49 protein-coding genes (1 of these 49 cut by a window edge) are annotated in these 55,751 nt (G+C 72.2%); 28 read left to right on the plus strand and 21 right to left on the minus strand.

Annotated features, from left to right (window positions below; all coding sequences use genetic code 11):
* Together miaA and dapF are read left to right on the plus strand one after the other, a co-directional pair.
* Positions 1–374: the 3' portion of a tRNA (adenosine(37)-N6)-dimethylallyltransferase MiaA gene (gene miaA, locus E1300_RS05345; protein WP_131755791.1), read on the plus strand. Its footprint begins 517 nt before the window's first position; only the last 374 of its 891 coding nucleotides appear in the window; its start codon lies off the left edge, out of view; the stop codon is at positions 372–374.
* A 78-nt stretch (positions 375–452) separates the two neighbouring features.
* Complete coding sequence (gene dapF, locus E1300_RS05350) at positions 453–1,274, plus strand: diaminopimelate epimerase (RefSeq protein ID WP_131755747.1); 822 nt, start codon at positions 453–455, stop codon at positions 1,272–1,274.
* A 281-nt stretch (positions 1,275–1,555) separates the two neighbouring features.
* On the opposite strand, the gene E1300_RS05355 is transcribed toward dapF, so the two are convergent.
* Together E1300_RS05355 and E1300_RS05360 are read right to left on the minus strand one after the other, a co-directional pair.
* Entirely contained in the window at positions 1,556–3,517 is a 1,962-nt protein-coding gene (locus E1300_RS05355) for a sensor histidine kinase (RefSeq protein WP_131755748.1), read from the minus strand.
* 562 nt (positions 3,518–4,079) lie between these two features.
* The gene (locus E1300_RS05360; RefSeq protein WP_131755749.1) at positions 4,080–4,691 is read right to left on the minus strand and encodes a TetR/AcrR family transcriptional regulator; all 612 of its coding nucleotides are present in this window, start codon (positions 4,689–4,691) and stop codon (positions 4,080–4,082) included.
* A 99-nt stretch (positions 4,692–4,790) separates the two neighbouring features.
* Here E1300_RS05360 and E1300_RS05365 point away from each other — a divergent pair, with 99 nt between their 5' ends.
* From E1300_RS05365 to E1300_RS05385, 5 genes are all read left to right on the plus strand, one after another.
* On the plus strand, positions 4,791–5,786 hold the full coding sequence (locus E1300_RS05365; protein ID WP_207399494.1) for a hypothetical protein: 996 nt from the start codon (positions 4,791–4,793) through the stop codon (positions 5,784–5,786).
* A 143-nt stretch (positions 5,787–5,929) separates the two neighbouring features.
* Entirely contained in the window at positions 5,930–6,931 is a 1,002-nt protein-coding gene (locus E1300_RS05370; RefSeq protein ID WP_131755751.1) for an ABC transporter permease, read from the plus strand.
* Positions 6,928–7,896, plus strand: coding sequence for an ABC transporter permease (locus tag E1300_RS05375; protein WP_306440639.1), 969 nt, complete (start codon positions 6,928–6,930; stop codon positions 7,894–7,896). The genes E1300_RS05370 and E1300_RS05375 overlap by 4 nt, the downstream gene beginning before the upstream one ends.
* Positions 7,893–10,034 (plus strand): dipeptide ABC transporter ATP-binding protein, encoded by a 2,142-nt coding sequence (locus E1300_RS05380; protein WP_131755752.1) that lies wholly within the window; start codon positions 7,893–7,895, stop codon positions 10,032–10,034. The genes E1300_RS05375 and E1300_RS05380 overlap by 4 nt, the downstream gene beginning before the upstream one ends.
* Positions 10,031–11,734 carry an ABC transporter family substrate-binding protein gene (locus E1300_RS05385; RefSeq protein WP_242618952.1) on the plus strand — a complete coding sequence of 568 codons (1,704 nt, stop codon included), beginning with the start codon at positions 10,031–10,033 and terminating at the stop codon, positions 11,732–11,734. The genes E1300_RS05380 and E1300_RS05385 overlap by 4 nt, the downstream gene beginning before the upstream one ends.
* A 63-nt stretch (positions 11,735–11,797) precedes the next feature.
* Here the strand turns inward: E1300_RS05385 and E1300_RS05390 are convergent, their stop codons facing one another.
* From E1300_RS05390 to aceB, 5 genes are all read right to left on the minus strand, one after another.
* Positions 11,798–12,523, minus strand: coding sequence for a hypothetical protein (locus E1300_RS05390; RefSeq protein ID WP_131755753.1), 726 nt, complete (start codon positions 12,521–12,523; stop codon positions 11,798–11,800).
* Positions 12,524–12,677: 154 nt separating this feature from the next.
* Positions 12,678–13,964 (minus strand): (Fe-S)-binding protein, encoded by a 1,287-nt coding sequence (locus E1300_RS05395; RefSeq protein ID WP_131755754.1) that lies wholly within the window; start codon positions 13,962–13,964, stop codon positions 12,678–12,680.
* A complete protein-coding gene (locus E1300_RS05400; RefSeq protein WP_131755755.1) occupies positions 13,964–15,163 on the minus strand; it encodes an FAD-binding oxidoreductase in 1,200 nt (399 codons plus the stop codon). The genes E1300_RS05395 and E1300_RS05400 overlap by 1 nt, the downstream gene beginning before the upstream one ends.
* The gene (locus E1300_RS05405; RefSeq protein ID WP_131755756.1) at positions 15,163–16,611 is read right to left on the minus strand and encodes an FAD-linked oxidase C-terminal domain-containing protein; all 1,449 of its coding nucleotides are present in this window, start codon (positions 16,609–16,611) and stop codon (positions 15,163–15,165) included. Before E1300_RS05405 ends, E1300_RS05400 begins: the two co-directional genes overlap by 1 nt.
* Positions 16,612–16,704: 93 nt before the next feature.
* Positions 16,705–18,312, minus strand: coding sequence for a malate synthase A (gene aceB / locus E1300_RS05410; RefSeq protein WP_131755757.1), 1,608 nt, complete (start codon positions 18,310–18,312; stop codon positions 16,705–16,707).
* Between the two features lie 257 nt (positions 18,313–18,569).
* Between aceB and hflX the strand changes: the two genes are divergently transcribed.
* The 6 genes from hflX (at position 18,570) to holA (ending at position 29,653) form a co-directional block, all read left to right on the plus strand.
* Entirely contained in the window at positions 18,570–19,997 is a 1,428-nt protein-coding gene (gene hflX / locus E1300_RS05415) for a GTPase HflX (protein WP_131755758.1), read from the plus strand.
* 601 nt (positions 19,998–20,598) lie between these two features.
* Positions 20,599–21,813 (plus strand): imidazolonepropionase, encoded by a 1,215-nt coding sequence (gene hutI, locus E1300_RS05420; RefSeq protein ID WP_131755759.1) that lies wholly within the window; start codon positions 20,599–20,601, stop codon positions 21,811–21,813.
* A 65-nt stretch (positions 21,814–21,878) separates the two neighbouring features.
* Entirely contained in the window at positions 21,879–22,724 is an 846-nt protein-coding gene (locus E1300_RS05425) for a DegV family protein (protein ID WP_131755760.1), read from the plus strand.
* Positions 22,725–22,805: 81 nt separating this feature from the next.
* Complete coding sequence (locus tag E1300_RS05430; RefSeq protein ID WP_131755761.1) at positions 22,806–23,489, plus strand: ComEA family DNA-binding protein; 684 nt, start codon at positions 22,806–22,808, stop codon at positions 23,487–23,489.
* 3,320 nt (positions 23,490–26,809) lie between these two features.
* A complete protein-coding gene (locus E1300_RS05435; RefSeq protein WP_242618953.1) occupies positions 26,810–28,654 on the plus strand; it encodes a ComEC/Rec2 family competence protein in 1,845 nt (614 codons plus the stop codon).
* A gap of 45 nt (positions 28,655–28,699) precedes the next feature.
* Positions 28,700–29,653, plus strand: coding sequence for a DNA polymerase III subunit delta (gene holA, locus E1300_RS05440; protein WP_131755762.1), 954 nt, complete (start codon positions 28,700–28,702; stop codon positions 29,651–29,653).
* A 260-nt stretch (positions 29,654–29,913) separates the two neighbouring features.
* Here the strand turns inward: holA and E1300_RS05445 are convergent, their stop codons facing one another.
* On the minus strand, positions 29,914–30,774 hold the full coding sequence (locus E1300_RS05445; RefSeq protein WP_131755763.1) for a LysR family transcriptional regulator: 861 nt from the start codon (positions 30,772–30,774) through the stop codon (positions 29,914–29,916).
* Positions 30,775–30,843: 69 nt separating this feature from the next.
* On the opposite strand from E1300_RS05445, the gene E1300_RS05450 reads away from it, so the two are divergent.
* Positions 30,844–31,374 carry a hypothetical protein gene (locus tag E1300_RS05450; protein ID WP_131755764.1) on the plus strand — a complete coding sequence of 177 codons (531 nt, stop codon included), beginning with the start codon at positions 30,844–30,846 and terminating at the stop codon, positions 31,372–31,374.
* Here E1300_RS05450 and E1300_RS05455 read toward each other — a convergent pair.
* A complete protein-coding gene (locus tag E1300_RS05455; protein ID WP_131755795.1) occupies positions 31,319–31,852 on the minus strand; it encodes an RNA 2'-phosphotransferase in 534 nt (177 codons plus the stop codon). The genes E1300_RS05450 and E1300_RS05455 overlap by 56 nt on opposite strands.
* Before the next feature lie 47 nt (positions 31,853–31,899).
* A complete protein-coding gene (rpsT, locus tag E1300_RS05460; protein ID WP_131755765.1) occupies positions 31,900–32,169 on the minus strand; it encodes a 30S ribosomal protein S20 in 270 nt (89 codons plus the stop codon).
* 237 nt (positions 32,170–32,406) lie between these two features.
* Here rpsT and lepA point away from each other — a divergent pair, with 237 nt between their 5' ends.
* Positions 32,407–34,248 (plus strand): translation elongation factor 4, encoded by a 1,842-nt coding sequence (gene lepA / locus E1300_RS05465; RefSeq protein WP_131755766.1) that lies wholly within the window; start codon positions 32,407–32,409, stop codon positions 34,246–34,248.
* Positions 34,249–34,311: 63 nt separating this feature from the next.
* Complete coding sequence (locus E1300_RS05470; protein ID WP_131755767.1) at positions 34,312–35,136, plus strand: Uma2 family endonuclease; 825 nt, start codon at positions 34,312–34,314, stop codon at positions 35,134–35,136.
* Between the two features lie 90 nt (positions 35,137–35,226).
* On the opposite strand, the gene E1300_RS05475 is transcribed toward E1300_RS05470, so the two are convergent.
* From E1300_RS05475 to E1300_RS05485, 3 genes are all read right to left on the minus strand, one after another.
* Positions 35,227–35,793, minus strand: coding sequence for a DUF4870 domain-containing protein (locus E1300_RS05475; protein ID WP_131755768.1), 567 nt, complete (start codon positions 35,791–35,793; stop codon positions 35,227–35,229).
* Positions 35,794–35,994: 201 nt separating this feature from the next.
* Positions 35,995–37,395: a hypothetical protein gene (locus E1300_RS05480; protein WP_131755769.1), complete on the minus strand. Its 1,401-nt coding sequence runs from the start codon at positions 37,393–37,395 to the stop codon at positions 35,995–35,997.
* Between the two features lie 134 nt (positions 37,396–37,529).
* Positions 37,530–38,429, minus strand: a complete 900-nt coding sequence (locus tag E1300_RS05485) for a hypothetical protein (RefSeq protein ID WP_131755770.1) — start codon at positions 38,427–38,429, stop codon at positions 37,530–37,532.
* A 274-nt stretch (positions 38,430–38,703) separates the two neighbouring features.
* Here E1300_RS05485 and E1300_RS05490 point away from each other — a divergent pair, with 274 nt between their 5' ends.
* Together E1300_RS05490 and hemW are read left to right on the plus strand one after the other, a co-directional pair.
* Positions 38,704–39,144 carry a hypothetical protein gene (locus E1300_RS05490; RefSeq protein ID WP_131755771.1) on the plus strand — a complete coding sequence of 147 codons (441 nt, stop codon included), beginning with the start codon at positions 38,704–38,706 and terminating at the stop codon, positions 39,142–39,144.
* 83 nt (positions 39,145–39,227) lie between these two features.
* A complete protein-coding gene (gene hemW, locus E1300_RS05495) occupies positions 39,228–40,436 on the plus strand; it encodes a radical SAM family heme chaperone HemW (protein WP_131755772.1) in 1,209 nt (402 codons plus the stop codon).
* A gap of 25 nt (positions 40,437–40,461) precedes the next feature.
* Here the strand turns inward: hemW and E1300_RS05500 are convergent, their stop codons facing one another.
* Both E1300_RS05500 and E1300_RS05505 read right to left on the minus strand, forming a co-directional pair.
* The gene (locus E1300_RS05500; RefSeq protein ID WP_131755773.1) at positions 40,462–41,271 is read right to left on the minus strand and encodes a DUF4870 domain-containing protein; all 810 of its coding nucleotides are present in this window, start codon (positions 41,269–41,271) and stop codon (positions 40,462–40,464) included.
* A 46-nt stretch (positions 41,272–41,317) separates the two neighbouring features.
* Complete coding sequence (locus E1300_RS05505; RefSeq protein ID WP_131755774.1) at positions 41,318–42,133, minus strand: DUF3097 domain-containing protein; 816 nt, start codon at positions 42,131–42,133, stop codon at positions 41,318–41,320.
* Positions 42,134–42,398: 265 nt separating this feature from the next.
* Here E1300_RS05505 and hrcA point away from each other — a divergent pair, with 265 nt between their 5' ends.
* The 3 genes from hrcA (at position 42,399) to E1300_RS05520 (ending at position 45,381) form a co-directional block, all read left to right on the plus strand.
* Positions 42,399–43,412, plus strand: a complete 1,014-nt coding sequence (gene hrcA / locus E1300_RS05510; protein ID WP_131755775.1) for a heat-inducible transcriptional repressor HrcA — start codon at positions 42,399–42,401, stop codon at positions 43,410–43,412.
* Positions 43,413–44,546, plus strand: a complete 1,134-nt coding sequence (gene dnaJ, locus E1300_RS05515; RefSeq protein ID WP_131755776.1) for a molecular chaperone DnaJ — start codon at positions 43,413–43,415, stop codon at positions 44,544–44,546. It begins immediately after the preceding gene.
* 103 nt (positions 44,547–44,649) lie between these two features.
* Positions 44,650–45,381, plus strand: a complete 732-nt coding sequence (locus E1300_RS05520) for a 16S rRNA (uracil(1498)-N(3))-methyltransferase (RefSeq protein WP_131755777.1) — start codon at positions 44,650–44,652, stop codon at positions 45,379–45,381.
* 155 nt (positions 45,382–45,536) lie between these two features.
* Here E1300_RS05520 and E1300_RS05525 read toward each other — a convergent pair whose 3' ends face one another.
* Both E1300_RS05525 and E1300_RS05530 read right to left on the minus strand, forming a co-directional pair.
* Positions 45,537–46,244 carry a hypothetical protein gene (locus E1300_RS05525; RefSeq protein ID WP_131755778.1) on the minus strand — a complete coding sequence of 236 codons (708 nt, stop codon included), beginning with the start codon at positions 46,242–46,244 and terminating at the stop codon, positions 45,537–45,539.
* A complete protein-coding gene (locus E1300_RS05530) occupies positions 46,241–46,786 on the minus strand; it encodes a SigE family RNA polymerase sigma factor (protein WP_242618954.1) in 546 nt (181 codons plus the stop codon). The genes E1300_RS05525 and E1300_RS05530 overlap by 4 nt, the downstream gene beginning before the upstream one ends.
* A gap of 345 nt (positions 46,787–47,131) precedes the next feature.
* Here E1300_RS05530 and E1300_RS05535 point away from each other — a divergent pair, with 345 nt between their 5' ends.
* The 4 genes from E1300_RS05535 to E1300_RS05550 all read left to right on the plus strand — a co-directional run bounded on the left by E1300_RS05535 (position 47,132) and on the right by E1300_RS05550 (position 50,604).
* Positions 47,132–47,476: an HIT domain-containing protein gene (locus E1300_RS05535; protein WP_131755779.1), complete on the plus strand. Its 345-nt coding sequence runs from the start codon at positions 47,132–47,134 to the stop codon at positions 47,474–47,476.
* 207 nt (positions 47,477–47,683) lie between these two features.
* Positions 47,684–48,748: a PhoH family protein gene (locus tag E1300_RS05540; protein WP_131755780.1), complete on the plus strand. Its 1,065-nt coding sequence runs from the start codon at positions 47,684–47,686 to the stop codon at positions 48,746–48,748.
* Positions 48,749–49,225, plus strand: a complete 477-nt coding sequence (gene ybeY, locus E1300_RS05545; RefSeq protein ID WP_131755781.1) for an rRNA maturation RNase YbeY — start codon at positions 48,749–48,751, stop codon at positions 49,223–49,225.
* Positions 49,225–50,604, plus strand: coding sequence for a hemolysin family protein (locus E1300_RS05550; protein ID WP_165502684.1), 1,380 nt, complete (start codon positions 49,225–49,227; stop codon positions 50,602–50,604). Before ybeY ends, E1300_RS05550 begins: the two co-directional genes overlap by 1 nt.
* A gap of 15 nt (positions 50,605–50,619) precedes the next feature.
* On the opposite strand, the gene E1300_RS53685 is transcribed toward E1300_RS05550, so the two are convergent.
* The 3 genes from E1300_RS53685 to E1300_RS05565 all read right to left on the minus strand — a co-directional run bounded on the left by E1300_RS53685 (position 50,620) and on the right by E1300_RS05565 (position 52,091).
* Positions 50,620–51,000, minus strand: coding sequence for a DUF397 domain-containing protein (locus tag E1300_RS53685; RefSeq protein ID WP_131755782.1), 381 nt, complete (start codon positions 50,998–51,000; stop codon positions 50,620–50,622).
* Between the two features lie 93 nt (positions 51,001–51,093).
* Positions 51,094–51,285 carry a DUF397 domain-containing protein gene (locus E1300_RS05560; protein ID WP_131755783.1) on the minus strand — a complete coding sequence of 64 codons (192 nt, stop codon included), beginning with the start codon at positions 51,283–51,285 and terminating at the stop codon, positions 51,094–51,096.
* Entirely contained in the window at positions 51,276–52,091 is an 816-nt protein-coding gene (locus E1300_RS05565; RefSeq protein ID WP_131755784.1) for a helix-turn-helix domain-containing protein, read from the minus strand. Before E1300_RS05565 ends, E1300_RS05560 begins: the two co-directional genes overlap by 10 nt.
* 137 nt (positions 52,092–52,228) lie before the next feature.
* Between E1300_RS05565 and E1300_RS05570 the strand changes: the two genes are divergently transcribed.
* Positions 52,229–52,624: an ATP-binding protein gene (locus E1300_RS05570; protein ID WP_131755785.1), complete on the plus strand. Its 396-nt coding sequence runs from the start codon at positions 52,229–52,231 to the stop codon at positions 52,622–52,624.
* A gap of 12 nt (positions 52,625–52,636) precedes the next feature.
* Here E1300_RS05570 and E1300_RS05575 read toward each other — a convergent pair whose 3' ends face one another.
* Positions 52,637–52,972, minus strand: a complete 336-nt coding sequence (locus E1300_RS05575; protein ID WP_131755786.1) for a cytidine deaminase-like protein — start codon at positions 52,970–52,972, stop codon at positions 52,637–52,639.
* 138 nt (positions 52,973–53,110) lie between these two features.
* On the opposite strand from E1300_RS05575, the gene E1300_RS05580 reads away from it, so the two are divergent.
* Together E1300_RS05580 and E1300_RS05585 are read left to right on the plus strand one after the other, a co-directional pair.
* Positions 53,111–55,270, plus strand: a complete 2,160-nt coding sequence (locus E1300_RS05580; RefSeq protein WP_131755787.1) for an MMPL family transporter — start codon at positions 53,111–53,113, stop codon at positions 55,268–55,270.
* A gap of 60 nt (positions 55,271–55,330) precedes the next feature.
* A partial coding sequence (locus E1300_RS05585; protein ID WP_207399495.1) for an AfsR/SARP family transcriptional regulator occupies positions 55,331–55,751 on the plus strand: 421 nt, incomplete at its 3' end.

Consider the following 55,751-nt stretch of genomic DNA (forward strand, 5'->3'; position numbering starts at 1 on the left):
CGATGCCGGAGCACCGCTACAGGTACGACTCCGTCGTCCAGATAGGGCTGAACGTGCCTCGCGACGAGCTGGACGAGCGGATCGCCCTGCGGGTGGAACGGATGTGGGACGCGGGTCTGGTGGACGAGGTCCGCGAGCTGGACAAGAAAGGGCTGCGGGACGGGCTGACCGCTGGACGGGCCCTCGGTTACGCCCAGGTACTCCGGTTCCTGTCAGGGGAGTGGACGGAGGAGCAGGCCAAGGCGGAGACGATCCGGGCCACTCGCCGCTTCGCACGCCGCCAGGAGTCGTGGTTCCGGCGCGATCCGCGCGTCCACTGGCTTCCCTACGACGCCCCCGATCTGGCGGAACGAGCCATGGACCTGGTGCGGTGACGCTACGGGCCGTCCTCCGGTGCCGGGCCGTCCTCCGGTGCCGGGATGGCCTCCCAGGTGAGGCAATACGATCGAAGGATGCGGTTTGTTAAGGGGCATGGCACCGAGAACGACTTCGTGATCCTGCCCGACCCGGACGGCGCCCTCGAACTCACGGCGGACGCCGTGGCGCGGCTGTGCGACCGGCGGGCCGGGATCGGCGCCGACGGCGTCCTGCGGGTCGTCCGGACGAAGGCCACCGAGTTCGACGGCGCGGGCGCCGAGTGGTTCATGGACTACCGGAACGCCGACGGCGGCATCGCCGAGATGTGCGGCAACGGGGCGCGGGTCTTCGCGCGCTACCTGGTCGACGCGGGCCTCGCCGAGCCCGGCGAGTGGGACATCGCCACCCGCGCGGGCCTCCGCCGCGTGACGCTGGGCCCGTCCGGGGACGTCAGCGTGGACATGGGCCCGCCGGAACTGCTCGGCACGGGCGAGGCGTCCATGGCCGGCGAGACCTTCGCGGGCGTGCGCGTGTCCATGGGCAACCCGCATCTCGCCTGCCGTGTGGACGGGCCGGTCACCGCACTGGACCTTTCGCGCGCCCCCCATTTCGACCCGCAGGTCTTCCCGGACGGCGTGAACGTCGAGTTCTTCCGTGCCGTCGGCGAGCGGCACCTGGAGATGCGCGTGTACGAGCGCGGTTCCGGTGAGACGCGCTCCTGCGGTACGGGCACCGTCGCGGTGGCGGCGGCCGCCGCATCGGAGCAGGGGACCGGGCGGATGTCCCTGCCGGAGGGGGAGTGGACCGTGGACGTTCCCGGTGGACGTGTGACGGTCACCCTTGACGGCAGGACCAGTCACCTGAAGGGCCCCGCGGTCCTCGTAGCGGACGGCGAGACCCGTCCCGGCTGGCTCTGACGCACCCCTACCGACCTGGGGTTCGACCCTGTTTCGGCTCGTCCCGGCTCGATCGGGACAACGGTCCCTCTGCACCGGGACCGGGGACGGCATAACTTTCTTCTTGCACACCCTCTGGTGAATGGCCCGTACGGACCGGGATGGGAGCCCCGGCGCCGTACGGAGCCCGAGGGCCGGTGGCGACCTTCTTGGCGGGGGGCGGTCACCGGCCCTCCCACCGGGAGGGGTTCCTCGACAGAAGCCCGCGGCGCGGCTCGCGGAAGCGGCTCGCAGGAGCAGGCCTAGGAGAGCGCCCCGTTGACGGGGAGCCGGGCGCGGACGAGGGTGCCGCCCTTCGGCCCGGGGCCCACGGTGCAGGATCCACCGAGTTCGGCGGCGCGCTCGCGCATGGAGGACATGCCGATGCCGGAACGCATGCTCATCGGCAACCCCACCCCGTTGTCGTTGACGGTGACGTGGAGGTCGCCGTTCAGGTACAGCCTCACCACGGCCGAGTCGGCGTTCGCGTGCCTGTGCACGTTGGTGAGGGCCTCCTGGACGATCCGGTACGCCGCCACCTCCGCCGCGGCGGGCAGGTGCTTGAGGTCGCCCTCGACATGAACGTCCACCTTCGGGCCGTCTCCGGTGGCGACGACCCCGCCCAGCGCTTGGATGGCCCCAGCCAGGCCGAGGTCGTCCAGGGCGGGTGGGCGCAGCCCGTAGACGAGCTCGCGGATGTCGCCGATGGTGCGTCCCATGGTCGCCCGGAGGTTCTCCAGGAGCGCGTCCACGGCCTGTGGGTCGGTCTTGAGGGTGATGCGGGCGGCGTCCACGGTCATGGCGAGGCTGGCCAGCGTGGGCCCGAGGCCGTCGTGCAGGTCGCGGCGCAGCCGGCGGCGCTCTTCCTCGCGCGTGCGCAGGATGTGCTCGCGGGAGCGCTGCACGTCGGCGGCGAGCCGGGCCGCGTTGGCCAGTTCGGCGAGGTTGCGGGCCAGGATGCCCGACAGGCGCGTGTCGGGCGGGCGGGTGACCCCGAACAGCAGCCGGCCGACCGGTTCGCCGTGCCACACCAGCGGGATGAGCTGCGGGCGGTCGCCGAGCACGCCGTCCTCGGCGGAGATCGTGCGGCCGTCGCGGTCCAGCACCTCGATCACGACGCCGGTGGCGTGCAGCGCCGAGCGCGCCACGTCGGCGGCGACGGCCAGGGCCGCGGCGGGGTCGGCGGCGGTCTGGAGCCGACGGTTGAGGCGGTCGGCGATCCGGTACGGGTCGCGCTCGCCGTGGATCAGCCCGTCCACGGCCCGCTGGAGCCGCCGCCGGACCGGCTCGAACACCGCGCCGGCCGCGATGGCCCCGACCAGGCCCGCCAGGGTGCCGCGCCCGGCGACCAGCAGGCTCGCGCCGCCGACCAGCGCGAAGTACACGCCGGTGATGACCACGACGAGCCCGGCGTAGACCAGCGTGCGGCTGACGACCAGGTCGATGTCGTACAGGCGGTAGCGGGTGATGGCGATCGCGACGCACAGCGGGATCGCCACGATGGTGATGTTGCGGAGCGGGTCGCCGATCGGGCTGTTCTCGCCGACGTAGATGATCCCCAGGGCGATGATGCCGGGGTAGACCACCCAGGCGATCTGCCGCCGGACGTCGGGCGAGGACCGCACGAACCGCACCAGCACCGATGCCAGGCTGCCGGCCAGGGTGGCGATGATCAGGACGCTGATCGGCACCGGGATGTCGGCGAAGGAGTAGACCGACACCCCGTTGTGGAAGCGCCGCACGTCCGGGTCGATCGTCAGGTGCACGCACACCACGGCCGGGACCGCGCACGCCATCAGCAGGACCGGCTTGAACCGCCGCGACACCAGCCGCCCGTCGGGGAAGATCAGCGGCAGGATCAGGGTCAGCACGTAGGTGTCGATCGCCCATAGCCACGTGCCGAGCCAGGTGAAGAACCCCGCCCCGGCCCAGTGGTGCAGCTCGAACCACGGCCCCAGGTTCAGCGTCAGGACGTAGGCGCCGGCGCTGACGCCCGAGCCGAGCATCACCCAGGCGACCCGCAGCCCCGGCCGGTACCGCAGCAGGATCGCGGCCGTCGGGGTCCACACCAGCGCGACGACGATCTCCGGATGCCACCACACCAGCCGTCGGCCGGCGGGCAGGAAACCGCCGAGGATCAGCGACGCGGTCACGGCCACGACCGCCGCCAGGGCGAGCGTGAACGCCGTGCGTCCCGCCCTGCGGTCGTGCTCCACCGTGTCCATCGCGCGCTCCCCGCCACCAAAGTAATGGAATGTTAAAACTTCCTGCTCCCTGTCCTGGAGTCGAAGGGGCGTCCGCCTCAGGACAGCGGGACCCCTCACTGCGGAGACTGTTCTCGTCGCGGAACGTGGACACGAGCCGCGGCGGTCCTCGCGGGAACCGGGAGGAAGCATTGGAAGTGCAGGTCAGAGGCCATCGGGCGCGCTGGGACCCGGCCCCGGGCGGCACGCTTCCCACCGGTGCCCGGCCGCACGGCGCGGGCGGCTGCTCCCGAGCTCACACAGGGGCGGGTTCGGAGCGCCGCCGGTGCCGACGGGTTAGGGGCGACCGAAATATCGGATGACCTTCGTATCGGCCATGCCGAGGGCACGGTAACGGTCATGACGCAATCTCCTGCGGCCGGCGGCGCACGCACGCGTTGGGACGCCCGTCGAGGGCACGGCGAGCACGGCGATGACCATGAATCGCATGGCCGGACGTCCGGACGTCCCTCGGTGGCGCGGTCGTACCCTGTCGTGGCACGGCCTCATGGTTGCGTGAACAGGGGTGTTCGGTCGAGTCCAGTCAGCCGAGCCGAGTCAGGACACTTGCCCGCGAAAGGGCCAGAACGCCGCGCTGCATCTCCTCAGGCGTGACATCGCCGAAGAGGAGGAACTGCAGGATGAACCCCGGCATGAGCCCGAAGAGCGTCTTGGTGACGGCCTCGACATCGGTGTCGGGAGGCAGCAGGCCCGACTCGACCAGGCGGCCGACGTAGCTCTTCCAGGTCTCCCGTAGGGCGGTCACGTTCTTCCGGACGTAGCGGCCCAGCTCGGGGTCGTACAGCGCGAGGCTCCACGCCTGGGGGGCGAGCCGCAGCGGGCCGTCCGGGCCGGCGAGACCGACGATCTTGGTCGCGAGCCGGACGGCCATCTCGTCCAGGGGGAGGACCGGGTCCTGGAGCGCGAGGTCGCTGAAGCAGGTCTGCAGGTCGCCGACCACCGTGGACATGATCGCGTCGATGATGCCGTTCTTGCTCTTGAAGTACCGGTAGACGGCGCCGGCCGAGAGCCCCGACTCCGCGAAGATGTCCTGCATGGACGTCTCGCGGATGCCCTTGCGGACGAAGCAGGCGCGCGCGGCGTCGAGGATCTGGCGGCGCCGCCGCTCCAGGTGCTCCTCGCTGACTCTCGGCATGCGGCCAATATAAAACGAACGTCCGTTCTTGACAAGGACGCGGGGCGCTGCGACGCTGGGGCACATAAGAGAACGAACATTCCTTTTATGGAGGCGGCCGTGAAGTCCTCCCTCGTCCAGCGCGCCCTCGGCATCGCCGTCGGGGCGGCGCTCCTGCAACTGCTCATGATCACCGCGTTCGCGTGGCCGTCCGCGCGGATCGCGCCGCGCGACGTCCCGATCGTCGTGACCGGCCCGGGCGCCGCCGCGGTCGCCGACCGGCTGGAACGCGAGCAGCCCGGCGCGTTCTCGGTCCGGACGCGCCGGGACGAGGCCGCCGCGCGCGCGGCGCTCGCCGACCGCGACGCCTACGGCGCCATCGTCACCACGCCGTCCGGGCCCAAGGTGCTCACCGCGTCCGCGGCCTCGCCGATGGTCGCCCAGCAGCTCGGGCTGATGGCCCAGAAGCTGGCGGCGGCCCAGGGCGGCGCGTCCGCCGCCCCCGCAGCGCCCGTCCAGGACGTGGTCGCGGCCGACGCCGACGACCCGCGCGGCGCCGGGTTCGGGGCCCTCGTCCTCCCGCTGGTCATGTCCGGCATCGCCGCCGCGGCCCTGCTGACGCTCGCCGTCCCCTCGATCGCGGCGCGGACGGTGGGCGCCGTCGTGTTCGCCGTCCTGGGCGGGCTCGGTTCGGCGGGCATCGCGCAAGGGTGGCTTTCGCTGCTTCCCGGCTCGTACCTGGCCGTGGCCGGAGTGATGGCGCTGGCCATCCTGGCGGTCTCGGGCACCGTCGTGGGGCTGTCGGCCGCTCTCGGACGCGCGGGGATCGGCGTCGGAGCCCTGCTCCTCCTGCTGCTCGGCAACCCCCTGTCGGCCGCCACGTCGGCGCCTGAGCTGCTTCCGCAGCCGTGGGGTGACCTGGGTCAGCTCCTCCCGCCCGGGGCGGCGGTGAGCCTGCTCAGGGCCACGGCGTTCTTCGACGGCGCCGGATCGGCCGGGCCGCTCGCCGTCCTGGCGGCCTGGGTCGCGGCCGGTGCGGCGCTGCTGGTCGTGGGCGGTCTCCGCGGCCGCGCGGCGAAGCAGACCGTGGCCGAGCGAGAGCCCGTCATGGCGTAGTTTTCGCCGTCCCCTGGACTCGTGCCGAGGCCGGGATTGAAACGGGGCTCGCCCGGTCCGGGCGAGCCCCGGCGTTTCCTCCGCGCCGTACGTGATGGGTCAGTAGCATTCTGTGACCATCGCATGTGCCGGGGAGGAGGAACATGGCGGCGTTCCTGCTGCGCCGGCTGGTGAACTACACCGCCCTGGTCGTCCTGGCGGCGAGCCTCGCCTACCTGCTCGCCGCCGCCGCGCTGAAGCCGCGCGCCAACTTCGAGGACCGCGCCCCCCGCCCGCCCGAGGCGGTCGTGGAGGCGCAGCTCACCCGGCTCAACCTCAACGACCGCACGCCCCTCGCCGACCGGTACCGCACCTGGGCCGGCGGCGTGCTCCACGGCGACTTCGGACGCACCTGGCAGGGGGAGCCGGTCACCGCCGAGCTGTGGCGGCGCCTCGGCGTCAGCCTGCGGCTCCTGCTCGCCGGGGCCGTCCTCGGGAGCGCGTTCGGGATCCTGCTCGGCGCCTACGCGGCCATCGCGCGCGGCCGGGCCGCCGACCGGCTGATCACGGTCGGCTCCTCCCTGCTGCTGGCCGTGCCCGTGTTCGTGCTCGCGGTGCTGCTGCAGATCGTCGCCGGCAAGGCCAACGACGCCACCGGCCTGCGGGTGTTCGAGTGGGTCGGCGAGTCGACGCCGGGCGCGTCCGACGGGCCCTTCGGCCCGCTCGGCGGGCTCGGCGACCGGTTCCGGCACCTCCTGCTGCCCACCGTCACGATCGCCCTCGCGCAGTTCGCCCTCTACAGCCGCTACCAGCGCAGCATGATGCTGGACGTCCTCCAGGCCGACTTCGTGCGCACGGCCCGCGCGAAGGGGCTGCGGCGGCGCGCCGCGCTGCTGCGGCACGGGTTGCGCACGGCGCTGATCCCGATGACCACGTACTTCGCCTACACCTTCGGCCTGCTGCTGCTCGGCGGCGTGTTCACCGAGAAGGCCTTCGGACGGCACGGCGTGGGCGAGTGGCTCGTCGACTCCATCAGCCGGGGCGACGTCAACGTGGTCGCGGCCGTCAACTGCCTCGCCGCGTGCGGGGTCCTGCTCGCGGGGCTCGTGTCGGACGTCCTCTACGGGGTCCTCGACCCCCGGGTCCGCACCGGGGCGGCCGTGTGACCGCGGACGTCGTCACGTGCGCCACCGAGCACGACTCCCGCGGCGGTCCCGGGCAGGGTCCGGACGAGGAGTTCGCCTGGAGATCCGGCACGCTCTTAGGGCGCGCCATCCGGACCGCGGCGCGCGCGCGGTGCGTGGCACGCAGCCGGCGGGCCGTCGCGGGTCTGATCCTGCTCGTCCTCCTGTTCGTCCTCGCCTTCGTGGGCCCGCTCGTCTCCCCGTGGGGCTGGGACGACACCGACTTCGCGGCGTTCCGGCAGGGCCCGTCCGTCCACCACTGGATGGGGACGACGCAGAGCGGACGCGACGTGTTCGCCCTGACCCTGCGCGGCATGCAGAAGTCGCTGCTCATCGGCCTGTTCGTCGCGGTCGTCTCCACCGGGCTCGCCGCCGCCGTCGGCACCGCGGCGGGGTTCGCGGGCGGCTGGCTCGACCGGACCCTGATGTGGGGCGTCGACCTGCTGCTCGTCCTGCCCTCGTTCCTCGTCATCGCCGTGCTGGCGCCGCAGACCGCGGGGACCTGGCCCACGCTCGTCCCGCTGCTCGCCGCGTTCCTCTGGATGATCACCGCCCGGGTGGTGCGGGCCATGACGATCTCGCTGCGCGAGCGCGAGTACGTGCTCGCGGCGCGGTTCCTCGGCGTGCGGGCGCCGCGCGTGATCGTCCGGCACATCCTGCCGCAGCTCGCGTCGCTGCTCGTCGTGGACGCGAGCGTGAACGTCAGCGTCGCGATCCTCGCCGAGAGCGGGCTGTCCGCCCTCGGCCTCGGCGTCCGGCCGCCGGACGTCTCCCTCGGCTCGCTCATCGCCGACGGGCAGAGCGGCGCGACCGCCTACCCGTGGCCGTTCGGGTTCGCCGCCGGGCTGCTCGTCCTCATCGTCCTGGCGGTCAACCTGCTGGGGGACGGGTTGCGCGACGTCCTCGACCCCGCCTCCGGGCCCAGATGGACCGGCGGTGAGACGTGACCGTCCTGGAAGTCACCGGACTGCGCGTCACGTACGCGCCGGACGTGCGCGCCGTCCGCGGAGTGGACTTCGCGTTAGGGCCGGGCGAGGTGCTCGGTGTCGTGGGAGAGTCCGGCTCAGGGAAGACGGCCCTGGCCCTTGCCGTGATGGGTCTGCTCCCACCGGACGCACAGGTCGCGGGCTCCGTGCGGTTACGCGATGAGGAACTGCTGGGACGATCCGACGCTGACCTCTCCCGGATCCGCGGCAAGGACCTGACGATGGTGTTCCAGGATCCCCTGTCGGCGCTCACCCCCGTGTACCCGGTCGGCGACCAGATCGCCGAGACGATCCAGATCCACGCGGGCGCCACCCGCGCGGCGGCGCGCGCGCGGGCCGTCGAGTTGCTGGACCTCGTCGGCATACCCGCCGCGGCGCGGCGGGCCCGCGCGTACCCGCACGAGTTCTCCGGGGGCATGCGGCAGCGCGTGATGATCGCGATGGCGATCGCCAACGATCCGGTCGCGATCGTCGCGGACGAGCCGACCACCGCGCTCGACATGACCATCCAGGCCCAGGTCCTGGAGGTGCTGCGCGTCGCCAAGGAGGCCACGGGCGCCGCGATCGTCCTGATCACGCACGATCTCGGGGTGGTCGCCGGGTTCGCCGACCGCGTCATGGTGATGTACGCGGGCCGGGCCGTGGAGACCGGCCCGGTCGAGGAGATGTACCGCCGCCCGCGCATGCCGTACACGATCGGGCTGATGCAGTCGCTGCCCCGCATCGACGGCGCCGTGTGGACGCCGGCGGGCGGCGACCCCTGGCGCGGTGGGCGGATGGCGCCGATCGAGAGCGCGTCTCCGACCGCTTCCGCCGCGGGGAGCACCGGGTGCTCGTTCCGGCCGCGCTGCCCCGTCGCCGTGCTCGGCTGCGCGGACGGCGAGCCCGAACCCGCCGTGGTCGGCCCGTCCGGGCACACGGCCGCGTGCGTGAACACCGCGGCGACCGCCGACCCCTCCGACGGTCTCCGTCCGGAGGAGGTGGTGCAGGACACCGCGTTGGCTGTGCCTCTCCCAGAGGACCCCTGCAACGTTGAGAAGCCCGCCGATCCTGTCCCGGTGCGCTCCTACCGGAACGAGCGTCCCGTCGTCCTCTACGTGGACGACCTCGTCCGGCACCACCAGCTCTACCGGGGGAGGTTCTTCAGGCGCCGTGCCGGCACCGTGCACGCGGTGGACGGTGTCGGGTTCGACGTCCGGGTGGGGGAGACGCTCGCCCTGGTGGGCGAGTCCGGGTGCGGGAAGACCACGGCGCTGATGGAGATCCTGAGGCTGGCCCGTCCGCAGCGGGGACGCGTCGCCGTCCTCGGCCAGGACACGGCCGAGCTCCGGAGCGCCGGCCGCAAAGCCCTGAGACGTGACGTCCAGGTCGTCTTCCAGGACCCCTTCACCTCGCTGGACCCGCGGATGCGTGTCGCCGACATCCTCGCGGAGCCGCTGGTGACGCACGGCGTGCCCGCGTTCCAGATCGGCGGCCGCGTACGTGAACTGCTGGAACTCGTCGGCTTGGAGCCCGGCCACGCGGGACGGTACCCGCAGGGCCTCTCCGGCGGGCAGAGACAGCGCGTCGGAATCGCCAGGGCCCTCGCACTGGAACCGCAGTTGTTGCTCCTCGACGAGCCCGTCGCTGCTTTGGACGTGTCGGTCCAGGCCGGTGTCATGGACCTCCTGGAGGAACTGCGCGCTCGAATCGGCCTGGCGTACCTGTTCGTCTCGCACGACCTCGCTGTGGTCAGGCGGATCGCTCACCGGGTGGCCGTCATGTACCTGGGGCGGATCGTGGAGATCGGTGCCGTGGACGAGGTGTACGACGCCCCCGCTCACCCTTACACGCGCGCGCTTCTGGACGCCGTCCCGCTGCCCGATCCCTTCCTGGAGCGACGTCGCCTCCGTACGCCTCTCCAGGGCGAGTTGCCGGATCCGGCGGCCCCGCCGGCGGGGTGCCGGTTCCGTCCCCGGTGTCCGCGCTATGCCGGACTCACCGGTGACGAAGGCCGCCTCTGCGACGAACGCGACCCGGAACCGCAGCCCATCATGACCGCCATGGACAGGCACGTCGCGTGTCACCACCCCCTCGCCCACCCTGGAGCCGATCAGTGAGATGGCTCGTGCGCGCGCGCCGCACGAACGCGGTCGCGGCCTGCCTGGCCGTGGTCATCCTGCCCGCGAGTGGCTGCACGGACATGGGCCGGAGCAGATCGGCGACGTACGCCTCCGGGAGGCTTCCCGCCTCCGACACCAATCCGCAGCCCCGTGACCGCATCACCAACGGCGGGACCCTGCGCTGGCCGCTGCCGGAATTCCCGTCCCAGTGGAACTTCAACCACGTCAACGGGACGAAGGGCGTCGTCGAGCAGGTCGTCCAGGGAGCGCTGCCCTACCTGATGCGCTCCGACCGGAAGGCGGTACCGCATCCGGTTCCGGAGTACCTCGAATCGGCCAAGCTGAGGCGCACCGCGCACGGCCAGGTCGTCACCTACCGGCTCAACCCCCGGGCGAGATGGTCGGACGGGCGGCCCCTCGGCTACCGCGACTTCGCCGCCCAGGTCCACGCCCTCTCCGGACGCGACCCGAGGTTCCAGGTGTCCACCGTCACCGGTTACCGGCAGGTCAAGCGTGTCGTGCAGGGAACCGGCGGCAACGTGGTCAAGGTGACCTTCGCGGGGACGTACGCGGACTGGCGGAGCCTGTTCAGCCCCCTCTACCCGGCCGCGGCCTACTCCGAGCCGTCCGCGTTCAACACCGCGTGGGTCGACCGCATGCCCGTCACGGCCGGGCCGTTCAGACCCGAGACGATCGACCGGACCGCGAAGACGCTGACCATGGTGCGCGATCCCGCGTGGTGGGGCCCGCCCGCCAAGCTCGACCGCATCGTCTACCGGACCATCGACCCCGCCGCGATGCCCGCCGCGTTCGCGAACAACGAGATCGACCTGATGGACGTCGGCCTGGACGCGGGCGCGCTGCACCGGGCGATGGGCGTCCAGGGCGCCGCCGTCCGCAGGGCCGGCGGCCCCGACTGGCGGCACTTCACGTTCAACGCGGCCGGGCCCGTCCTGTCCGACGCGCGCGTCCGGCGGGCGGTCATGCTCGGCATCGACCGCCGGACGATCGCCCGGTCCGACCTGTCGGGCCTGGACGTGCCGGTGCAGACGCTCGGAAACCACTTCTACGTCAACACCCAGGACGGCTACCAGGACAACTCGGGTTCGTACGGTCGCTACGACCCGGTAAGGGCCGGACGCCTCCTGGACAAGGCGGGCTGGGCGCGGAGCGGCAAGTACCGCGCCAAGGGCGGACGGATCCTGGCACTGCGGTTCGTCGTGCCGTCCGGTGTGCCCGGTGGCAAGCAGGAGGGCGAGCTGACGCGCGCCATGCTCGAACGCATCGGTGTCCGGGTCGACATCCGGCCCGTCCCCGCCGACGACGTCTTCGACCGCTACGTCACCCCCGGCGATTTCGACATCGTCCCGTTCTCCTGGCTCGGCACGTCGTTCCCCGTGTCGCCGATGAAGTCGGTGTTCGCGCGACCGCACGGCGACCGCATCCAGCAGAACTACGCGCGCACGGGGACGTCCGCGATCGACGCGGCGATGGACCGCGCGATCGCGGAGGTCGAACCTGGGAGGATTCACGCCCTTGTGAACGAAGCCGACCGGCTGATCTGGCGGCAGGCGTTCGTCCTGCCGCTGTACCAGCGTCCCCAGATCGTGGCGACGCGGGCGGATCTCGCCAACATGGGGGCCTGCGGGTTTCTTGAACCCGCCTACCAGGACATCGGCTTCACGAATCGCGGCTGAGCGGCCGCCGCCGTTGGCGGCCATGGGAACGTCCCTAGGAGGGACGCGCTTCTCCCCGGGGCTTCACGGGAGGGCGAGCTCGATGCCCTTGCGGTCGCTCGTGAAACGGGCGTTCCACACGTAGAGCCGCAGGTCCTTCGCGGACACGCCGTCCTCGACGGGCAGATCGGAGGCGATCCGCACCACGTAGGAGGCGCCCGCGGGCATCATCGTGTCGCCGGCGTCGTCGAACGGCGGCTTGGACCCGTCGAGCCGGGCGGTGACCTTGCTGTGGTTGGGCAGCGTGCACATCCCGGCCGGGATGCCCGCCTGCGGCATGCACCGCTCCCGCGCGGACGCCGGGACCCGCGAGCGCGGCATGAACAGGTCCGCGGGGTAGTCGAGAAGGACGGGCCTGCGCTGGTTGTTGGTGAGGATGTAGTCGGCGTAGGCGTAGCTCGTCCCGGACGGCGGCGCCTCGGTGGGGCCGAGCGGGTGCCGGTCGGTGCCCGCCCTGACGGCCGCCAGGCTGTAGCCGTAGCCCTCCGGCGTGGTGAAGTTCAGTGGCGGGCCGGCCTTCGGGGCGGCCGTCGTGGCCACCGCCGCACCGGCGTCGCCCTGGCTGGCGAGCGAGGGCCGGGCGGTGCGGTCGCCGTCGCCCGCGCCCGGGCGGAGGTAGACGATCCCGGCCGCCACGGCGGCGATCCCGACCGCTCCGGTCAGCGCCCCGGCGAGGCCCAGGCGCCCCGCGCCACTGCTCTTTCGTCGGCGATGCGAGTGGTACCTGTTCGACTCGTAACCGTTGGACATGTCTCCGTGCTCCCTCGGCCCTCTTCAGGCTCAGTAAGCGCGTCCTGTCTGCGGGGCCAGTCACGATACAGGACATCTCGGATACGGACCGGGAGGCGCCCCTGGTCGAACACCGGACGAACGGGCAGGTCAGGAGCTCAGTTCGGACGGCGGTTCACTCCGGGCGGCCGACGAGGGCCTCCCGGCCGAGACCGCGCAGCGAGGCGTCCAGCACCTGCGCGGTGTGCGCGACCGCGATGCCGGTGCCTCCGCGGCGCAGCGCCGTCGCGATCTGCATCGAGCAGCCGGGGTTGGCGGCGACGAGCAGTTCGGCCCCGGTGGCGTCCACGTTCGCCGCCTTGCGGTCGCCGAGCTCGGCCGCCGCCTCCGGCTGGAGCAGGTTGTAGGTGCCGGCCGAGCCGCAGCAGATGTCGGGGTCGGCGACCTCCCGCACGGTCAGCTCCGGGATGCCCGCGAGCAGCGCGCGGGGCTGCGCGCGGATGCCCTGGGCGTGGGAGAGGTGGCAGGCGTCGTGGTAGGCGACGGTGACCGGAAGTGGCCCGCGTTCCGCGCGGGGGCCGAGTTCCACGAGGAACTCCGCGAGGTCCCGGGTCCTGGCGGATAGCGCCTCCGCACGCGCCGACCAGGACGGGTCGTCCGCGAGCAGCGCCTGGTACTCCTTCATCGCCGACCCGCATCCGGCCGAGTTCACCACGATGACGTCGACGCTCTCGAAGGTCTCGACCGTCCGGCGGGCGAAGGCGCGGGCCTCCTCCTCGCGTCCCGCGTGCAGGGACAGGGCGCCGCAGCAGCCCTGCCCCTTGGGGATGACCACGTCGCACCCTTCGAGCGCCAGGACGCGGGCCGTGGCGGCGTTCACGCCGGGAAAGAACTCGCCCTGCACGCATCCGGTCAGCATCCCGACCGTGGCGCGGTGCTTGCCGCGGGCGGCGACGCGCTCGGGGAGCCTCGGGGCCTTGCCCAGCGGCGGGGCGAGCCGCTCCATCGCGGCGAGCGAGGGCGAGATGCGCTCCAGCACACCCGTTCGGCGGACGAGACGGTCCAGCCCCGCCTTCTGGTAGGCCCTCAGGGGACCGCGCAACGCGCGGAGGCGCCGCCTGTACGGGAACAGGCGAAAGATGGCCTCACGGACGAGCCGCTCCTGCAACGGACGAGGATGCTCCTGCTCGACCTCCGCCCGAGTCATCTCGATGAGCCGGTCGTACTGCACACCGGAGGGGCAGGCCGTCACGCAGGCCATGCATCCGAGGCACTTGTCGAAGTGCTCGACCATGGGGCCGCTCAGAGGGGCGCCCTCCGCGTGCTGCTGCATCAGGTGGATACGGCCCCGGGGCGAGTCCATCTCCTCGCCCCACAGGACGTAGGTGGGGCAGGTCGGCAGGCAGAAACCGCAGTGCACGCAGTCGCCGAGCAGTTTCGGGAGGTCGTCCTGGGCGCTCACTAGATACCTCCCACGAAGCGGCCGGGTGACAGGCGGTGGTCGGGGTCGAACTGGTCCTTCACGCGCCGCATCAGCGCGAGCGCCGGGACCGGCCCCCAGAAGTCGACTTCGCCGCGCACATCCTCCGGCGCGTACTGGACGACGGCGCGTCCCTTGTGCGCGGCCAGGGTGTCGCGCAGCGAGCCGAGGACAGCGGCCACCTCCGCCGGCGCCATTCCTGAGGGCAGGCCCACATGGCCATGGCCGCTCGCGTTCCAGGACACCGCGACCTCCGGTTGCGCTGTCGCGGCCAGGAGGTGGGGGAGCGCGGTGGGAGGGGCGGTCACATCGATGAGGGTGGTGCCGTCCGGGTAGACGCCCCATCCGTCCGGAGCCGTGTCCGTCACCTGGGCTGTATCACCAAGGAGAGTGGTGAGTTGCCCAGCGCGCGCGGCGACGCCCTCGGGGACGCCTTCCAGTAGGACGGCGACCGTCCCAGGGCTGAGGTATTCGAGCGCACTCGGCGCCACAGGGGAGTGCAGGACCGACTGGACGGCCTCGTGTGCCTCGCCGGGGTCACCCACCGAGCAGGTCACCCACGCACGGGCCGCCGGTACCGGATGGAGGCGGAACGTGACCTCCACGATCAATCCCAGGGTCCCGTAGGAACCGCAGAAGAGCCGTCCCAGGTCATATCCGGCGACGTTCTTGACGACCTTGCCGCCCGAACGGGCGATCTGCCCGTCCGCCCGCACGACCGTCAGGCCGATGACGAGATCGCGGGGCGTCCCGAACAGCGTCCGGAGCGGCCCTGCGGCGCCTGTAGCGACCGTGCCGCCGACCGTGGACCCCGGCAGCGGGACGTCGAGTGCGAGCCGCTGGCCACGGTCGGCGAGCGCCTCCGCGAGCCGGTCCATCGGCAGCCCCGCCTGCGCCTTCGCCACCAGGTCGCCGGACGCGTGCTCCACCAACGCGTCAAGGCGGTGCGTGTCCACGAGAAGGTCGCAGCGCCGCGGAGGCGTCCCCCAATCCAGCCGCGTCTCGGCACCGCGCGGAACGACCGCCAAGTCCAGTTCGGCGGCGACCCGCATGACCTCCGCCGCCTCCGCCACGCTCCCCGGCGCGGCCACCAGACTGGGTTCGACGCCGAGCACGCCCTCGGCGGACTCACCGGGACGGACGTCGCCGCAGACCTTCGCCAGGGCGTCCAAGGGCCGCATCAGAAGATGTCCGCCTTTCCCGCGAACGGATGGGGCCCTTTGCGCACCCCCGGCACCTCGCCACACAGCCGGGGCGTCGGGAAGACCTTGCCCGGGTTGCACAACCCCGCCGGATCGAAACCGCACCGCACCATCTGCATCGTGTCCAGGTCCGCCTCACTGAACATCCGGGGCATGTACCGGGCCTTGTCCACACCGACACCGTGCTCACCCGTGATGGAACCGCCATGCTCGATGCACAGATCGAGGATCGCGCCCGACACGTCCTCCGCGCGCTCGGCGGCGCCCGGCTCGGCGTCGTCGAACAGCACCAGCGGATGCAGGTTCCCGTCTCCCGCATGGAAGACGTTGGCGACCCGCACCCCCGACTCGGCCGACAGCGCGTCGATCCGGGCCAGGACCTGCGGGAGGGCCGTCCGGGGGATGACACCGTCCTGGACGAGGTAGGCGGGGCTGATCCGGCCGACGGCCGCGAACGCGGACTTGCGCCCCGTCCAGATCAGGGCCCGCTCGGCGTCGTCGGCGGCGATGCGGATCTCGAACGCGCCCGCGTCCCGGCACAGCCGCTCCACCTCGGCGAACTGCGCCGCGACCTCCGCCTCCGGCCCGTCCAGCTCCACGATCAGGACCGCCCCGGCGCCCGGCGGGTACCCGCAGCGCACCGCCGCCTCGGCGGCCTCGATCGACAGCGCGTCCATCATCTCGATCGCGGCCGGCACGACGCCCGCCCCGATGATCGCCGACACGGCGGTGCCGCCGGCCTCGATCGACGCGAACGCCGCCAGCAGCGTCTGCACGGTCTCCGGCACCCGCGTCAGCCGCACCGTGATCTTCGTGGTGACGCCCAGCGTCCCCTCCGCCCCGACGAACACCCCCAGCAGGTCGTACCCGGGGTCGCCCGCGGAGAGCTCGACCAGCTCGCCGTCCGGCGTCACGACCTCGCACGCGAGCACGTGGTGGGCGGTGAAGCCGTACTTCAGGCAGTGCGCGCCCCCGGAGTTCTCGGCGACGTTGCCGCCCACCGAGCAGATCTGCTGGCTGGACGGATCCGGCGCGAAGTAGTAGCCGTGCGGCCGCGCCGCCCGCGTCACGTCCAGATTGATCACGCCGGGCTCGACGACCGCCCGCTGGTTCGCGACGTCGATCTCCAGGATCCGCCGCATCCTGGACGTGACGATGAGAACCCCGTCCGCCCGCGGCAGCGCGCCGCCGGACAGGCCCGTCCCGGACCCGCGCGCCACGTACGGGACGCCCGCGTCCGCGCAGGCCCGGACGATCGCGGCGACCTGCTCGGCCGAGTCCGGCAGCACCACGACGCCCGGCGTCGCGCGGTGGTTGGTCAGCCCGTCGCAGTCGTAGGTGCGCAGCCGGACGGGATCGGTGATCACCTGGTCGGAGCCGAGCAACGCGCCGAGACGCGAGGCGAGCGCCTGAAGTTCCGCTTCCATCGCCTCCACCTTCTCCCCGCCGCCGGAACCCCCGCAAGAACCTGCCCGCTCCCCGCGGCGGGGGGACCGGGACCCCGGTCCCCCCGCGAACGGCTACGGCATCCGCTCGTACGCCGGGGTCGTCAGGAACTCGGAGTACTCGTCCGCGAGCGTGACCTCCTTGAACAGGGTGACGGCCTGGTTGTAGCGGGGCTCGTTGAAGGCGTCGCCGAGCTCGGCGCGGATGTTCGCGAGCTCCTCCTCCAGGATCCGCTCCACGAGCTCCTTGGTGACCTTCGGGCCGTCCTTCAGCTCGATGCCGTTGTAGATCCACTGCCACACCTGGGAGCGGGAGATCTCTGCGGTCGCGGCGTCCTCCATGAGGTTGTGGATCGCGACGGCGCCCGCGCCGTCCAGCCAGGTCGCGAGGTAGCGCAGCGCCACGTCGATGTTGTTGCGCAGGCCCGCCTCGGTGATGTCGCCCGGCGTCGCCGCCACGTTGAGCAGGTCGGCCGCGGAGACCTTCACGTCCTCGCGGAGCCGGTCCAGCTGGTTCGGCCGGTCGCCGAGGACGCCGTCGAACACCTCGCGGCAGATCGGGACGAGGTCGGGGTGCGCCACCCACGAGCCGTCGAAGCCGTCGCCGGACTCGCGGGTCTTGTCGGCCCGCACCTTCTCCAGCGCGACCTTGTTGACCTCCTCGTCCCGCCGGGACGGGATGAACGCCGCCATGCCGCCGATCGCGTGGGCGCCGCGCTTGTGGCAGGTGCGGACGAGCAGCTCGGTGTAGGCCCGCATGAACGGCGCCGTCATCGTGATCGCGTTGCGCTCCGGCAGGACGAACTCCGCGCCCCGGTCCCGGAACTTCTTGATCACCGAGAAGAGGTAGTCCCAGCGGCCCGCGTTGAGGCCCGCGGAGTGGTCGCGCAGCTCGTAGAGGATCTCCTCCATCTCGAACGCGGCCGGGATCGTCTCGATGAGCACGGTCGCGCGGATCGTGCCGCGCGGGATCTCCAGGATGTCCTGGGCGAGGTTGAAGGCGTCGTTCCAGAGGCGCGCCTCCAGGTGGCTCTCCATCTTCGGCAGGTAGAAGTAGGGGCCCTTGCCCTTGGCGAGCTGGCGGCGCGCGCTGTGGAAGAAGTAGAGCCCGAAGTCGAACAGCGACCCGGACATGGGCTCGCCGTCCACGAGCAGGTGCTTCTCCTCCATGTGCCACCCGCGCGGCCGGACGACGATGGTGGCGAGCTCGGAGTCGTCCTTCAGCGCGTACGACTTGCCGCTCTTCGGGTCGGTGAAGTCGATCGTCCGGTCGAGGGCGTCCCGCAGATTGAGCTGCCCCTCGATCATGTTGGTCCACAGCGGGGTGTTGGCGTCCTCGAAGTCGGCCAGCCACACCTTGGCGCCCGAGTTCAGCGCGTTGATCGTCATCTTCCGGTCCGTGGGACCGGTGATCTCGACGCGGCGGTCCGCCAGGCCGGGCGCCGGCGCGGCCACCCGCCAGGTGTCGTCGTTGCGGACGCCCGCCGTCTCGGGGAGGAAGTCCAGCGTGCCGCCCTCGGACAGCTTCCGCTGCCGCTCGGCGCGCGCCTGGAGCAGCTCCTTGCGCCGTCCGCCGAACTCCCGCTGGAGGGCGGCGAGCAGGCCGAGCGCCTCGGGCGTCAGGATCTCCTCGTACCGCTCGCCGAGGGGCCCGGTCACCTCGATGCCTTCAAGTCCAGCCATCTGCCTGCCCTTTCGTATCGTGAAATTCGACTTCTGTCTCGTGGAGAACGCTACTCGGCGGTACGAAGGACGGTCAAAGCGGGGCACCCCCAACGACGCCATGGACCGTCCCTGGCCGCGAGCCCCTCACCACCTCCGGAGCCACGTTCCCGTGGACCACCCCCCGAACCACCGGTTAACCGCGTGACCACGCAGGACGGCGCGTGAGACCATCGCGGGGAAGATACGGCCGCCCCGCGGCGTTCGACTGAGGACATATGACTCAACCTTTCTCTGTGAACCAGACCCCGGACGACCTCGACATCGAGCCCATGACGGGAGACCTCGACCTAGAGGACCGTCGAGCGCTCCGGCGCGTCGCCGGCCTGTCCACCGAACTCACCGACATCACCGAGGTCGAGTACCGCGCCCTGCGGCTGGAGCGGGTCGTCCTCGTGGGCGTCTGGGTCGAGGGAACGGCCGAGATGGCCGAGAACTCCCTGCGCGAGCTGGCGCTGCTCGCCGAGACGGCGGGCTCGGAGGTCCTGGAGGGCCTCGTCCAGCGCCGCTCCCGCCCCGACCCCGCCACCTACATCGGCTCCGGCAAGGCCGCCGAACTGCGCGACGTCGTCATCGCCACCGGCGCCGACACCGTCATCTGCGACGGCGAGCTGGCCCCGAGCCAGCTCCGGCACCTGGAGGAGACCGTCCAGGTCAAGGTCATCGACCGGACCGCGCTGATCCTCGACATCTTCGCCCAGCACGCCAAGAGCCGCGAGGGCAAGGCACAGGTCGAGCTGGCCCAGCTCAACTACCTCCTGCCGCGCCTGCGCGGCTGGGGCGGCAACCTGTCCCGGCAGGTCGGCGGGCGCGCCGCCGGCGGCGTCGGCATCGGCGGCCGCGGGCCCGGCGAGACCAAGATCGAGCTGGACCGGCGGCGGATCCGCACCCGGATGGCCAAGCTGCGCCGGCAGATCGCCGAGATGTCCAAGGCGCGCGACACCAAGCGCGGCGAGCGCCGCCGCAACGAGGTGCCCGCCGTCGCCATCGCCGGCTACACCAACGCCGGCAAGTCGTCGCTGCTCAACCGGCTGACCGGTGCCGGAGTCCTGGTGGAGAACGCCCTGTTCGCCACCCTCGACCCCACCGTCCGCCGGGCGGAGACGCCGGGCGGCCGCGCCTACACCCTGGCCGACACGGTCGGGTTCGTCCGCCACCTCCCGCACCAGCTCGTCGAGGCGTTCCGCTCGACGCTGGAGGAGGTCACCGACGCCGGGCTCATCCTGCACGTCGTGGACGGCTCCGACCCCGACCCCGAGGCGCAGCTCGACGCGGTCCGCGAGGTGCTCCGCGAGATCGGCGCCGACCGGATCCCCGAGCTCGTCGTCATCAACAAGGCCGACGCCGCCGACGATCTCGCGATCGCCCGGCTCCAGCGCCGCGAGCCGCACAGCGTCGTCGTGTCCGCCCGCACCGGGTTCGGCATCGAGGACCTGCGCGCCGCGATCGAGGCGGACCTGCCCGGCCTGGAGAGCGAGCTCCACGTCCTCGTGCCCTACGACCGGGGCGACCTGGTCGCGCAGGTCCACGAGCGCGGCGAGGTGCTCAAGCAGGAGCACATCGCCGAGGGCACCGTGCTGCACGCCAGGCTCCCCGGCGACCTCGCCGGAGAGCTGGCCAGGTACGAGACGGCCCCGTCCGCCTGAGCGCACGCCGTCGTCCGGCCGGGCCCCGACGCCCGGCCGGACGGCGCGTCCTCGCGTCCGAAAAGGGTGTTCGGGTTGACCGCAAGTGGACGCGAGGCTGATCTCGGTCGCCGAACGGTGACAGCTTCCCCATTTCGCTTGACGGTTCCGTTGAAATCCGTACGGTCGTAGAGCTAAGGGCGGGGTGATGGCTGTCGATGCGCTGCGACCAGGATTTCCACGGCTTACTGAGCGAGCCGCGAGCTCTGTCGGCATGCGCCCGCCGCGGCGCCGCCCGGCCCGTCCGGGCCGCCGCCGGCCGTCCGCGGGGAACTCTGGCCGGGACGGAGGCGTTCGACGACCAGAGGTTGTCGGACGGGCCTCCAGTGCACTACCGTGACGAAACCGATATCTCCGGTCTCGTTGCCTGTGGTGGTCACGCGATCACCCGGCCCTCCAGTGATTCGCCGGCACCCAGTCGGCGCTTCGGATCGAGAGCAGGTGGCCCACTTCATGGCACGTCCCCACGCCGGAACGAGGACAGGCGGCCCGCTGCTCCAACCCCTCTCGGCGTCCGGTTCCGCGCCCTGCGGCGCGACGCTCCACCCAGGTCGGTGACCCTATGACGGTACGGCTGTTGACGAACATCGGCAGGCTCTGGACCGGCACCGACGTCTGCAGCAACGCCGCCGTCCTCATCCACGACGACCGGATCGTCTGGGCCGGACCCGCGTCCGACCTGCCCCAGAGCGTCCCCGGCATCATCGACGACATCGTCGACGTCGACCACGTGGAGAACCTCGGCGGCGGGCTGGTCACGCCCGGCCTCATCGACGCGCACTCGCACCCCGTCTACGCGGGCAACCGCTGGGCCGAGCTCGCGATGCGCACCAGCGGCTCGTCCCATTCGGCCATCGCCGCGGCGGGCGGCGGCGTCAACTCCACCGTGACCGTCACCCGCGGCACCGACCCCTGGACCCTGTGCAACGGCGTCCGCGAACGCCTGCGCCAGTGGATCCTCGCCGGGACGACCACGGTCGAGGCCAAGACCGGCTACCACCTCACCCGCGACGGCGAGCTCGCCGACATCCGCATGCTGCGCTCGCTCGAAGGCGAGCCGTCCATGCCGCGGATCCACGCGACGTTCCTCGCCGCCCACATCCTCCCGCCGGAGTTCTTCGGACGCCGCCGCGACTACATCGAGGCCGTCCGCCTCTGGGCGGGCGACGCCGCCGTCGCCGGCGCCGACAGCATCGACGTCTACTGCGACGAGGGCCACTTCACCGCCGAGGAGGCCCGCGCCCTCCTGCTCACCGGCAAGCGCGCCGGCCTCAAGGCCCGCATGCACGCCTGCGCCAACGAGCGCATCGGCGCCGCCCAGGTCGCCGCCGAGGTCGGCTGCGCCTCCGCCGACCTGCTCACCCAGGCCAACGACGACGACATCAAGGCCCTCGCCCACGCCGGCGTCACCGCCACCGTCTGCCCCGGCAGCGCCCTGAACAGCAGCCGCGCCCCGGCGCCGGTCCGGCAGATGATCGACCGCGGCGTCACCGTCGCGCTCGGCACCGACCACAACCCCGGCCAGTGCGGCATCACGTCCATGCCGCTGGTCATCGGCCTGTCCGTCGCGATGTTCGGCCTCAGCGTCACCGAGGCCCTCCGCGCCGCCACCCTCGGCGGAGCCGCCGCCCTGCGTGTCGGCGACCGGGGCTCCCTCGCCCCGGGCATGCTCGCCGACATCGTCCTCTGGGACGCCGACCACGAGGGCGCGTTCGCGTGGGCGTTCGGCCTCCGCGCACTCCGCGTCTGGCGCGGCGGCGTCCCCGTCCAGCCCTAGGACGCGCCGGCGGTCGTTACAAGCCGGACATTTCACGACCGACCAGGAGGGGTAGGGTCCCCTCCATGGGCAGCGCGGTCGCGGTCATCACGGATTCAACCGCCTACCTCCCGCCGGGGCTCGCCGAACGGCACGGGCTGATCGTCGTCCCCCTCCAGGTCGCCGTGGGCGGCGTCATGCGGGACGAAGGCGACATCAGCACCGCCGAAGCGGCCCAGGCCATGAAGGAATGGCGCCCCGTCACCACGTCCCGCCCGGCCCCCGAACGGTTCGCGCACGCCTACAAGGCCGCCGCCGGCACGGGCGCGACCGAGATCGTCTCCGTCCACCTGTCGGCCGCCCTCTCCGGAACGATCGAGGCCGCCCGCCTCGCCGCCGAGGACGCGCCCGTACCCGTCCGGGTCGTCGACAGCGGCACCATCGGACTGGGCCTCGGCTTCGCCGCCCTCTCCGCCGCCGCGGCCGCCCTCTCCGGCGCCGACGGCCCCACCGCCGCCGCGGCCGCCCTCACCCGCGCCGAACGCTCCCGCTCCCTCATCTACGTCGACACCCTCGAACACCTCCGCCGCGGCGGCCGGATCGGCGCCGCCGCGTCCCTCGTCGGCTCGGCCCTCATGGTCAAACCGCTGCTCGGCATCGCCGACGGCACGATCGCGCCGCTGGAGAAGGTCCGCACGTCCTCCCGCGCCCTGGCACGGCTCGAGGAGATCGCCGTCGCCGAAGCGGGCGACCGCCGCGTCGACCTCGGCGTCCAGCACCTCGCCGCCGCCGCCCGCGCCGAGACCCTCGCGTCCCGCCTGCGCGAACGCATCCCGCACGTCGAGGACGTCTACGTCGGCGAGGTCGGCCCCGTGATCGGCGCCCACGTCGGCCCCGGCATGGTCGGCGTGGTGATCGCCCCCCAGCTCTGAGGCCCGGCGCCCGGCCGCGAAGTTATCCACAATTCCCGGACGCCCTGTCACTCACTCGCCGCCCTCCGTAACGTCGGTGGCATGAGCCAGGAACGCCTCCAGACCCTCGCAGACCGCCTGCGGACCTCGACCAGCACACCGGCCGCCACACCCCGCCCGAACGTCCGCATCCTCGTCCTGGTGGGCGTGGTCGCCTGCCTGGCCGCCGCCGGCTACCTCTGGGCGGCCCGCCCACGCCCCGCCCCGGCACCCGCCCCAGCTACGAACGCCACCCTCGCCACCGACCCGACGCCAGCCGCAGGCACCCCTGTCGGCTCGACCACCGGCACCTCGGTCGTGGTCCACGTCCTTGGCAAGGTGAAACACCCAGGCGTGATCACCCTCCCGCCCGGCTCCCGCGTCGCCGAAGCGATCAAAGCGGCCGGCGGCGTCCGCCCCGGCAACGACACGGGCACCCTCAACCTCGCTCGCAAGATCGTGGACGGCGAGCAGATCCCCGTAGGCATCCGCCCACCCTCACCCACCCCGCCGTCCAGCGGCGCCCCGCCGCCCACCCCAGGCACGTCCGCGAGCACCGCCCTAGACCTCAACGCCGCCACCGCCGAACAACTCGACCAACTCCCAGGCGTAGGCCCCGTCCTCGCCCAGCGCATCGTCGACTACCGCACCCAGCACGGCGCCTTCCGCTCAGTAGACCAACTCCAGGAAGTCAACGGCATAGGCGCCCGCCGCTTCGCCGACCTGAAAGCGAAGGTCCACGTATGACCCCGCCCCAAACACCCACGCAAAACTCACCCCAAGCACCCCACCCCAACAAACCGAACAAGACCCCAACACCACCCACCAAACAATCGCCCCAGCCCGCCCCCAACACCGCCTACCCAGCCCGCCCCCAACACCGCCTACCCAGCCCGCCCCCAACACCGCCTACCCAGACCTCACCCAACACCGCCTACCCAGCCCGCCCCCAACACCGCCTACCCAGACCTCACCCAACACCGCCTACCCAGACCTCACCCAACACCGCCACTCCCACCGCAGCCCGCCCCAACGCCAAACGCCTCGACGAAGCACACCCACACCGCGACTTCCGCGGAACACCCCCACGCACCGCCGCTCATCCAGCACCTGCGCCTCTGCACCCACGATGTCAACGACCACGTCCACCGCGCTGCTCAAGCGACACCGAACATCCCGCCGGTGTGCTCGCGAGGCCGAGCGTCTTCGCCGCACACCCCTGGCACAGCGCGACGCATCCAGCACCTGCGCCTCTGCACCTCCAGGATGTCCACGACCACGTCCGTCGCGCTGCTCAAGCCCGCACCGAACCTTCCGCCGGTGTGTTCGCGAGGCCGAGCGTCTTCGCCGCACACCCCTGGCACAGCGCGACGCATCCAGCAACCACGCGTCCTCACCACGTGGCCTTCGCGACGCCCGCCTCGGCGCAGCGCTCACCCAAACGCCTCGCGTCCCAGTGTGGAGCGCACACAGTGCCGGACGTCTCCATCGCCCAACTCTCGCGCGGCGCTACTTACCGAACGCCCGCGCATCTGCGCCACATGGTGTCCGCGACGCCCGCCCGACGCGGTTTCGGCTTGCACGAGACGTCCCGGCGGCGTACACGCGGCTGGGCGTCCAGGCGTGGTGCTCATGCGACGCGAGAGGACATGCGCGAGAGGACATGTTGGCGTGGTGCTTGTGGCGCTGGGCGTCGTCGCCGCGCAGCCTGGCAGGGCGCTACCGATCCGGCACCTGCACACGCTCGTCACGTGGTGTCGGCGACGCCTTGCCCGACGTCCTATGCGGCCCTGGACGTCGCGCTGCGACGGTCAGGCGGTGTCGGACGTATGCCCCGTGCAGCGTTTGTATGGAGCTGCTCTATCGAGCGTTCACGCTTTCACCAGGTGGTGTCCGCGACGCCATGTTGCTGCGGGCTCTTACGTGGTGCTGGACGTCTCAGCGTGAACGCTCACACAGCCAGCGCGCCCCGACGCGCACACTCACCTCGCTCACACGTCCGGTGGGCACACTCACCCCGTCCCCGTCCCCGTCCCCGTCCCCCGGTCCCGTCCCCGTCCCTCTGGAGCGCGTCCTGGCTCCTGTTGTCGTGGAGAGTTGGGCGGGGTGCTCACTTGGAGCGCGCGCCTCTGCGCCACGGCGCTTATCCGCCGGCCGTGGCCGTTCTCGCCGCGCCCTCCTCGCGCGCCGCCGCTCATCCGCGCCACACGTGCCGACGTGCCCCTTCGACTGCACCATCTGTGCTGCGCGGTGCTCACAAGGCGTCTCGTGTCTCTGCCACGTGGGGCTCGCTCAACGCTGGTCGTTCCGGCCGCATGTTGTTCGTTCGGCATCGCTTGGCAGAGGTCGCATGCCTCCGGCCTGCGGTGTTCGCGCAGCGCCGAGCGCCTCCGGCGCCTAGCACTCGCCGACGCTCTCATCCAAAGCGCTACGCGGTTCCGGCGTGTGGTGCTCACTGCCGGGCGCCCCGCGCGGTGGTGCCGTGCTCTTCCGACGAAGGCCGCACTCGCGAAGGCCTCACTCGGCATCGCGCGTTGAAGGCGGTGCTCGTTCACCGTTGGTGGCCGATGCCGCGCGTCTTCGGCGGTGTTCGGTATGCGGTGCCCTTCTGGCGCGTGGTGTTCGTGTGGCGTTGAGGTTCCCTGCCGCATGGTGCCCGTCTGACGCCGCTCATCCGGCGCTGCACCCCCCGCGTGGGGGTGTCTGTGGGCCGCGTCCTGGACCTGTGTTCATAGCGCTGGACATCCCGGTGTGGTGCATGGCGGTGGGGCGTCGCGGCGTGGTGCGTCGCGTCGGACGTCCCGGCGTGGTGCGGGGCGCTGGACGTCCCGGCGTCGTGCGGGGGCGCTAGATCTCTCGGTGTGGTGCATGGCGCTGGACATCCCGGTGTGATGCGTGGCGCTGGACATCCCGGTGTGGTGCATGGCGGTGGGGCGTCGCGGCGTGGTGCGTCGCGTCGGACATCCCGGCTTGGCGTGTGGCGCTGGACTTTCCGGCGTCGTGCACGGCGCCCGATGTCTCGGTGGCGTGCGTCGCGTGAGGTGTCTCGGCGTGGTCCGTCGCGTGGTGCGTCTTGGCGTGTGTGTGGTGTCGGGCGTCATGGCGACGTGCGTGGCGCTGGACCTTTCGGCGGGAGGCGTGGCGCTAGGCGTCTCGGCGGGGTGTGTGGCGTCGGACGTCCCGAGTGGGGCCTTGGTGTTGGACGTCTTGGTCTTGGACTTATGGCGCCGGACGGCTGGCGTGGGGCCCATAGGGCTAGACGGCTGGTGTAGGGCTCATGGGCTGATGGCTGGCGTGGGGTTCGTGGGGCTGGACGGCTTGGCGTGGTGAGGGTGCGGCTCTGTGCGTTCTACGTGGCCCTGCTCAGTCGCGGTGGGCCGGGCTGGTTGGGGCGTTGTTTGTTGTCTTGGCCTCTTGGGTGTGAGGGAAGGGTTTGGGTGGATCGCTCGATGCCGCGGGATTGGTTGGGGTTGGGGCGGTGGGGAGCCGGGATGGGTGGAGGCGAGGTGCGGGTTGTGGCTCCGGCGCTGGCGGTTTGGGGTGCGGCTGCCTGCACGATGGGGTTTCCGCCGTGGGTCACGGCCGGGCTGGCCGTCGTCGCGGCGGTTGCGGCGGCCGTCCTGCTCACTCGCTTTCGCCGGACGGTGACGGGCGTCGTTCTCGTGTGCGCGGCGGCGTCGGCTGGCGGGGTGGCGTTACGCGTGATGGCCGTGAGTACCGGGCCCGTAAGGTCACTCGCCCAGGCCGGACAAACGGTGACGGCCGAGGCGGTCGTGACCGGTGACCCGCAGGCGAAGACCGGGCACGGGCGACCGGTGATCATTCTGCGTGCGCGGGTGGAGGAGGTGCCGCGTGCGCAAGGGGAAGAGGTGCCGCGGGTGCAGGGGGAGGTGCCGCGTGCGCGGGTGGAGGGCGTGCCGCGGGTGGGGGAGGTGCCGCGGGCGCGGGTGGGGGAGGTGTCGCGGGGGCGGGTGGAGGGCGTGTCGCGGGGGCGGGTGGGGGTGGGGGGGGTTTTGCGGGTGCGGGTGCGGGTGCCTGTGTTGCTGATTGCTGCCGATCCGCGATGGTTGCGTCTGGTTCCGAGTCAGCGCGTCCGGTTCGAGGGCGGTTTCCGGACGCCTCGGCGCGCCGAGTTGCTGGCCGCCGTCGTCATCGTCCGCGGGCCGCCCACGGTGCTCGGGCCGCCGTCGGCGGTCCAGCGCGCCGCCGAACACCTGCGCGCGGGGCTGCGGGCCGCCGTGGCGCACCTGCCGCCCGACCGGCGCGGCGTGCTGCCCGCCATGGTCGTCGGCGACACGTCCCGGTTGGATGCGGACCTCGCCGAGGACTTCAAGAGGGCCGGACTCACTCACCTGCTCGTCGTCTCGGGAGCGAATCTGGCGATAGTCATCGGCGCGGTCCTCGCCCTGTGCCGCGTCGCGGGCCTGAGACGGCGCCGCGCCCCGCCGGTCGCGGCGCTGGCCGTGGTCGCCTTCGTCGTGGTCGCCCGCCCGGAGCCGAGCGTGCTGAGGGCCGCCGTCATGGGCATGATCGGCCTCCTCGCCTTGCTCACCGGGCGGGAACGCCACGGGGTTCCGGCCCTCGCGGCGGCCGTGCTGCTGCTCGTCCTCGCCGACCCGACGCTGGCGCGCTCGTACGGGTTCGCCCTGTCGGTTCTTGCGACCGCCGGGCTGCTCGTGCTCGCTCCGCGTTGGCGTGGACGGCTGGCCCGCCGCCTGCCCGGACCCGTGGCGGACGCCCTGGCCGTCGCGGCGGCTGCGGAGGTCGCGGTCGCGCCTGTGCTGGTCATGCTCTCGGGCGAGGTGGGCGTCGTCTCCGTGTTCGCGAACCTGCTGGCGGCTCCTGCGGTGGCGCCCGCAACGCTGCTCGGCGCGCTCGGCGCGGTCACCGCTCTGGTCTCGCTGCCTTTCGCGCGCGTTTTAGTATGGCCCGCCGGATTCGCCGTCGGCTGGATCGTCTGGGTCGCCCGTCAGGCAGCGGCCCTTCCGTACGCGACGATCCCCTGGGCGAGCGGGGGACTCGGTGCGATGACGCTCGTGGCCGCGGCCGCCATCGCGTTCCTCATCTTGCGGAGTCCCAGGGTGCGGCTCGTCGCGGTCTCCGCCATGGCCGGCGTGCTGATCGCGGTGATCGCCCTGCGCGTGGCGTCACCGGGATGGCCGCCGCCCGCCTGGCAGATGGTCGCCTGCGACGTCGGTCAGGGGGACGCCCTGGCGCTCGCCACCGGTCCACGGCAGGCCATCGTGGTGGACGCGGGGCCCGAACCCAGATCGGTCGACTCGTGCCTGACGCGCCTCGGCGTCCGGGACGTGCCCCTCCTCGTCCTGACCCATCCCCATGCCGACCACATCAATGGGACGGCGGGCGTCAGACACGGCCGCACTGTCGGCGAGGTCCTGACGACCCCGCGGACCGCCGGCCGCGAAGCCCGCCTCACAGCCGGCCTGCACGCCCGCGCGGCACTGCCCGGCCAGCGGTGGACGGTCGGCGATCTCACGCTGTCGATCCTCGGCCCGCTGACCACCGGCCCCGCCTTCGCGCCGGACGACGACGGCACCACGATCAACAACGGCAGCATCGTCCTGGTCGCTCGCAGGCCCGGTTTCAGCGCGCTGCTCGCGGGCGACGTCGAGACGGAGGCACAGCGGTCCCTTGAGGCGAGCGTCCCGTCCGTCCAGGTCCTCAAAGTGCCTCATCACGGCTCCCGCAGCCAGGACGCCCGGTTCCTCGCGGCCGCGCACGCCTCGGTCGCGCTGATCTCGGTCGGCGCGGACAACGACTACGGCCATCCGTCCTCGACCACTGTCGACCTGTTGCGGCGCCTGCACACGCAGGTGCACCGCACTGACCAGGAAGGAGACATCGCCGTCACCCGTACCGCGACAGGCCTCGCCGTCGTCCCCCGACGATGAACCGCGGTGGCGCCGGTGGGCGCGGAGGCGTGGCATGCTGCATGGGTGTCAGTCGAAGGCATCATCCTGATCATCGGAGACGAAGAGCTGCTCGTAGAGCGGGCCATCGGTGACGTCGTCGCGTCCGCGCGGGCGGGTGACCCGGAGACCGAGGTGATCGACCTCGGCCCCGGCGGGCTGGAGCCGGGACGGCTGGCGGAGCTGACCTCGCCCTCGCTGTTCGGCGGCGGAAAGGTCCTCGTCCTCAGGTCAGCCCAGGACCTCGGCAAGGACCTGACCGCCGAGGTGCTCAAGTACGCCAAGACGCCCGCCGACGACGTGGTCCTCGTGGCCGTCCACCACGGCGGCGCCAAGGGCAAGGCGCTCGTGGACGGGCTCGCCAAGCTCGGTGCCCGAAAGGTGGCATGCCCCAAGGTCACCAAGATGGGGGAGCGGATCGACTTCGTGCGGGCCGAGATCCGCGCGGCCGGCGGCAAGATCTCCGCGGACGGCGCGCGGAGCCTGCTCGACGCGGTCGGCAACGACCTGCGGGAGCTCGCCGCGGCGTGCAGCCAGCTCGTCGCCGACACCGGCGGCAGGGTGGACGACGCGGCCGTCGCCCGCTATTACCGCGGACGCGCCGAGGTCAGCGGCTTCACGGTCGCGGACAAGGCCATCGAGGGCCAGCTCGCGGACGCCCTTGAACAACTCCGCTGGGCCCTGGCGACGGGGGTCGCGCCGGTGCTGATCGTCAGCGCGCTCGCGCAGGGCGTCCGCGGGCTCGCGAAGGTCGGCGGCGCACCGCGCGGAGCCCGCGGCGCCGCCCTCGCCAAGGAGCTCGGCATGCCCCCATGGAAGATCGACCGCGTACAGCGGCAGCTCCGCGGCTGGTCCGGCGACGGCGTCGCCCGCGCCCTGACCGTGGTCGCGGAGGCCGACGCCCAGGTCAAAGGCGGCGCCGCCGACCCCGCCTACGCCCTGGAGAAGACCGTCGCCGACATCGTCGCCGCCCGCGGCTGACCCACCCCTGTCCTCTGGTCAGCGAGTTGGTGCGAGCGGAGCCGGAGGGCCGCGCGGTCGTGGTGTGTCGAGCGGCCGGGAGGTGGCGTACGGCCGCCCGGCGTGGTGTGTCGAGCGACCGGGAGGTGGTGGTTGCCCGCCCGGCGGGTCGGTCTACGCCCGGCGGGTCGGCGTACGTCCGGTGGGTCGGTGCACGTCCGGTGGGTCGGCGTACGTCCGGCGCTTGGGTCTGGGTGGGGTTGGGTTGGGCTGGGTTTGTTTCAGGGGGGCGGGAGGGCTTGTTGGATCTCCTCTAGGAGGGCTTCTCGTATGGGGTCGTTGGTGCGGGTCGGGTGGTGTACGGCGTAGTAGGGGACGGCGGGGAGGTCGAGGATCTCTCGTTGGACCAGGCCCGGTGGTGGGGTTACGCAGCCGTTCACTACTGCTAGGCCCACGCCTAGGGACGCGAAGTGGAGGAGGAGGGGCCAGCCTTCCGCTTCCACGGCCACGGACCAGGGGATCTCGGCTGCGTGTAGGGCGCGTTCTAGGGCTATCCGGTGCGGGCCTGTCGGCGGCGGGACGACCAGGGACGAGCCGGCCAGGTCGGCCAGGGTCAGGGTGGGACGGGCGGCCAAAGGGTGGTCCTCGGGCATGACCAGGGTCTGGGGGTAGGAGGCCAGGAGGACGGCCTGGAGGTCGGTCGGCAGGACGTCCAGGACGGCGACGCCGAGGTCGGCGCGGCCGGTGCGGACGGCGGTGAGGGTGCCCGCGCGGTCGGCGTTGATCAGGCGGATGCCGGGGCGGATGACGTCGCCGAGCAGGTAGAGGTAGGCGCCTTCGCCGGCGGCGAGGACGGGGACGCGGGCGGGCGAGGTGCCGCGGACGTCGGCGAGGAAGGCCGTGACGCGGGCGTCGAGGTCGCGGGCGAAGCGGGCGACGGCCTCGCCTTCGGGGGTCAGTCTGAGCCGGCGGCCCTGGCGGACGTAGAGGGGGCGGCCGAGCGTCTCGGCGAGCTTGCGGATCTTGACGTGCAGGGCCGGCTGGGAGATGTGCAGGTCCTCGGCGGCGCGGGTGAAGTTGAGGTGTTCGGCGAAGACGGCGAACGAGGCGAGGGCGTCGGTCGAGAGGCGGCCCAGGTCCATAGTGAGGGACTATAGCTGCCGTAGTTGTTGATAGTTCTGGTTTAGAGAGCGCGCGTCGATGCTGAGGGCATGGATACGAGAGAGCCCCGGCTCGGAGTTGATTTCGGGCGGGTCATCCACGGGGGAGTGTCGGCTGCTGGGGATGCCGACACGGTGTTCCTCGACGGGAGTTTCGAGGAGGCGATGGCGTCGCCGGCGACGGAGGGCGTCTACGAGGTGCTGCCCGGTCTGATCGAGGCCTTCGGTGGGCAGGCGTGGATCATCTCGAAGTGCGGCGACCGCATTCGGGAGCGCACGCTGGCGTGGCTCGACCACCATGACTTCTACGAGCGGGTCGGGTTGCCGAGGGAAAACGTCCGGTTCTGCCGGAAGCGGCCGGACAAGGCCTGGCACTGCCGGGAGCTCGGTATCACGCACATGATCGACGACCGGCTGGACGTGCACCGGGCGATCCGGGAGATCGTGCCGTACCGGTACCTGTTCGGGCCGGTACCGGGGCCGGACTGGGTGCGGCACGTCCGCGGGTGGGCGGACGCGGCGGAGATCAGCCGAGATATTCCGGCGGGACGGCGTCGACCAGCCACACGCCGTTCTCGCTGAGGCGGAACTCGTGCCCGTCCGCGGCCATACGGCCCGACTGGACGGTGAGGACGACGGGGACGCCTCGGCGGGCACCGACCCGCTGCGCCGTCTCGCGGTCCGGGGACAGGTGGACGTGGTGGCGCTGCATGGGCATGAGACCGTCCTGACGGATCGCCTCCAGGGCCCGGGCCACGGTGCCGTGGTAGAGGAACTCTGGCGGAGGGGTTACCGGTAGGTCGAGGTCGACCTGGACGGAGTGGCCCTGGACGGCCCGGATGCGGTCGCCGTCGAGCGCGTAGCGCTTCTTGTCGTTGACGGCCACCACGTGTTCGAGTTCGGCGCGGGTGATCCGGAAGCCGTGGCGCGCGGCGGCCGCCAGGAGCTCGTCGACGTCGGCCCAGCCCTGCGCGTCGAGGGTGAGGCCGATGCGCTCGGGGCGGTGCCGGAGGTGCTTGGCGAGATACTTGGAGATCTTCACCACGCGGCGCTCGTCCATGGACATGCGTCGGGGCCGGCGCGCGGCCGGCCCCGGGTGCGCGTGCGCTACTCGGCCTGCAGGGCGGCGGCCTGCTTGGCGATCGCCGACTTGCGGTTGGCGGCCTGGTTCTTGTGGATGACGCCCTTGCTCACGGCCTTGTCGAGCTTGCGGGCGGCGTTGCGCTGCGCGGCGGCGGCCTCGGCGGCGTTGCCGGACTCGGCGGCCTCGCGGAACCTGCGGATCGCCGTCTTCAGCTCCGACTTGACGGCCTTGTTGCGCAGCCGGGCCTTCTCGTTCTGCTTGTTGCGCTTGATCTGGGACTTGATGTTAGCCACGTCGTAGTGCCTCAGCTTGGTCGCGATCCTGGCCTGCCCTCGATGGCAGGTTCCTGACGAAATGTCTGACGGGGGCGGTCGGTGCCCCCGGGGCACGACGGTACGCCACACGCAGTCGCACAGCTTACCAATCGCGGCGGCCCAGCCCAAACCGGAGAGCGGGCGGAGCATCGGGCTCGGCATGGGATCATAGAGAAGTACATCCATGTCCACCTGTGAGTTTGCGAACGGACCCCGGTGCCAGCGCCTGAGCCCAACAAGACCGATCCCGCGATCATCCGCAACTTCTGCATCATCGCGCACATCGACCACGGCAAGTCGACGCTCGCCGACCGGATGCTGCAGCTGACCGGAGTGGTCGAGGAGCGCCAGATGCGCGCCCAGTACCTCGACCGCATGGACATCGAGCGCGAGCGCGGCATCACGATCAAGAGCCAGGCCGTGCGGCTGCCGTGGAGCTCGGCGGGCGGCGAGTACGTCCTGAACCTGATCGACACGCCCGGCCACGTCGACTTCTCCTACGAGGTGTCGCGGTCCCTGGCGGCGTGCGAGGGCGCGGTCCTGCTGGTGGACGCCGCGCAGGGCATCGAGGCGCAGACGCTCGCGAACCTGTACCTGGCGCTTGAGGCCGACCTGCACCTGATCCCGGTGCTGAACAAGATCGACCTGCCGGCGGCGCAGCCGGAGAAGTACGCCGAGGAGCTGGCCGGGATCATCGGCTGCGACCCCTCGGACGTGCTGCGGGTGTCCGGCAAGACGGGCGAGGGGGTCGGCGAGCTCCTCGACAAGATCGTCCAGGAGGTGCCGGCGCCGGTGGGCGACCCGGACGGTCCCGCGCGGGCGCTGATCTTCGACTCGGTGTACGACACCTACCGCGGCGTCGTGACCTACGTCCGGATCATGGACGGGCACCTGTCGCGCCGCGAGAAGAGCCTGATGATGTCGACGGGGGCGGCGCACGAGACCCTGGAGGTCGGCGTGATCGCCCCGGAGCCGAAGCCGGTGCAGGGCCTCGGCGTCGGCGAGGTGGGCTACCTGATCACCGGTGTGAAGGACGTGCGGCAGGCCCGGGTGGGCGACACGGTGACCGTGGCGTCGCGTCCCGCGCCGACGTCGCTCGGGGGCTACCAGGACCCGAAGCCGATGGTGTTCTCGGGCCTGTACCCGGTGGACGGCGACCAGTACCCGGAGCTGCGCGACGCGCTCGACAAACTGCGGCTGAACGACGCCGCGCTGGTCTACGAGCCGGAGACGTCGGCGGCGCTCGGGTTCGGCTTCCGCTGCGGGTTCCTCGGGCTGCTGCACATGGAGATCGTCCGGGAGCGGCTGGAGCGCGAGTTCGGCCTGTCGCTGATCTCGACCGCGCCGAACGTCGTGTACCGGGTGGTCATGGAGGACGGGTCGGAGCACACCGTCACCAACCCCAGCGAGTTCCCCGAGGGCAAGATCGGCACGGTGTACGAGCCGGTCGTCAAGGCGACGCTGCTGTCCCCGGCCGACCACATCGGCGCGATCATGGAGCTGTGCCAGGGGCGGCGCGGGGTGCTGCTCGGCATGGACTACCTGTCGGAGGACCGGGTCGAGATCCGCTACACGCTGCCGCTCGCCGAGATCATCTTCGACTTCTTCGACCAGCTCAAGTCGCGGACCCGCGGCTACGCCTCGCTCGACTACGAGCCGAGCGGCGAGCAGGAGGCCGACCTCGTGAAGGTCGACATCCTGCTCCAGGGCGAGTCGGTGGACGCCTTCAGCCAGATCGTCCACAAGGACAAGTCGCGCGAGTACGGGCTGATGATGACCGCGAAGCTCAAGGAGCTGATCCCGCGGCAGCAGTACGAGGTGCCGATCCAGGCGGCGATCGGCGCGCGCATCATCGCCCGCGAGAACATCCGCGCGATCCGCAAGGACGTGCTCGCCAAGTGCTACGGCGGCGACATCTCGCGCAAGCGCAAGCTGCTGGAGAAGCAGAAGGAGGGCAAGAAGCGGATGAAGACCATCGGGCGGGTGGACGTTCCGCAGGAGGCCTTCGTCGCGGCGCTGTCCACGGGCGGCGGCGACACCGACAAGGGCCGCAAGTAGCGCGTTCGGCAAGTTCGGTGAAACCGGTGGTGACGCAGCGCTCCCGCGTGGACACTGGGTGTCGTGAGCAACACGCTGCTGCACCAGGTGCTCGTCTCGGATCTGGTGGTGCCGGTCGAGCTGGCGCAGGAACCCGGCCATGAGTGCCTGACGAAGTTCGGCACGCGCCTCGCCGACGACACCTGGCTGCGGCCCGACCTGATGGTGTTCCGCAAGGAGCAGGCGGAGGGCGACCTCTGGTACATCCGCGGGGCGCCGCTGCTGGCCGTCGAGGTGGTCTCGCCGGCGTCGCGCGGCGCCGACCTCGGCGCCAAGAGGCGGCTCTACGCGCGCTTCGAGGTGCCCGCGTACGTGGTGGTGGACGTGGCCGACGACGGCAGGCCCGAGCTGCGCGTGCACGAGCTCGGCGCGGACGGGTGGTACGCGGACGCCGAGCGGGTCCCGTGGGGGCGGTCGCACCGCCTGGCGCGGCCGCTGGACCTGGAGCTCGCACCCGACGCGATCTTCGGCCGGCTGCCGCGCCGGCCCGTCCGGAAGAGGAGAATCACCGTGCCCGATCTGGCCGCCGTCCTGCCCGCGACCGGCCCCGACCTGCCGCACCGCGAGGACCCGATCCTCCTCGACGTCTTCGGCCACCGCTGGCCGACGGGCGCGGAGAAGGTCGAGCTGTGGGACGGCTGCCCCGTGTTCTACGGGCTGTGGGACGAGCGCGACGTCGAGATAGCCCAGCGCGCCTATCCGGGACGGATCGTCCGGCTCGACCAGCCGCCGGGGGAGCCGGGCACGCTGACGGTCCTCCCAGCGCCCGCGAAGGTCCCGGCCGAAGGCGGGATCGAGGCGGACGCCGGAGCCGAAGCCGAGGAGGAGGTGGAGGCCAGAGCCGTCTGACACCCGCCGGGGTGTGCAGGTGCAGCGGAGCAAGGATGCGCAGGCGCAGGGGCGGGCGTCGATTCCCCGACCCTCAGGCCGGGGATCGCGTCACTTCAGGATGGGCCAGGCGACGGGGGGCGGCACCCGGCGGAACTCGCCGCGGTTCGCCGCCCTGGCCGCGTAGACCAGGAAGAACAGGACGACCGCGGTGAAGCCGAGCGGCACCCAGATCAGCACGTCCAGGGCCATCGAGAGCAGCCCGCCGACGATCCAGACCGCGATGGCGGCGATGCCCATGTTGAGGCCCTGCGCGGCGTGCCGCCGCACGAAGGGCGAGCGGGCCTTGCCGAGGTAGACGACGGCGGGCGCGATCGCGCCGACGAGGAACTGGCCCAGGTAGGCCATGAGCGCCCACGTCTTGTCGTCGTCGCTGACGGGGCCGAACTGCCCCGGCATCTGTGCGGTGCCCGGCCCCTGGGAGGGCTGCTGCTGCCAGGAGGGGTTCTGCGGCTGCTGCCACGCCGACCCCTGCGGCTGCTGCTGCCAGGCGGACCCCTGCGGCTGCTGCCACTGGGATCCGGGCTGCTGGTGCTGCGGGGGCTGCTGCCACTGGGGCTGCTGCTGCCATCCGGGCTGCTGCCCCTGGCCGGGCGACGGGGGAGGCCCGTAGGCCATGGCGGGTGTCCTCTCCGAGTGCGCTGTGGGCGTTCGCGGCGCGCGTTGTCCGCGAAGTGTACGACTCCTTGGACGCACCCGGAGTTCGTCCCGGTTCCTGAGTTCTCGTGTTCCGCCGGTCCGTGGCCGGTTCACGCCATGCCACGGACCGGCGGACGCCGGATCAGCGCGGCCCCAGGGGCGTCCCCCCGGGGATGCGGATCAGGGGCGCCAGAGGACGGCGGTGGGCTGCTGCTGCGTGAGCGTGACGGAGCCCGTCCAGGTGATGCCGGACGGTCCGGGCAGGTACGAGGAGTCCAGCAGGAAGCCGCGGTTGATCGCGGTGACGGTGGCGGGCGCGCCGTTGTCGCCGAGGCCGATCGGCCGTCGGATCGCCTCGACGCTCGCGATGTCGGACAGCTTCGTCCCCTCGGGCAGCTCGACCGTGGTGGCGACGGCGCCGTCCCGGTCGATCGACCAGGTGGGCTCGTCGTGGTCGGAGCGGTAGAGGCGGGACGGGTCGGCCTTGAGGCGGACGCCGAGCGCGACGCCCGGGACGGAGCCGAGGCCCCTGGCGGCGCCGGTGGTCTTGGCGAACTCGGCCCACAGGTACGTGCGCTGGTCGCCGACTGCGCGGGTGGCCGGGTCGGACGGCTTCTCGATCTTGCCTTCGCGGACCATCTCCTGCGCCATGATCTGGTACGTCCAGGGCTCGCGGTCCATCACGACCTCGCGGGCGCGCCCGGCGGGGCGGGTGGCGGTCGCGTCCGGCAGGAAGCGCAGCGGCGCGCCCGCCGAGACGACGTCACACATATTGTTATTTTGGGTGCAGGTCTGGAGGACCGGATGGTCGCCCTCGTAGCGGCCGGTGAACTTCAGCGTCAGGTGCTCGGGGGCCTGGTAGACGCCGGTCCCGTCCACGCGGCGACCCTGCGCGTCGACCTCGACGCGGTAGATCCACTCGATGTCGGTGGTGCGGCCCCAGCGGGCCATGAGGGCGGGCGAGTCGGTGCCGCCGTCCTCGTTGCTCCACACCACCGAGTACTCGATGATCTGGTGGCCGGGGGCGGCGGCGGGCTTCGTCTCGTGCCAGGCGATCAGCGGGGTGTCGGTGGTGGCGTTCTGGTACGGGTCGTTCAGCGGCCCGTTGGTGCGGCCGACGACGACCGGGGCGTGGCGGAGGGCGAGCTGGGCGGCGGCGGGCAGCGTGACGCGGGGGCGGGCGAGCGTGACGCGCCGGGCCGCCGGGGCGCTGCCGCGGGCGAACCGCAGGGTCACCCGGTGCCTGCCGTGGCGGACGTGCCCGAGCCCGAGGCTGCGGGCCGTCGGGGTGGACGAGGGGACGACCAGGTCGGTCACGTGGCGGCCGTCCACGGCGATGGACACCACGGCGGACTCGGCGCCCTTGGCGGCCCAGGAGACGCCCGGCGCGGCGACGCTGAAGCCGATGACGGCCTCCCCGTCGCGGCGGGCGGTGAACGTCAGCGACCGGGCGGGACCGCCGCGGTGCAGGCTGATGGTGCCCGGCGCCGTGCCGGCGTGGGCGGGGGCGAGGGCGAGCGGGGCGCTCGCGAGGGCGGCGCCGGTCAGAGCGAGGACGGCGTGACGCGCACGGCTACTCATGATCGGCGAACTTAGGGCGGCGCGGTTGCGTTCGGGTGACGGGCCGGTCCCCCGTGGGTGTCGGGATTGTTGCCGCACGGCGCACGCCGCCGGCGTGCCCCGGGTCCCCGAGCCGTCGACCGGTTCGGCGGCGTTCAGACCGTGGTGCGCAGGGGCGCGAGCGCGTTCGGGAACTGGAGCGACACTCCGGTGAACCGCTGCGGTTCCCGTCCTCCGCGCTCGCCCCGGCCGGACTCGGGCTCGTACAGGGTGAGGCCGATGGTGGGGAGCCGTGTGGTCCGCCCGCGCCGGACGACGTCGTGGCCGAGCTCGCGGAAGAGGGCGACGACGTCCGCGGCGGGCTCGTCGAGCAGGTCGATGCCGTCCAGCCGCAGGCGCAGTTCGGGGTTGCCGCTCCAGCCGGGCCCGCGGGTCCCGAAGATCTCGGCGATCCGCTCGACGCCGCCCTCGCTCCGGTCGGTGGACAGCGCGAGGCGCCCGCGCCCGACCCGGATGCTGCGGTGGTCGGCCCAGCCGCACAGGAACGACGCCTTGGGCGGCTGGGTGCCGCAGTTCTCGGCGACCGCGGCGAGCGCGGCCCAGGCGTCGGCGGCCTCGGTGGAGAACAGGAGGTCCGCGTCGGGCAGCTGGGCGCCGCGCCCGGGCTCCAGGGTGATGACGTACGGGGCGACGCGGCCGGGGAAGCGGGCGGGGTCGGCCTCCCGCAGGGTGACGAGGCCCTCCCACGCGACGGGCTCGTCCACGGCGAACCAGGTGATCGCGGCTTCGGCGCCCAGCTCGTGGAAGGTCGCGTCGGTGAGCCGCTCCGCGATGGCCTCGCGCAGCCCCTCGGCGGTCTCGCTCAGCCGGCGGTGCCACCACGGCGGTTCGGGATCGGACACCGCGCCGGTCTGCCAGCGCGTGCCGGCCCCGGAGAAGTCGGTGCGCCGCTCCGCGCCCGAGTCGTCCACGATCACGCAGTGCCAGCCGGCCGGCTCGCCGCGCAGCAGGACGCGCGCGGGCACGCGTTCCCGGTCCGCCCCCTCAATCCGCATTCGGACGACCCTATCCGCCCAAGAGGCGCAGCATGCTCCATTCGGCCCGGTCCCGGCGTGCCGGATCGCCGACCGGAAGCCTCCCGGGGGAGGCGCGCCCGGCTCGACCAAGATCGTCCCGCGAGGCGCGATTGCGGACGGACGGTTTCGCCGCGACACGGCGGCCGTTGCTCGACCTGGGCGGAGATGTCGGTACGGTCGAGGGCAGCGGCCGCGACGGGCTCCGTGCCTTCCCGGCCGGATCCACCCGACCGACCTTCCGGAGGTTCCGCGCGTGACCCACTCCGACCAGGTCCTGCGCTCCCCGCGGGAGCGGGAGGCGGTGAACGGCGCCGTCCGCGCGCTCCGGTCGGCAGCGCCCGCCGGCTGGGAGCGGCTCGGCTTCGAGTTCCGCGCGACGGTCGGGATCGACAGCGCCTCCTTCGAGGTCGAGGACACGGCGGGCCAGCGGCGCCCGACCACCCCGCCGGGGCAGGCCGTCGGACGGATGGACGAGCTGCGCCGCGTCATGTACCGGCGCGGGAAGGGCGCCTGGTTCACGGCCCGCCTGGACATCGAGCGCTCGGGCCGGTTCAGCGCCGAGTTCGACTACGACGGCGAGCCCGACTTCACGCCGCCGCTGACCCCGGCCGCCTACGCCTTGGACCTCGACCGCTTCCCCCGGACGGACGACAACATCCCCTCCTGGCTCCGCCAGAAGCTCCGCGAGGCCTGACGCGGCGAGACCCTAGGGCGCCTGGAGTCCTCCTCGGGAGTTGCCTGGACGGAGCAGGGGCGGGTGCGAGGCAGACTTGAGAGGTGCCCGCGACTCTTCCCGATGGTGATCCCGTACCCGCCGACGGTGCGCTGCCCTCCAGCGCCCTGGAGGGGCTGGGCGGGCGCCCCTTCGCGTTCTACGTGCACGTGCCGTTCTGCGTGACGCGCTGCGGGTACTGCGACTTCAACACCTACACGGCGACCGAGCTGGGCCCTGGGGCGAGTCGAGACTCCTACGCCGACACCGCCATCGCGGAGGTCCGGATGGCGCGCCGTGTGCTCGGTGACGCCGACCTTCCGGTGGAGACCGTGTTCGTGGGCGGAGGCACGCCCACCCTTCTGCCGCCGGACGACCTGGGTCGCGTCCTGTCCGCCATCGACGCCGAATTCGGCCTCGCGCCCGGTGCGGAGGTGACGACGGAGGCGAACCCCGAATCGGTGGACGAGACGTATCTGGCGAAGCTCCGCGAGGTCGGTTTCACTCGCATCTCCTACGGCATGCAGAGTGCGCGCGAACACGTGCTGGCCGTCCTGGAGCGCACGCACACTCCCGGACGCGTCCCCCAGGTGGTGGACTGGACGCGCAAGGCGGGGTTCGAACACATCAACCTGGACCTCATCTACGGCACGCCCGGCGAGACCGACGACGACTGGCGCGCGTCCCTGGAGGCGGCGCTCGCGTCCGAGCCCGACCACGTCTCGGCGTACGCGCTGATCGTCGAGGACGGCACCCGTCTCGCGGCCCAGGTGCGGCGCGGCGAGCTCGCCGCGCCCGACGACGACGCCATGGCCGACCGCTACCTGGCCGCCGACGCGATGCTGAGCGCGCACGGCCTGCGCTGGTACGAGATCTCCAACTGGGCGACGGGCCCGGACGCGGCCTGCCGCCACAACCTGCTCTACTGGACGGGCGCCGACTGGTGGGGCGTCGGCCCCGGCGCCCACAGCCACGTCGGCGGGACGCGCTGGTGGAACGTCAAGCACCCCGCCGCCTACGCCTCCCGCCTCGCCGAGGGGACGACCCCGGCGCACGCCCGCGAGGTCCTGGACGCCGAGGACCGCAGGATCGAGCGCGTCATGCTCGAAGTGCGGCTCGCCGAGGGCTGCCCGGTCGATCTGCTCGACGATGCGGCCGTCCGGCGCGCCGTCGCCGACGGGCTGATCGAGCCCGGCCCGGTCGAGGACGGGCGCGCCGTGCTGACCCTGCGCGGGCGCCTGCTCGCCGACGCCGTCGTCCGCGACCTGACCTGACGCGGCCCGCCGCGCGGCTCCGGCGTCACTTGATCATGGGCCAGGCCATGAACTGCGGGTACCGGTAGTACTCGCCGCGGTTGCCGGCCAGCCCGGCCATGATCAGCAGGACGATCTCCGCGATGCCCTGCGCGATCAGCGTGAAGAACCCGATGATCACGAACATCAGCACGATGTTGATGAACAGGTAGACGAACTGCGTGATGGCGAAGTTGAGGCCCTGCGCGCCGTGGTGGCGCAGGAACGGCGACTCGTCCTTCTTGGTCAGGTAAACGACGAGGGGGGCGATGAAGCCGACCAGAAATTGCCCCAGATGGGCGAGCATCGCCCAGGTCCGCTCGTCGGACGTCGCGGCCGCGTATCCGCCGGCAGCGGCGTACGGCTGCATCTGCCCGCCGTACCCGTAGCCCGGATCCTGCCCGTAAGGGGCCTGCTGCCCGTAGCCGTAGCCCGCCTGCCCGGGTTGCCCGTAGCCCTGCTGCTGCCCGTACCCCGGTTGCGTGCTCCCGGGATAGCCGGACTGCCCGTACCCCTGCTGCCCATAGCCCGGCTGTCCGTATCCCGGCTGCCCGTAGCCCTGCTCCTGACCGGCCTGCCCGTAGCCCGGCTGCCCGTACTGCTGCTGCCCGTACCCCGGCTGTCCGTACTGCTGCTGGCCGTAACCCGGTTGCCCGTAGCCCTGACCCTGCTGCCCCTGACCCTGCTCGCCGTATCCCTGCTGCCCGTATCCCTGCTGCTGACCGTACGGCTGTCCCTGGCCATATCCGGACTGGTCGCCCTGCCCCTGACCGGAGTCGCCTTCCTGGCCCGGTCGTTCCGGCTGCCCGTGCGTCATCGCGTGCTCCTTCTCGGACGCCGCGCCGCGACGCGGGCCCGGGGGGTCAGGGTGCGGTCACGAAGTCGATGAGCTCCTCGACGCGGCCCAGCAGGGCCGGCTCCAGGTCGGTGTAGGCGTTCACCGAGCGCAGGATCCGCTTCCAGCTCGCGCCCACGTCGTCCCCCCAGCCGAGTTCGGCGAGGACCCCTTCCTTCCAGGGTACGCCGCGGGGCACGCGTGGCCAGGCCCGGATGCCGACGGATGCGGGCTTCACGGCCTCCCAGATGTCGATGAACGGGTGGCCGGTGACGAGCACGTGCGGGGACGAGACCTGGGCGGCGATCCGGCTCTCCTTGGAGCCCGCCACGAGGTGGTCGACGAGCACCCCGAGCCGCCGGCCCTCGCCGGGGCCGAACTCCTCGACGATGGCGGGCAGGTCGTCCACCCCTTCGAGGTACTCGACGACGACACCCTCGACGCGCAGGTCGTGGCCCCAGATCTTCTCCACCAGCTCGGCGTCGTGGAGGCCCTCGACGTAGATGCGGCTCTCCTTGGCCACCTGCGCGCGCAGCCCCCGCACGGCGATGGAGCCGGACGCGGAGCGGGCGGGGCCGCTGGGCGCGGCGGCCGGCCGGACGAGCGTGACGGGCCTGCCGTCGATGAGGAAGCCCGACTTCGTCAGCGGGAACACGCGCCGCTTGCCGAAGCGGTCCTCCAGCGTGACGCCGAGCTTGTCGCAGCCGACGACGGCGCCGCAGAAGCCGCTGTCGGGATCTTCCGCGACAAGGCCGGGTTCGGCCGGTATTTCGGGTATCTGACCTTTGCGGGGCCGTCGCCAGTCGCCGGACAGAACGTCGTCTCCGTAGTCCTTGCTGCGCACAGTCCCGCACGATAACCGGAAGGATAAGATCGCGCAGCCGCCCGGACGGGCCCCGGAGACGGCCCGGACGCCTCCCGTACAGGGGCGCCGTGCCGCGTTCCCGGCCGTTCCCGGGTGGCCGCGGGGCGGAGCGTGCGGGAGCGGGGACCACGGACAGGGGCCGCCGGGTCGTACACTTGGCACTCGGAAGTAAGGAGTGCCAGCAGCAAGGGCCGGCGCCGAGCCGGCCGATCGGGGACTGCGGTGGCAAGGAGGAGGTGACCACGTGCTGGACGACCGGAAACTCGCGGTCCTGCGCGCCATCGTCGAGGACTACGTCTCCACCAACGAGCCGGTGGGCTCCAAGGCCCTCGTGGACCGGCACAACCTCGGGGTGTCCTCGGCCACCATCCGCAACGACATGGCCGTGCTGGAGGAGCAGGGGTACATCGCCCAGCCGCACACCAGCGCGGGGCGCGTCCCCACCGACAAGGGCTACCGGCTGTTCGTCGACCGGCTGTCGACGATCAAGCCGCTCTCGGTCGCCGAGCGCCGCGCGATCGAGACGTTCCTGACCGGCGCCTACGACCTCGACGACGTCGTCGGCCGGACGGTGCGGCTGCTGGCGCAGCTCACCCGGCAGGTCGCCGTCGTGCAGTACCCGTCGCTGACGCGCTCGACGGTGCGGCACGTCGAGCTGGTCCCGGTCGCCGAGGGCCGGCTGCTGCTCGTCCTGATCACCAACACGGGGCGGGTGGAGCAGCGGCTCATCGAGACCGCCGGCCCGGTGTCGGAGGAATCGATCGGCCACCTGCGGGCGTTGCTCAACACATGCCTGGACGGGCTCGGCCTCGGCGACGTCCCGTCCGCGGTCGCGGACCTGCCCGACAAGGTGGGGCCGGCCGACCGCCCGGTGGCGGCGTCGGTGCTGTCGGTGCTGCTGGAGACGCTGGTCGAGAACCACGAGGAGAAGATCGTGTTCGCGGGCGCGGCGAACCTCGCCGCGGTGGACTTCTCGCAGAGCCTGCGGGACGTCCTGGTGGCGCTGGAGGAGCAGGTCGTCCTGATGCGTCTGCTCGGCGAGACCGGCGACTCCTCTACTGTTACGGTGCGGATCGGCACCGAGAACCCCGACGAGGGGCTCCGATCGACCTCGGTCGTCGCCGCCGACTACGGCGTGGGCGACCTCACGCTGGCCCGGCTGGGAGTGCTCGGGCCGACACGCATGGATTACCCCAGCACGATGGGAGCGGTACGGGCAGTGGCACGCTACGTGGGACAGATCCTGGCGGGGTCGTAAGTGGCCAACGACTACTACGCGACCCTGGGCGTCCGCCGGGACGCCAGCGCCGACGAGGTCAAGAAGGCCTACCGCCGGCTCGCGCGGGAGCTCCACCCGGACGTCAACCCGGATCCGGAGACCCAGGAGAAGTTCAAGGAGATCACCCAGGCGTACGAGGTGCTCTCCGATCCGAAGAAGCGCGAGATGTACGACCTGGGCGCGGACCCGTTCGCGCCCGGCGGCGGGGCGGGCGCCGGGGGCTTCGGCGGCGCCGGGTTCCCCTTCAGCGACATCATGGACGCCTTCTTCGGCACCTCGACCTCGCGGGGCCCGCGGTCCCGCGCGCGGCGCGGCCGGAACGCCACGCTGCGGGTCGAGCTCGACCTCGCGGAGACGGCCTTCGGCACCACGCGCGAGCTGTCCATCGACACCGCGGTCGCCTGCGCCACCTGCGAGGGCTCGGGCTGCGCGCCCGGCACGCACCCGGAGACGTGCGAGACCTGCCACGGGCGCGGCGAGGTGCAGCAGGTGCAGCGCTCCTTCCTCGGCCAGGTCATGACGGCCCGGCCGTGCCCGGCGTGCGGCGGCTTCGGCTCGGTGATCCGCAACCCGTGCGCGGAGTGCTCGGGCGACGGCCGGGTCCGCACCCGGCGGACCGTCAAGGTCAAGATCCCGGCGGGCGTCGAGAACGGCATCCACATCCAGCTCGCGGGCGAGGGCGAGGTCGGCCCGGGCGGCGGCCCGCCCGGCGACCTGTTCCTGGAGATCGTCGAGAAGCCGCACCCGATCTTCGAGCGGGAGGGCGACGACCTGCACTGCACGGTCGAGATCCCGATGACCGCCGCCGCGCTCGGCACCAGCGTGACCGTCGAGACCCTCGACGCGGCCGAGCCCGTCGACATCAAGCCCGGCACGCAGTCGGGGCAGGTCATCACGCTGTACGGGCGCGGGGTCCGGCACCTCAACGAGAGCGGCCGCGGCGACCTCATGATCCACGTCAACGTGGAGACGCCCGGCAAGCTCGACGAGGAGCAGGAGGAACTGCTGCGGCGGCTCGCGAAGCTCCGCGGCGAGGAGCGCCCGCCCGGCAAGTTCGCGCCGGGGCAGCGCGGCATGTTCTCCCGCCTGCGGGACGTGTTCAACCAGCATTGAAGCGTCGCGGCGGCGGCCTACCGGGAGGGCCGCCGCGGCGGCCCGCTGCCATGACCGCCGGTCGTGGCCGGGCGGGCTTCGTCACTGTTCCTAGGTGGTGCGCATGAGTCCGCCGGTGTTCCTGGCCGGGACGGCCGCGCTGGAGGGCGACCGCGTGGTCCTCGACGGCGCCGAGGGCAGGCACGCGGCGTCCGTCCGCCGGCTGCGGCCCGGCGAGCGCGTCGACCTGACCGACGGCGCCGGGCTGCTGGCCGAGTGCGTCGTCACCGCGGCCGACCGGGCGTCCCTCACGCTGGACGTGCTGGCCCGGCACCGGGAGGCCCCGCCCAGCCCCCGCCTCGTGGTCGTCCAGGCCCTGCCCAAGGGTGACCGGGGCGAGCTGGCCGTGGAGACGATGACCGAGGCCGGCGTGGACGAGATCGTCCCGTGGTCGGCGGCCCGCTGCGTCACCCAGTGGCGCCCGGAGCGCCGCGAGAAGGCCCTCGGCCGCTGGCGCTCCACCGCCCGCGAGGCGGGCAAGCAGGCCCGCCGCAGCCGCCTCCCGGACGTCGCCGGCCTCGCGTCCACGGCGGACGTCGCGGAGCGGATCGCCGCCGCGTCCCTCGCCCTGGTCCTGCACGAGGAGGCCGAGGCGCCGCTGAGCGCCGTCGAGCCGCCCGCGGACGGCGAGATCGTCCTCGTGGTCGGGCCGGAGGGCGGCATCACCGCCGAGGAGCTGGAGCGCTTCGCGGCGGCGGGCGGCCGGGCCACCCGGCTCGGCCCGACCGTGCTGCGCACGTCGACCGCGGGCGTGGCCGCGGCCGCCGTCCTGCTCGCCGCGACCGGCCGCTGGTGAGCCCACCGCGCGCCGCTGACGGGCCTCACCGGCGCGTCAGCGACCCTTTCGAGGCACGCCGATGATCGCTCTCGGCGAGCGGCGGCGTGGAGGCGGCGGGGGTTCGGGGGCGGCGGGGGTCCTTGATCGGGAGCGGGGCTGTTCCAGGGAGCGGATCAGGGAGTGCTTGAGGAGGCGCCCTGCTCGGACGACGTGGACGGTTCAGTGGACACGGGCGGGGTCGGCTCCTCCGACGTCGGCGGGTCGGCCGGCTTCGACGTGGTCGGCGGCACCGGCGTCGTGGGCGGCTCCGGCTTCGTCGAGGGGGAGTCGCTCGAACACGGGCTCTCGGAGGCGGCGGCGGAGTCACCGCCGGCCGCGGCCGTGGTCGGCGCCGCCGTGGCAGCCCCACCCGAACCGCAGGCCGCCCCACCGGGCGCGGCGCTGGGAGACGCGGAGGCGGGCTCGCTGGACGCCCCGGCGGAGATCGGCCCCTGCGACGACGGGGCGCCCGACGGGAGCGGGCGGCCCTGGGCGTCGGTGCGGTCGCCGTCGGAGTCGCCGTTGCCGCCGCCGGACGGGCCGTTGCCCGACACCGAGTGCTGGATGAGCTCGATCGTCTGCGGTGCGGTCACCCCGATGCCCGCGATCGCCACGGCGGCGGCGACGGCGAGGACGGGACGCGCCCAGGTCACGGAGAAGCGGTCGGGCCGGAGCCAGGCGGGCGCGAACCGCTCCGGGCCGAAACGGCGGCGGCCGCCGCCTTCGGCGATGCGGGCCCGGATGCGGTCCAGGCCGTCGTCGGCGGGGGTGACCGAGTCCGCCTCCGCGTGCAGGGCGCGGCGCAGGATCTCGCCGTGCTCGTCGTGGGGGTCGGTGGTCATGAGAATTGCTCCAGGACATTGCGTAGCGCGGTCATGCCGCGCGCCGTATGGCTCTTCACAGCGCCGCGGGAGATGCCCATCGCGTGGGCGATCTCGGCTTCGGACAGATCGGCGTAGTAGCGCAGGACGAGCGCCTCCCGCTGGCGGGCGGGCAGGCCGGAGAGCGCGTCGATGACGGCCGAGCGCTCCAGCTCCCCGATGGCCCCGGCCTCCGCGCTCGGCGCGTCGGGAAGGCCCTTGGGGGCGTACTTCTCGACGACGGCGCGGTGCCGCAGCACCGATCGCGACCGGTTGACCACGGACTGGCGGAGGTACGACAGGGCCTTGTCGGGGTCGCGCAGGCGCCGCCATCCGCCGTGCATCGCGACGAAGGCGTCCTGGACGACCTCTTCGGCCGTCCCGGAGTCCCGCACGAGCATGGCGGCCAGCCGGACGAGCGAGCGGTAGTTGGCGCTGTAGAGCGCGGTCACCGCCTGGTCGGCGTCCCAGGTGACGGCAACAGCAGCCGCCGCCGTGCCCCTGGCCACGAGGGTCTCGGTCACGTCAGTGGGACGCGCACCCTCGTCGTCCGGTTTACGAAAGGGCATCTTCTGGTCTGCCTCGGTCACCTATCCGCCGCCTTCGCCGCTCCCCGGCCGTCCATTCGGATGGTCGCCCTCGCAACGGCATCGTCCGGGCGCGCCCGACCGGCCGCAGGCGCGCCGCAGAGCCTGCGAGCCGGGGAGTACGCCTGAGCTGACAACCTTAACCAAGGGGCGGTCGGAATGCGGCTCGACGGCGGGGAATCGATCATCGGGAATCCCGGCGGCGCGGGGCGCCGCGGGCCGCGCCCGCCTCCGCCTCGATAGGATCCCGTGGCGGTCTCGGCCGCCCCCGGAAGGAGACAGATGACCGACTGCCTTTTCTGCGGGATCGTCGCCGGCGACGTGCCCGCCAAGATCGTCCGTGAGGGCGCGCGCACGGTGGCGTTCCGCGACATCAACCCGCAGGCGCCCACGCACGTCCTGGTCATTCCGAAGGACCACCATCCGACGGCCGCCGCGCTCGCCGCCGCCGACCCGGAGCTCCTCGCGGAGGTGATCGGCGAGGCCCACCGCGTCGCCGAGGGCGAGGGCGTCGCGGGCACCGGCTACCGATTGGTCTTCAACACCGGCGACCAGGCAGGTCAGACCGTGCACCACGTCCACGTGCACGTGCTCGGCGGACGTGGCCTGAACTGGCCGCCCGGCTGACGAGAGCCCCCCGCCGCCCGCACCGCGCCTCGCGGCGCCCGCCGCGCCGGACCCGGCCCACGGGCGCCGATTCGCGGGAGCCGGCGGCGCGGCCGCGAGCGGAAATGAAGCGGCGATCCGTCGCGGGTGCCCAGTACCATGGGAAGGGCACACCTGGACACCCGGAGCAGACAGAAGGCAGGTCTGAGAGGCCGCAAGGCCCGGCTGATGGTCGAATCAACTCACGCGAGGCGCGGCGACGGGACCGGCCCGCGCTCCCAGATCAAGATCGTGGTGCCGGACGACCATTCGATGGTGAGCCTGCTGGGCTCCCGTGACGAGCTGCTCCACGCGATCGAGCGGGCGTTCGGCAACGGCATCGACATCCACGTCCGCGGCAACGAGATCACCGTGACGGGCCCCGAGGGCGAGACCGACCTGGTCTCCCGGCTCTTCACCGAGATGGTCGAGCTGCTCAAGGGCGGCACCCAGCTCACCCCCGACGCGGTCGAGCGCAGCCTGGCGATGCTGCGCGGCGAGAGCGGCGCGCGGCCGGCCGAGGTCCTCACCCTGGACGTGCTGTCCAGCCGGGGCCGCACGATCCGCCCGAAGACGCTGAACCAGCGCCGCTACGTCGACGCGATCGACAAGCACACGATCGTGTTCGGGATCGGCCCCGCCGGCACCGGCAAGACGTACCTGGCGATGGCCAAGGCGGTCCGCGCCCTCCAGGACAAGCAGGTCAACCGGATCATCCTGACGCGTCCCGCGGTCGAGGCGGGGGAGCGGCTCGGGTTCCTGCCCGGCACGCTCTACGAGAAGATCGACCCGTACCTGCGGCCGCTGTACGACGCGCTGCACGACATGGTCGACCCCGACTCGATCCCGCGGCTGATGGCAGCCGGCACGATCGAGGTGGCGCCGCTCGCCTACATGCGCGGCCGCACGCTCAACGACTCCTTCATCATCCTGGACGAGGCGCAGAACACCTCGCCCGAGCAGATGAAGATGTTCCTCACCCGGCTCGGCTTCGGCTCGAAGGTCGTGGTCACGGGCGACGTCACCCAGGTCGACCTCCCGAACGGGCAGATGAGCGGCCTCCGCGTCGTCCAGGACATCCTGGCCGGCGTCGACGACATCCACTTCTCCCGGCTGAACAGCAAGGACGTCGTCCGCCACAAGCTGGTGACCGACATCGTGGACGCCTACAACCGCTACGACGAGTCGCGGGTACCGGAGATCAAGCAGGGGGCGGCGGGCCGCGGCGGCGGATCCCGCAAGCGGGGGCGCTAGATGAGCATCGAGGTGTTGAACGAGTCGGGGGTCCCGGTCGGCGAGAAGGACCTCGCCGACCTGGCCCGGCACGTGCTGGACGGCATGCGCGTCCATCCGCTCGCGGAGCTGTCGATCCTGCTGGTGGACGAGGCCGCGATGACCGAGCTCCACGAGAAGTGGATGGACGAGCCCGGCCCGACCGACGTCCTGTCGTTCCCCATGGACGAGCTGCGTCCGGGCCACATGTCCGGCGGCACCGACGAGGAGGGCGAAGCCGACCCGGGGCTGCTCGGCGACGTCGTCCTGTGCCCGTCCGTGGCCGAGAGGCAGGCGCGGGAGGCCGGGCACGGCACCGAGGACGAGCTCGAACTGCTCTGCGCGCACGGCATCCTCCACCTCCTGGGCTACGACCACGCCGAACCGGACGAGCACAAGGAGATGTTCGGCCTCCAGGCCGAGCTGCTCGCCTCCTGGCGGGAGAAGCGCGGGCGCTGATGAGCACCGGACAGGGGTGGCTGTCGGCGCTGGCGGTGGGACTGGTCTTCACGGCGGGCCTGCTGGCCAGCACGGAGGCGGCGCTCGCCAGGGTGTCGCGGGTGACGGTCGAGGAGATCGTCCGGGACGGGCGGCGCGGCGCGCGGCGGCTGGCCGAGGTCGTGGCCGACCCGGCCCGCTACGTCAACATGGTGCTGCTGCTGCGCATCGCGTGCGAGCTGGTCGCCACCGTGATCGTCGCGGACCTGTGCATCTCCTGGCTGGACGAGACGTGGCGCGCCTACGTGGTCGCCGCCGCCATCATGATCGTCGTCAGCTACGTCGCGATCGGGGTGGGGCCGCGGACGCTCGGCATCCAGCACGCCGACCGGATCGCGCTGGCCGGCGCGGCGGTGATCCATCCGGTGACGCGGGTGCTCGGGCCGCTGCCGCGGCTGCTGATCCTGCTCGGCAACGCGCTCACGCCCGGCAAGGGGTTCCGGGAGGGCCCGTTCGCGTCCGAGGCGGAGCTGCGCGACCTCGTCGACCTCGCCGAGCAGCGCAGCCTCATCGAGCCGGACGAGCGGCAGATGATCCACTCGGTGTTCGAGCTCGGCGACACGCTCGTCCGCGAGGTGATGGTGCCGCGCACCGACATCGTGTTCATCGAGCGCGGCAAGACGCTGCGGCAGGCGATGAGCCTCGCGCTGCGCAGCGGCTTCTCCCGCATCCCCGTCGTCGGCGAGAACGAGGACGACGTCGTCGGCATCGCCTACCTCAAGGACGTCGTCCGCCGCAGCCACGAGCACCGCGAGGGCGAGTCGACCGAGCGGGTCGAGTCGGTGATGCGGCCCGCCACCTACGTGCCCGACAGCAAGCCGATCGACGAGCTGCTGCGGGAGATGCAGGCCCGGCAGATCCACCTCGCGATCGTGATCGACGAGTACGGCGGCACCGCCGGCCTCGTCACGATCGAGGACATCCTGGAGGAGATCGTCGGTGAGATCACCGACGAGTACGACGTGGAGACCCCGCCGGTGACCTGGCTCCCGGACGGCGCCGCCCGCGTCACCGCGCGCCTGCCCGTGGAGGACCTCGCCGAACTGTTCGGCGCCGACATCGACGTCGAGGAGGTCGAGACCGTCGGCGGCCTGCTCGCCCACGCCCTCGGCCGCGTGCCCATCGAGGGCTCCACGGCCCGGGTCGGCTCCGACGGTGACGGTGACGGCGCCGTCCTGTCCCTGAAGGCCGAGACGATCGCCGGCCGCCGCAACCGCGTGGGCACCGTCCTGGTCCGCCGCCTGAACGACGAGAACGGCCACGGCGACGGCGAGAGCCCTGACGGTGACCGCCGAGCCGCCGACGACACCTTCCGAGCCTCCGGCGACGAGGGCGCCTAACCCGCCCCAGACCGGTCAGCGCGCCCCGACAGCACTCTGAACAGCAGCACGCAGAGCCGCGCGGGTCACCACGAGGACGGCCCCATCCGGGTCCTTGCTATCCCGAACCGCCACCACCGCCCCGTCCGCCCCAGCCAACTCGACGCACTCACCGCCGTTGCTCAGGCTTCGCCTGGCCTTACGCCACGAGAGCCCTGCCAGCTCGACGCACTCAGCCGCGTTCGAGCCACTGTGCGTGCTCTTGCGCCATGGAAGCTCAGCCAGCTCGATGCACTCACCGCCATTCGGACCGCTGTGAGTGCTCCTGCGCCACGAGAGCCCTGCCAGCTCGACGCAATTGCCGCCACTGCACGTGCTGCGGCTGCTCCGGCGCCAGGCAACGTCGTTCAGGTCCATCTGCCTTGCACCACCTCTCTCATCGGCTCCCGAGATGTCTCTCTAGTGAGTACCCGTGAACGAGGGGTGTCGGCAGTGGCTGCCACCGGACGGTCAGCGCGTCTTGGCGGCAGCCTGGACAGCGGTGCGCAGAGCCGCGCCGGTCACCACGAGGACGGCCCCATCCGGGTCCTTGCTATCCCGAACCGCCACCACCGACCCGTCCGCCCCAGCCAGCTCGACGCAGTCGCCGCCGTTGGAACCGCTGTAGCTGCTCTTGCGCCACGCGGCGTGCTTCAGGTCCATCTCTCTCGAACCACCTTCCCGATGAAATCACGTGACATCTCGTCTGTCAGTGCCCGTGAACGGAGGCTGACCAGGGTTCTTGCGACAGTGGACAAGTCTGCGGGGGCGTCCGTCGTGATGGGACGGACGGCTGTCTCGATGTACGCGACTTCGCTTCGATCCTCCATCGTCGCAACCACGAACGCGCCCATGTTGCCGTCATGTTCGCCGCTTCCCAACACTACTTGAACCGTGATGTTGGGTGACATACTCATGTGCCGCAGGTGCTCCAGTTGCTCCTTCATCGTCTCGGAGGTGCCGACCTGTCGGTAGAGCGCCTGCTCGTCGATCAGAATCACGTAAATCGGTGGGGAGAAGCCGTCTTCCCTCGGTCCTCGGAGGATCTCCTGGCGGCCGATCCGAGCGTCTGCGGCGCTCTGATTGCCTTGCAGGATCGCTAGTGCGTAGGCGGGTGTCTGGATCAGGCCAGGAATGACCGAGTGCTGATAGGTGATCAGCATCGTTGCGTCGGCCTCGATCTTTGGCCAGTCGAACCAGATCGGGACAGGATGGCCGTCCTTGTTGAGGTCCTCCCAGAGGTTGATGAGCGCGCCACCGGCATCGAGGTGATCGTCCACGATTTCCACGAAGGAGCGGGTGGCCCGCCTCTTTCCGTTCTCGATGCGACTGATCTGAGCCCCGCTCATCGTGGTCAACTGTGCGATGGCATCCTGTTTAACCCCTTTCGCCTCCCGCATTCGACGCATCTGCCGTCCGAATGCGACTAAGGCGGGGGATTCGCGAGGGCGCTGGCGCCGTGGGGGCATGGCTCTTATCTCTCGATGGAAGCTGCCCTAATTGATCAGGCGCTTCCCAGCTCTTACCGATCGAACTTGGTAGTCAAACCGTAGCCCGGATAGTGGCTCAATGTGTGGTGTTCGACACACACAGTGAGGAGAGGGTCATGGGTGGTGCGGCGGAGGGCGAGATGGTAGTGAAGCGGGATCCGGCGGTGGTCGCGGAGGTGCGGCGGTTCGTGCGGCTGGTCGTCGGTCAGTGGGGCATGGACGACTTCGTGCCGTGCCTGGTGGCGTGCGAACTGGTCACCAATGCGCTTCAGCATGCGGCGTCCGGGACGGACGGTGATGTGGTCCTGCGGTTGAGTCGTACCGAGGACGACGCCCTGTGGGTGGAGGTTCAGGACGCCGCGTGCGGGCTTCCGCGCATGCTGGCGGCCGACGCGAGTAGCGAGACGGGACGGGGGCTGTTCATCGTCGATCAGTACGCCCGCTGCTGGGGCATTCGTGCCCTGGCCGACGGTGTCGGCAAGATCGTTTTTGCCGTCATCGACCGTTCGTGAACGCGGAGGGCGTTACTCGATGATGGTGGTCAGGGTGCCGTCGGGGGCGGCGAGCAGGATCGGTGCCTTCCGGCCGAGGTCGCGGACGGCGGCCACGTCGGACGGGTCGGCGGTCCCGGCGGCGGTGACGACGGCGGCGGCCTCCAGGTCCTCGGCGCCGCTCGACACCGCCATCGCGACGGCGACCTTGAGCGCCGAGAGCTTCAGGGACGGCAGGTCCACGCTCGTGGCCGCGTAGGTGCGGCCCGTCTCGTCGCGTACCGCGGCGCCCTCGGCGGCGCCCGCGCGGGCCCTGGACGACCGCGCCAGGGTGATGATCTTCGCGTCCTCGGGGTTCAGCTCGCTCACGTCCCCAAGCGTACGGGGCGGGCGTTCCCGGGCGTCCAGGCGGTCCGGGCAGCCGGTCGCAAGTCGGTGGCAAGTGGCCGCCAAGGGCACGCGGCGATCCTCGGAACGTCCGGTACCGGAGTTCTGGGGGAGAAAGCGATGTCCCGTCTGCTCTACCGCCTGGGGAAGGCCGCGGCGCTGCGGCCCTGGCGGTTCGTCGTCGCGTGGCTGGTGATCGTCGGGGCCGTGGCCGGGCTCGCGGGCGTCGCCGGCGGGTCCCTGCACGACGACTACACCCTCGCGGGGACCGGGTCGCAGAAGGCGACCGACCTGCTGAGGGAGCGGTTTCCGGCGATGGCGGGCGCGGACGCCCGCGTCGTCGTCCACGCGAGGTCCGGCACGGTTGACCAGGCGAAGCTCGGTGCGGCCGCGGCGGAGCTGCGCCGGTTGCCGCAGGTCAGCGCGGTGGAACCGGCGCCGCCGGGGCGGGACGGGGTGACCGCGCTGATCACCGTCCAGTACGGGGTGCCGGTTACCGATCTGGAGCCCGGGCCGACGCTCGACGAGCTGCGCGGCGCCACGGGGAACCTGAAGGCCGCCGGATACCAGGTGGAGTTCGGCGGCCAGGTGCCGGAGAACGTCACGGCGCCCGGCGGGGTCGCGGAGGTCATCGGGATCGTCGCGGCCCTCGTCATCCTGCTGCTGGCGTTCGGATCGGTGGTGGCGGCGGGGCTGCCGCTGGCGGTGGCGCTGGCCGGGCTCGGCGCCGGGGTGTCCGGGATCACGCTGCTGGCGGCGTTCACCGACGTCGCGACCACGGCGCCGACCCTCGCGATCATGGTGGGGCTCGGGGTCGGCATCGACTACGCGCTGTTCATCCTGACCCGGCACCGCGAGGGCCTGGCCGCGGGCTTCGACGTGCCCGAGTCGGCGGGACGCGCGATCGCCACCGCCGGCCAGTCGGTCGTGTTCGCGGGCGGGACGGTGCTGCTGGCGCTGTGCGGGCTCGTGCTTTCCCGGATCCCCGTGTTCATGACCATGGGCTTCGCGACCGGGCTCGTGGTCGCGGCGACCATGCTGAGCGCCGTCACGCTGCTGCCCGCCGTCCTCGGGCTCGCCGGGACGCGGGTGCTGCGCCGCCGCGACCGCGCCGCCGGCGCGACGATCTCGACGGACTCGCCGCGGGTCCGGCGCTGGGCCGAGCACGTCGGACGGCACCCGTGGCCGTGGCTCGGTGCCGTTCTCGTGCTGATGCTGGCGCTGGCCGCGCCCGCCCTCGGCATGCGGACGTGGCCCAGCGACTCCAGCAGCGAGCCGACGTCCAGCACGGTCCGGCAGGCATACGACCTGCTGGCCGACGGGTACGGCGACGGCGCCAACGGACCGCTGCTGGTCGCGGTGGACCTGCGGAAGGTGGAGGCGTCCGCGCTGCCCGGTCTCGGCGAGCGGCTCGCGCGCACTCGCGGGGTCGCGGCCGTCGCGCAGCCGCGGTTGTCGCCGGACCGCTCGGCCGCCGTCGTCGTGGTCACCCCGGAGTACGGCCCGCAGGACGCGGAGGCGCCGCGCCTGGTCGACCGGATCCGCGCGGACGCGCTGCCGCCCGGCGCGGAGATCGCCGGGCTCACCGCGAGCTACACGGACCTCTCCCGAATGCTGTCGGAGCGGCTCTGGCCCGTGATCGGCGCGGTCGTGGCCACCTCGTTCGTCCTGCTGATGCTGGTCTTCCGGTCGGTGCTCGCGCCGCTGAAGGCCGCCGCGATGAACCTGCTGTCGATCGGCGCCGCGTACGGGGTGCTGACGGCGGTGTTCCAGTGGGGGTGGGGCGCCACGCTGCTGGGGCTGCCGCACAGCGTCCCGGTGTCGAGCTTCATCCTGCTGCTGATGTTCGCGGTGCTCTTCGGGGTGTCGATGGACTACGAGGTCTTCCTGCTCTCGCGGGTCAGGGAGGAGTGGCGGCGCACCGGCGACGCGCGCGGCTCGGTGCCCGCGGGGCTCGCCGCGACCGGCCGGGTGATCACCAGCGCGGCGCTGATCATGGTGGCGGTGTTCCTCGGCTTCGCGCTGGACCCGAGCCTGGTGATCAAGCAGATGGGAGTCGGGCTGGCGGTCGCGGTGGCGCTGGACGCGACGCTCGTCCGGCTGGTCCTGGTGCCCGCGACGATGGCGCTGCTCGGACGGGCGAACTGGTGGCTGCCGCGGCCGCTCGCGCGCGTCCTGCCCGAGTTCGACCCGCACGGCGGTGACGGCGCGCCGGGCCCTGGCGCGCCGGAAGGCGCGGACGGCCCGGGCGCCCGGGAGCGGCAGCCCAGCCAAGCGTGACCGTCGCGTAGGCGGGGGCCCACCGCGGTCCGTCATGTCCCGGTTTAGTCTGAGCGGGACATGACGACCGCGGTACGCGTGCTGGGCGCCTTCAGCGCGGCGGTGGACGGGGCACCGGCGGATCTGGGCGGGCCTCGCCAGCGCTCGGTCCTCGCGCGCCTCGTCGCGGCGCAGGGGCGGATGGTCCCGGCCGACCGGCTCGTCGAGGAGCTCTGGGCGGGCACCGCGCCGCAGCGCGCCGCGGCCGGACTCCAGTCGTTCGTGTCCCATCTGCGGCGCGCGCTCGAACCCGGCCGCCCGCCCCGGACGCCCGCGCGCGTCCTCGTCACCGAGCCGCCCGGGTACGCGCTCCGGCTCCCGCCCGGCGACGTCGACGCCTGGCGCTTCGACGCGCTGATCGACGAGGCCGGCGGGGCGCTGGACGCTGGCGCAGGGACCGCACGTCCCGTCTCTGGGAACCGCGCCCTAGCCGTGCGGTGGT

The organism is Actinomadura fibrosa, assembly GCF_900659615.1.
GTDB classification, from domain to species: domain Bacteria; phylum Actinomycetota; class Actinomycetes; order Streptosporangiales; family Streptosporangiaceae; genus Spirillospora; species Spirillospora fibrosa.

Coding starts and splice junctions, on each gene's coding strand:
- E1300_RS05355 (WP_131755748.1), bottom strand. CDS start 3,517: ATGGACACGGTGGAGCACGACCGCAGGGCGGGACGCACGGCGTTCACG.
- E1300_RS05570 (WP_131755785.1), top strand. CDS start 52,229: ATGGGTGGTGCGGCGGAGGGCGAGATGGTAGTGAAGCGGGATCCGGCG.
- E1300_RS05520 (WP_131755777.1), top strand. CDS start 44,650: ATGAGTCCGCCGGTGTTCCTGGCCGGGACGGCCGCGCTGGAGGGCGAC.
- E1300_RS05425 (WP_131755760.1), top strand. CDS start 21,879: ATGGGCAGCGCGGTCGCGGTCATCACGGATTCAACCGCCTACCTCCCG.
- E1300_RS05485 (WP_131755770.1), bottom strand. CDS start 38,429: ATGCGGATTGAGGGGGCGGACCGGGAACGCGTGCCCGCGCGCGTCCTG.
- E1300_RS05480 (WP_131755769.1), bottom strand. CDS start 37,395: ATGAGTAGCCGTGCGCGTCACGCCGTCCTCGCTCTGACCGGCGCCGCC.
- E1300_RS05450 (WP_131755764.1), top strand. CDS start 30,844: ATGGATACGAGAGAGCCCCGGCTCGGAGTTGATTTCGGGCGGGTCATC.
- E1300_RS05580 (WP_131755787.1), top strand. CDS start 53,111: ATGTCCCGTCTGCTCTACCGCCTGGGGAAGGCCGCGGCGCTGCGGCCC.
- ybeY (WP_131755781.1), top strand. CDS start 48,749: ATGAGCATCGAGGTGTTGAACGAGTCGGGGGTCCCGGTCGGCGAGAAG.
- dapF (WP_131755747.1), top strand. CDS start 453: ATGCGGTTTGTTAAGGGGCATGGCACCGAGAACGACTTCGTGATCCTG.
- E1300_RS05390 (WP_131755753.1), bottom strand. CDS start 12,523: ATGTCCAACGGTTACGAGTCGAACAGGTACCACTCGCATCGCCGACGA.
- E1300_RS05475 (WP_131755768.1), bottom strand. CDS start 35,793: ATGGCCTACGGGCCTCCCCCGTCGCCCGGCCAGGGGCAGCAGCCCGGA.
- E1300_RS05430 (WP_131755761.1), top strand. CDS start 22,806: ATGAGCCAGGAACGCCTCCAGACCCTCGCAGACCGCCTGCGGACCTCG.
- E1300_RS05370 (WP_131755751.1), top strand. CDS start 5,930: ATGGCGGCGTTCCTGCTGCGCCGGCTGGTGAACTACACCGCCCTGGTC.
- E1300_RS05360 (WP_131755749.1), bottom strand. CDS start 4,691: ATGCCGAGAGTCAGCGAGGAGCACCTGGAGCGGCGGCGCCGCCAGATC.
- E1300_RS05560 (WP_131755783.1), bottom strand. CDS start 51,285: ATGGACCTGAAGCACGCCGCGTGGCGCAAGAGCAGCTACAGCGGTTCC.
- E1300_RS05405 (WP_131755756.1), bottom strand. CDS start 16,611: ATGGAAGCGGAACTTCAGGCGCTCGCCTCGCGTCTCGGCGCGTTGCTC.
- E1300_RS53685 (WP_131755782.1), bottom strand. CDS start 51,000: ATGGACCTGAACGACGTTGCCTGGCGCCGGAGCAGCCGCAGCACGTGC.
- hflX (WP_131755758.1), top strand. CDS start 18,570: ATGACTCAACCTTTCTCTGTGAACCAGACCCCGGACGACCTCGACATC.
- E1300_RS05445 (WP_131755763.1), bottom strand. CDS start 30,774: ATGGACCTGGGCCGCCTCTCGACCGACGCCCTCGCCTCGTTCGCCGTC.
- E1300_RS05525 (WP_131755778.1), bottom strand. CDS start 46,244: ATGACCACCGACCCCCACGACGAGCACGGCGAGATCCTGCGCCGCGCC.
- E1300_RS05550 (WP_165502684.1), top strand. CDS start 49,225: ATGAGCACCGGACAGGGGTGGCTGTCGGCGCTGGCGGTGGGACTGGTC.
- E1300_RS05565 (WP_131755784.1), bottom strand. CDS start 52,091: ATGCCCCCACGGCGCCAGCGCCCTCGCGAATCCCCCGCCTTAGTCGCA.
- E1300_RS05535 (WP_131755779.1), top strand. CDS start 47,132: ATGACCGACTGCCTTTTCTGCGGGATCGTCGCCGGCGACGTGCCCGCC.
- E1300_RS05455 (WP_131755795.1), bottom strand. CDS start 31,852: ATGGACGAGCGCCGCGTGGTGAAGATCTCCAAGTATCTCGCCAAGCAC.
- E1300_RS05500 (WP_131755773.1), bottom strand. CDS start 41,271: ATGACGCACGGGCAGCCGGAACGACCGGGCCAGGAAGGCGACTCCGGT.
- E1300_RS05540 (WP_131755780.1), top strand. CDS start 47,684: ATGGTCGAATCAACTCACGCGAGGCGCGGCGACGGGACCGGCCCGCGC.
- aceB (WP_131755757.1), bottom strand. CDS start 18,312: ATGGCTGGACTTGAAGGCATCGAGGTGACCGGGCCCCTCGGCGAGCGG.
- hutI (WP_131755759.1), top strand. CDS start 20,599: ATGACGGTACGGCTGTTGACGAACATCGGCAGGCTCTGGACCGGCACC.
- E1300_RS05400 (WP_131755755.1), bottom strand. CDS start 15,163: ATGCGGCCCTTGGACGCCCTGGCGAAGGTCTGCGGCGACGTCCGTCCC.